Source organism: Pseudomonas sp. MWU12-3088 (assembly GCF_023242405.1).
Lineage (GTDB): Bacteria > Pseudomonadota > Gammaproteobacteria > Pseudomonadales > Pseudomonadaceae > Aquipseudomonas > Aquipseudomonas kribbensis.
On record NZ_JALJEA010000008.1, the window covers coordinates 166,568 to 222,188 of the forward strand.

The following is a 55,621-nucleotide window of genomic DNA, read 5'->3' on the forward strand; positions in this document are numbered from 1 at the left end:
CGGCATTGCCAGCCGAGGAAGCGGCGGCGAAACATGCTTGGCTGCTGGAGCATGAGCGGGATCTGGCGCTTGGCTCGACCCCGGCAGTCGGCGCGGTGGAACTGGTGCGTGATCTGCACGCCCGGGGTTATCGGCTCGGCATTCTGACCCGCAATGCGCGGGAGCTGGCCCATGTGACGCTGGAGGCCATCGGACTGGCGGACTGCTTTGCGGTGGACGATGTACTGGGCCGGGATGAAGCGCCGCCGAAACCGCATCCGGGTGGCCTGCTGAAACTGGCGGATGCCTGGCAAGTGCTGGCGAGCGAGATGGTGATGGTCGGTGATTACCGATTTGATCTTGATTGCGGTCGGGCCGCGGGGGCGCACACGGTGCTGGTGAACCTGCCGGATAATCCCTGGCCCGAGCTGACCGACTGGCATGCGATGGATTGTGTAGAGTTGCGGCGAATGTTGTTCGCTTGAAAAAAACGGGGGCTTTGGCCCCCGTTTTTTATTGGTCGAAGATTGCTTTCTGGCCTTCCGGCGAGGTCAACATGCCGTCGCCGTTATGCCCGACGCCGGGCACTTCCACCAGCCGCTGATTCACCCCTTCCGGATGCCGACGCAGCAGATAGCTGAAAAACATCTTCCCACGCTCCAGTCGATAAGCCCCTTGGGCTTCGGCGGCACAGCTCTTGTCCAGCGCCGGGTGTTGCGGGTCGATATCCTGCTGGCCCAGCAGATAAATCACCTCGCGTTTGACGTAACTGCCTTCAAGCTGCGCGGGCGTTTGCCCACCGGAGTAGATCGGTGGATCCACCAGACCGTACTTCCAGCGGTTGAAACCCGGGCACTGCGCGTGATCGAACGCCACCGGCCGTTGCTCGTTGAAGTAGGCGTAGGACGACGGGTTGGCCACCACATAGCGCAAGCGAATGCCTTCAGCCTTGAGCGCCGGTTGTTCGCGGGCGAGCAGGGCATAGCGCTGCACCACCTGACCGCCGCCGGAGTGGCCGAAGATCACGATCTGCTTCACGTCCGGAAACTGCTTGCGATCACTCAGCCGACCAATGATTTCGTCGAGGGCGGCATAGGAGCTTAGCGGGTTCGGTCCTGTGGATAATCCGCCGCCCATCCACTCATTGCCCTTCCAGCGCAGCACGCTGGGGGGCAACGAATAGAGGGCGACATCGCTTTCGTTGAGAAACTGCGGGGCGATCACCAGGGTGTTGGCGGTTTGCCCGGCCAGTTCGGCGGCGCTCTCGCCACTCTTGCGGTAGGTCTCGGCGTTGCGCAGCTTGCCATGAATGACGATCAGCACCCGCTCGATTTTCGCCGGCGCCGGGCCGATGCCCACCGCCATTTCGCCGGCCCGCAGTTGCAGGCGTCCGGGACTGATCGCGTCGACGCCGGCCGCTTGCACGGTGCCGCCGATGAACAGTAATGCCAACAGCCATTTATGCATTTACAGGTTTTTCGCCGCAAAGGTATCGCACTGGCCGACCTGGCCCTGGGCGAATCCGGTTTTGAACCAGCGCACCCTTTGCGCCGACGTACCGTGGGTGAACGAGTCCGGCACCACACGGCCCTGACCCTGTTGCTGCAAGCGATCATCACCGATGGCGTTCGCTGCGTTCAAGGCCTCTTCGATATCGCCCGGTTCCAGCCAGTTCAGACGTTTCTGCGCATGGTAGGCCCAGACGCCGGCAAGGCAGTCGGCCTGCAGTTCCTGACGCACCAGCAGGCCGCCATCACCTTGCATCTGCCGGCCTTGCTGACGGGCAGCCTGAATTTTCGCCGAGACGCCGAGAAGCGTCTGCACATGGTGTCCGACTTCGTGAGCGATCACGTAGGCCTGGGCGAAATCACCGGCGGCCTTGAAGCGCTGGGCCATTTCCTGGAAGAACGCCATATCCAGATAGACCTTCTGGTCTGCCGGGCAATAGAACGGGCCGGTGGCCGAGGTGGCCATGCCGCAGGCCGAATTGACCCGGTTGCTGAACAGCACCAGGGTCGGGTCTTTGTATTGCCGGCCGGCCTGCTGGAAGATCGCGCCCCAGGTGTCTTCGGTGTCGCCGAGGATCGAACGCACGAATTCAGCCTGTTCATCGTTGGCCGGCGGTGCCTGACGGGTTTGTGAATTAGGGGCCGATTGCTCGGTCATCTGCCCGGTGAGCTGGCCGAGGATCTGCAGCGGGTCCTGCCCGGTGATCCAGCCAATGCCGACAATCAGCAGAATCGCGCCGAGGCTCAGGCCCTTGCCGCCCCCAAAACGCATGCCACCACCGCCCATGTCATCGCCACGGGCATCGACGACGTTGTCACTGCGTCGACCTTTTCTCCATAGCATGTGGGAATCCTCTGTCTGATCGTGGTGATGAGTGTTGCTGGTGTGTGAGTGTGGCGCCAGTCCGGTCGTCCGTCCATTCGTACACAGGCAAACAGGCCCGACCTCGGGGGACGAGATCGGGCCTGTTATTGACGAGCATGAGCGCCGGGAATTCAATCCGTCGGCGGATTTCTTTCGGCGGGTCAGCGGTCGAAGGCGTCCCACACCGGCGCGAAGTCCGGGCTGACCTGACGTTCGCGCTTGGACAACGCGGAGATCAACGCCCGGTCGTCGTCATCCAGTTCGACATTCAGTGAAGCGAGGTTGGCCAGTTGATTGGCCTTGCTGCTGGCCTTGGGAATCGCTGCGACATTGTCCTGATCCAGCAGCCACTTCAGTGCGACTTGAGTCGGCAGCACACCGTGTTTTTCGGCGATCTGTTGAATCTGCGCAACCTCCGAGACCTTGTTGCGTGCCAGCGGCGTGTAGGCCGTCAGTGCCAGATCGTGTTGACGGGCGTAGTCGAGCAGAGCGTTTTGTCCGAGCAGGACGTGGTATTCGACCTGAATCGCTGACAGAGGAATGCCGTAGTCCTCGACGACTTTGCGCAGCAACGGCAGCGGAAAATTCGCCACGCCGATGTTGCGAGCCAGACCTTGCTCCTTGAACGAGGCGAGGGTCTCGAGAGTGCGCGGCAAGTCCCAGTCGGTGGTCGGCCAATGGATCATGAATAGATCGACGTACTCGCTGCGCAAGGCCTTGAGGCTGCGCTCCAGCGAGTGACGCATGGCATCCGGTTGCAGCTGGTCCCACCAGACCTTGGTGGTGACGTGGATCTGCTCGCGGGGTGTCGGTGTATTCGCCAGTGCCTGTCCGACGGCGTCTTCGTTGTTGTAGGCCGCTGCCGTGTCGATGTGCCGGTAGCCGAGTTCCAGCGCTTGCTCCACGGCGCGGGTGCATTCGTCGCCGAGCATCGGCCATGTGCCAAGGCCGAGTTTGGGCAGGTTCAGTCCGTGTTGGTTGACGATGTGCTGCATGGTCGGCGCTTCCTGCATTGATGGGTTTCAGAATGGGATTCCGAAAACTAAACAACGCCGGCCTGCATCGGCAACTCGTCAGCCGAGAAAGGGGGCGATTATCGAGCGATCAGTTCCAGATTTCGCAATCAGTGATATGTATTTTAGAATCGGCAAAATTTCACTGGGATCGCACCATGGCCGGCAGTCAGATCGAACGGGTTTTCAGCGTGCTCGAAAGCCTCACCCACGAGCCGCGCGGACTGCCGCTGCAAACCCTTGCGGAACAAATCGACATTCCGAAAAGTGCGACCCACCGCTTGCTCGCCGAGTTGTCCCGGCTTGGTTATGTGCGGCAGAACCCGGAAACCCTGCGTTATCACTTGTCGACCAAATTGGTGGCGATGGGTTTTCGTTATCTGTCGAGCAGCGGTGCCGATATCGTGCAGCCGGTACTTGATCGACTGGCGCAGGAAACCGGCGAACTGGTGCGGCTGGGCGTCACCGATGGCGAGCGCCAGACCTGGATTGCCAAGTCACAAGGCGCGCGCAGCGGTTTGCGTTACGACCCGGACATGGGCCGCGATGCACCGCTGTTCTACACCGCGTCCGGCCATGCGTGGCTGGCGAGCATGAGTGATGCCGAGGCCCTGTCGCTGGTTGAGCGTCAGGCCGCAGAAATACCGGCGGATATCGGGCCGAATGCACCACGAACCAACATTGAACTGCTCGAACATCTGCGGGTGGCGCGGGAACAGGGTTATGCCTGTGTCGAAGAAAGTTCGGCGGTGGGCACATCGGCCATTGCTGCCGTGGTGCGACATCCGGCGGATGGCCGGGTTATCGGTGTGTTGAGCATTGCCGGGCCGAGTGCGCGGCTGCCGGGGGCGAGGTTGCACGAACTGGCGCCGCTGTTGTTGAAGTTTACCGAGGAGTTGTCGGCGGCAAGCCTGGCTTCGGAGCTGTTCGTCTAGCCGCGAAATGGCAGGCGTATTCGGGTTGTCTGTAAAGCTGTGCGTTGATCGCACAGTATTCTGCTTCAAGGGTGTGAGAATTTGGAACCGGGTTCTAAATTATCGCTGGAGGCTCTTTCCTCATTTTGATTTCCAGAGATCGCCAATGACCGTCAGCACACCGCTTTCCGGCGTCAACCAACCCTTCAAGGGGATCTTGCTGATTGTCGTGGCGACGTTTCTGTTCTCCAGCCACGATGCGCTGTCGAAATACCTCTCGGGTTTTTATCCGATTGTCATGGTGGTGTGGGCGCGGTATCTGGTGCACACGCTGTTGATGGCGGGGATTTTTCTGCCGCAGTCCGGGTTGCGCGTGCTGCGCACCAAGCGCCCGTTGTGGCAGTTGGCGCGGGCGTTGTGCCTGCTGGGCACCAGCCTGTTTTTCACCACGGCGCTTTTGTACATCCCGCTGGCCGAAGCCACGTCGGTCAACTTTCTTGCGCCGGTGCTGGTAACGGCGCTGTCGGTGCCGTTGCTCAAGGAGCGGGTGACGCGGGGCCAGTGGATCGCGGTGATCTGCGGCTTCATCGGCGTGTTGATCATCGTCCATCCCGGTGGCGAATTGTTCACCCCGGCGATTCTGTTGCCGTTCTGCTCGGCGCTGTTCTTCTGCTTCTATCAGTTGCTCACCCGCAAGCTCAGCGAGGTGGACAGCCCGACCACCAGCAACTTTTTCGCCGGGTTGTGCAACACGCTGGTGATGAGTGCGCTGGTGCCGTTCTTCTGGCAGCTGCCGAGCCTCGGCCACGCCTTGTTGATGCTGGCGCTGGGCACGTGCGGGATGACCGCGCACTTGTTTCTGACCCAGGCATTCCGGCATGCCGCGCCGGCGTTGCTGGCGCCGTTCGGTTATTGTCAGATCGTGTTTGCGGGGCTGTTGGGCTGGTTGCTGTTCGCGCACACGCCGACCCTGATGACGGTGATCGGGATTGCGGTGATCTGTTGCAGCGGGCTGGCGGCAGCGTGGCAGCAGAGCCGGCGCTGAAAGGACAACCGGCCTGAAATCAGGCCGGTCAGTGCAGGAAGGTTATTCGGTAACCGTAGGAATCTTGCGCGGGGCCATGAAGTACATCCAGGTCAGCGCAATGAAGTACATCGCCGGGATCAGGGTGAACAACACGGTGTAGTTGTTGTTGGTGACGGTGAGGATATGGCCGACGATCTGGGTCATGAACATCCCGCCGATTGCCGCGCACATGCCGCCGAAACCGAACACCGTGCTCATCATGTGCTTGGGCGTGTAGTCCATCACCAGGCTCCAGATGTTGGCGGTCCAGGCCTGGTGCGCGCCGATGGCCAGGGAGATGGCGGCCACTGCGATCCACAGGTTGGCGGAACCGGCGGCCATGACCACGCCGATGATGCAGCAGGCGAACAGGAACATCGACAGCAGTCGCGCCTTGATGGAGTTCATGCCGCGACCGATCAGGAACGAAGACAGAATCCCGCCGCCCACGCTGCCGAAGTCGGCGGTGACGTAGATGATGATCAGCGGAATGCCCATCTGGGTGACGTTGATGCCCAGGTTGTATTGCTGATTGAGAAACGGCGGCAACCAGTACAGGTAGAACCAGAACACCGGCGCGGTCAGCGAGTAGGCGAGGGCGAAGGCCCAGGTGCCGCGCATGCGCAGGATCCGCGAGAAGGGTACGCGGGCCTGTTCCGGTTCGACTTCTTTCTGGATGTAGTCCAGTTCCGACTGTTTCACGCTCGGGTGATCTTCCGGGTTGAAGTACTTCAGGCCCCAGAACAGCAACCAGATCCCGCCCAGTGCCGACATGCACAGGAACGCGGCCTGCCAGCCCCACACATGCAGAATCAACGGCAGCAGCATCGGGGTGAACATCGCACCGACGTTGGTGCCGGCGTTGAAGATGCCGGTGGCCACCGCACGCTCACCGGCCGGGAACCACAGACGCGTGGTCTTCACGCAGGCCGGGTAGTTGGCCGCTTCGGTCAGACCGAGGATGAACCGGCAGACCATGAAGCCCACCGCCGAGGTCGCCAGGCCGTGGGCGCCGGTGGCCAGGCTCCAGAGCAGCACCGCGCAGAAGAACACGCGTTTCACGCCGACCCGGTCGATCAGCCGTCCTTGCAGCACGAAGCCGATGGCGTAGCCGACTTGAAACCAGAAGTTGATGTTGGCGTAGTCCATCGCCGTCCAGCTCATTTCCTTGGCGAGGATCGGCTGCATGACGCCGAGGGCGGCGCGGTCGATGTAGTTCAGGGTGGTGGCGAAAAACACCAGCGCCAGCATGCCCCAACGGGTCTTGCCGACGGCCATGGCGCCGCGGATCTTGTCGCCGATGCCACCCGTGGCAGTGCTCATGGCCGGGGCCATGCGGGAAGTCTGTGAAGGAATCATGTGTTCCACCCGTTTTTGGATTTGTTATTTGGTGTGCTTTCTTGTGCACGCTGCGACCGGTGGTTCAGATCCGGACTCAAGGTGAAAGGGATGTTGGGCAGTGGGCGAAAAATCGTCAATTCGCCAAACCGGCATTGTGTTCGATAATCGCACGCAAAACTAACCGGGTAGTACAGTTTAAATTGCTCAATGAAAAACCGGGACCAATAATTCGCTCACCTTATAAAAGCGGCGCAATCCCCGTAGCCGACGTCTCCACCGGGAGTTGAAACATGCAGCGATCCATTGCCACCGTTTCCTTGAGCGGAACCCTGCCGGAAAAACTCGAAGCCATTGCCGCCGCCGGATTCGACGGGGTGGAGATTTTCGAGAACGACCTTCTGTATTACGACGGCAGCCCTCGGGAAATCCGGCAGATGTGCGCCGACCTCGGAATTGCCATCACCCTGTTCCAGCCGTTCCGCGATTTCGAAGGCTGCCGCCGCGATCGGCTGGAGCGCAATCTGGAGCGGGCCGAACGCAAGTTCGATCTGATGCAGGAACTGGGTACCGATCTGGTGCTGGTGTGCAGCAATGCTTCTCCCGACAGCGTCGGCGATCAGCAGATTTTGATCGACGACCTGCGCCTGCTGGCCGAGCGTGCCGGCGCCCGAGGCTTGCGCATCGGTTACGAGGCTCTGGCCTGGGGCCGTCACGTCAATACTTATCAACAGGTCTGGGACATCGTGCGTCAGGCTGACCACCCAAGCCTCGGCGTGTTGCTCGACAGCTTCCACACCCTGTCGCTCAAGGGCGATCCACGGGCGATTGCCGAGATTCCCGGCGACAAGATTTTCTTCGTGCAGATGGCCGACGCGCCGATCCTTGCCATGGATGTGCTGGAGTGGAGCCGGCATTTCCGCTGCTTCCCGGGACAGGGCGAATTCGATTTGCCGGGCTTTCTCGCGCCGATCATTCAGAGTGGCTACACCGGGCCGCTGTCGCTGGAAATCTTCAACGACGGCTTCCGTGCCGCGCCGCCTCGGGCCAATGCGGCCGACGGTTTGCGTTCGCTGCTGTATCTGGAGGAGAAAACCCGCCAGCGTCTGGAGCAGGAAATCTGCCCTGTGGATAACCGCGAAATCCTCTTCGAGACGCCGAAGGCCAGCGAGTACAACGGCATCGAGTTTCTGGAGTTCGCTGTCGACGAAGCCCTCGGCGCCAAGCTGTCGAACTGGCTGGAGCGGCTGGGGTTCGTCAAGGCCGGACAGCACCGTTCCAAGAGCGTCAGCCTGCTGCGGCAGGGCGATATCAACCTGATCCTCAACTCCGAGCCTTATTCGTTCGGCCACAGTTTCTTCGAGGCCCACGGCCCGTCGCTGTGCGCCACAGCCGTGCGGGTCAAGGACAGCGCCAGTGCGCTGGCGCGGGCCGTCGCCTATAAAGGGCAGCCGTATCGCGGACTGGTCGGCCCCAATGAACTGGAGCTGGCAGCAGTGCGGGCGCCGGATGGCAGCCTGATTTATCTGGTGGATGAAGAGGCGGATGTCTACGGCACCGACTTCAATCTGCTGCCGGGCGCGGTGACAAGTGGCGGGCTCAAGCGCATCGATCACATGGCCATGGCGCTCCCGGCGGACAGCCTCGACAGTTGGGTGCTGTTCTACAAGAGCCTGCTGGATTTCGAGGCCGATGACGAAGTGGTGCTGCCCGATCCCTACGGGCTGGTGAAGAGTCGCGCGCTGCGCAGTCGCGACAGTTCGATCCGTCTGCCGCTGAACATTTCCGAGAACCGCAACACCGCGATCTCACACGCGCTGTCGAGTTATCGCGGTTCCGGGGTGCATCACATTGCCTTCGATTGCGATGACATCTTTGCGCAGGTCAGTCGTGCGAAAGAGGCGGGCGTGCCGCTGCTGGATATTCCGCTCAACTATTACGATGACCTCGCGGCGCGTTTCGATTTTGACGACGAGTTCCTCAGCGAGCTGGCGTACTACAACGTGCTGTATGACCGCGATGCTCAGGGCGGCGAGCTGTTCCACGTCTACACCGAGCCGTTCGAAGGGCGGTTCTTCTTCGAGATCATTCAGCGCAAGAATGGTTACGCCGGTTACGGCGCGGCCAACGTCGCGGTGCGACTGGCGGCGATGGCCAAAGCACGCAGTGGCGCTGTTCGCCAGGCTAAGTTGTAGGAAATTCGTAAACGCGGGATTAAACACGGGCCGCGCGGCTTCCTTCACTGTGCCGCGCGGCCCATAATCGCCAGCCTGTGCAGTGATGGCCGTGAGCCCGCAATGACAATGACTTCAGAACTTTCCGCAGCCCCCGTTTCATCAGCGGTAGAGCCGCGCAAGAGTCGCAAGAACAACCCGGAAAAAACCCGCGAGAACATCCTGCAGGAAGCGATCGTCGAGTTCGTCCAGCAGGGCCTGTCCGGCGCCCGCGTCGATGCGATCGCCGAGCGTATCCACACTTCCAAGCGCATGATCTATTACTACTTCGGCAGCAAGGAGCAGTTGTACGTCGAGGTGCTGGAGAAGCTCTACGGCGATATCCGCAGCACCGAAAACCGTCTGCACCTGGCCGAGCTACCGCCAGTGGAAGCGATCCGGCGCCTGGTGGAATTCACCTTCGATCACCACGACCGCAACGTCGATTTCGTGCGCATCGTCTGCATCGAAAACATCCACAATGCCGAGTACGTGAAGCGTTCCGATGCGATCAAGGCGATGAACAATACGATTCTTGATTCGCTGGGGGAGATCCTGGCGCGCGGTGCTGCTGAAGGTGTGTTCCGCGCCGGGCTCGACGCGCTGGACGTGCATCTGCTGATCAGTTCGTTCTGCTTCTATCGCGTGTCGAACCGCCACACCTTTGGTGAGATCTTTCAGATCGACCTGCCGGACGAAACCATCAAACAGCGTCATCGCGAGATGATTTGCGAGTCGGTGCTGCGCTACCTGCAGGCCTGATCGGTATCGAGGGGGCGTCGCCCCCTCACGGTTTTATCCTTTCATGCTTTGAAAATGCGCCAGCATTCGTTGCGCATCCGGCGCTACGCCGCTGAACAGCTCAAACGCCTTCACCGCCTGAAACACCGCCATGTTGCCGCCATCCAGGGTTCGGCAACCCAGGGCGCGGGCGTTGCGTAGCAGTTCGGTTTCCAGCGGGAAATACACGATCTCCGCCACCCACAACTCTGGCCGCAGCAATGCTGCCGGCACGGGCATGCCCGGCAATTTGGCCATGCCCATCGGCGTGGTGTTTACCAGACCATCGGCCTGACTCAACGCGCTCGACAGATCGTGCCCGGCCACGGCCCGACCAGCGCCGAAATGCTGGTTGAGGTTGTTGGCCAGGCTTTCGGCCCGCTCCACGTCCACATCAAAAATGCTCAACTGACGTACGCCTTCGCTCAGCAAGGCGTGGGCCACTGCCGCGCCTGCGCCACCGGCACCCATCTGGACTACACGGTCGCGGGCAACGTCTGGCAGGCCACGACGAAAACCCTCGGCGAAACCCAGGCAATCGGTGTTGTGGCCGACGCGTATGCCGTCTTTCAACACCACTGTGTTCACGGCGCCGATGCCCCGCGCTTCGGGAGATAACTCATCGAGCAACGGGATGATTGCCTGCTTGCACGGGAAAGTGATGTTCAGCCCGGTGTAGTTCATTCGCTCGGCGGCCAGCAGCAGGTCGGGCAGGGCGTTCCTGTCCAGTTGCAGTTGATCGAGATCGATCAGTCGATACAGGTAACGCAGGCCCTGTTCATCACCTTCGTGTTCATGCAGCGCCGGAGTGCGGGAGGCCTGAATGCCGGCGCCTATCAGCCCGGCGAGTATCACGTTGTTGCGGTTCATGCGGTTCACCCCTTCAACCGCTGGCTGAAATGTTCCAGGGCCAGCCGATAGCCGTGGCTGCCGAAGCCGCACATCACGGCGGTGGCGATGGCCGAGACGAATGAGTGATGACGGAACGGCTCACGGGCGTGGACGTTGGACAGGTGCACTTCGATCACCGGCAATTCACTGGCGACCAGGGCGTCGCGGATCGCTACCGAAGTGTGAGTCCAGGCGGCCGGGTTGATGACGATGCCGGCGCAGCGCTGGCGGGCGCCGTGAATCCAGTCGAGCAATTCGCCTTCGTGGTTGGTCTGGCGAAACTCCACGGCCAGGCCGAATTCTTCGGCGGCGCGCCCGCACAGGGCAGAGATGTCGGCCAGGGTTTCGTGACCGTAGGTCGCCGGTTCACGGGTGCCGAGCAGGTTCAGGTTCGGGCCGTTGAGCACCAGAACGATAGGGGGCATGGGGGCAAACTCCACTTATTGTTTTTGGCTTGGGCCGAGGGTTTCGACCTGTGGAGTTAAATTGTACTAGCTGGTTACTTTAATCAATTGATCAACGGTCGCTACGCCGTTTTGTGTTCGGTAATCGGACATTAATGCGGCAATTGCTCGACCAGAAAATCGATGAAGGCCCTGACGCGCAGCGGCATATGGCGATTCTGCGGGTATAGCAAGGTGAACGGTCGCGAGCGTCCGCTGTAGGGTTTGAGTACTTCCACCAGCGAGCCGTCGACCAGTTCTTTTTCGACGATGAAGCGGTAAGTCTGGAACAACCCGGCGCCGTGTCTGGCCAGGGTCACGCCACCGAGCACGTCATCGGAACAGCAGAAATTGCCCTCGGCGAGGATTTCCCGTGGCGCGTCTTCGTCGTAAAACAGCCAGGTGATCCGCCGCCCGCTGCTGGGCAATTCGTACTGGATGCACTCGTGCTGTTCGAGGTCTTCGAGAGTCTGTGGCGTGCCGGCGCGTTTGAGGTAATCGGGGCTGGCGACCATCACCAGCGCTGCATCTTCCAGGTGTCGGGCAATCAGGCCTGAATCGGGAATTGCCCGCACGCGAATCGCCATGTCGTAACCCTCGCCGACGAAGTCGATATTGCGATTGCTGATGTGCATCTCGACCTTCACTTGCGGAAAGCGCGCGCGAAAGGCCGGCAGCAGCGGCAGGATCCGATGATGGGCGTAGGTTGTAGGAATACTGATGCGCAAGGTGCCGGACGGTTCCTGCTGCTGGCCCATGACTTCCCGTTGCGCCTCCACCAGTTGCGCCAGTGCCTGACGGCATTCTTCGTAATAGCGCCGGCCGCTGTCGGTCAATTTCACACTGCGGGTAGTGCGCGCGAACAACCGCACACCCAGGCGTTCCTCCATGCGTGAAACCGAGCGACTCACCGCCGCCGGCGTCACCGAAGCCGCCTGCGCCGCACAGGTGAAACTGCCGCACTCGGCCGCCAGACAAAACAACTCGATGCTGCCCAGCTGAAGGTCGTCGAAGTGTCGCTGCATGATTGATTACACCGGGGAATGAGTCTTCGTATGTAGCAAATGCGCGGACGCTGCGAAAGAACTGCTTACCATTTTGCGCGGGGCTTTTGCGGCTGCCGCACTAGGCTCGAAAGGTAGCGGCCACAGTGGGCGTTGGCGCCGATGGTCTGATTTGCCAGGGAATGGCAAATGTTGAAACTCTTAAACCTAACGGATGGGTTAGCATGAAGGTATGCAGTTACAAAGGGCTGTCTGTGGTGATCATGTTGCGTGATGAACACTGTCCGCCCCACGCACATGTGGATGCAGGCGCCTGGAGCGCCCGCTTCAAATTCAGTTTCTGGCATAACGGCGTTGAACTGTGGGATGTGGTGCCGTTGTCGCATCGACCGCCGGTCAGCCTGCTTGAAGGGCTGCGCCAGTCGCTGCGTGAAACCGTTCATCTGCGGCGGGCCCGCTGGATCTGGTGGACCCGGTTGCGCACCGCCTGTCTCGACAATCAGTGGTGGGACGGGCAGTCGAACCAGGTGGCGGTTCTGCGGGAGGTCGCCAGCACAAGCTTCAGGATTGGATCGGCGTATTACGAGCCGGAGGTCAACAAAACCCTGTTGGCCCTGGTCGGCGCCCACGAAGGAGTGGAAATAGAATTATGAAAACAGTCAAAGCCACGCTACACGCGGATCGCCCCGTCACGCAAAAGCGTCTGGACGAGGCCGTTGATCGTGGCGGCGTGCGTCGTCGCAGCAGCCTGCAAGCCGTGTCGGTGTCCTTTCAGAAACCGTGCCTGGTGATTCACTTCGAGGACGACAGCGGCGTGCTGCTGCCGGTGAATCTTTACCGGGAATTCGATGATTTCGAACCGGAAGACTTCACCGGATTGAACATCGGCTTTGCCGGCACCGCGCTGTGCCACGACGGCAAGGACCTGCAGGTTTCCATCGCCGGCATGATCTCGGCCAGTCAGCCATTGATGGCGATGGCGGCCTCGGTGATCGCTTCCCGCAACGGCCGCCAGAGCAGCACCGCGAAAGCTGAGGCGGCACGGGCCAACGGCAGGAAGGGCGGACGCCCGCGCAAAGTCGATCCCGTGCCATGAACAGGCACAAAAAAGCCGTCGGTCAGGACGGCTTTCTTGTTTTTGGCACCTGCGATCAACGCCGGGTCAACAGCACGCCGGATTCCATGTGGTGAGTCCACGGGAACTGGTCGAACAACGCGCAGCGGGTGATACGGTGCGTGTCGTGCAGTTGGGCGATGTTGGCCGCCAGGGTCTCCGGGTTGCAGGAGATGTACAGGATGTTGTCGAAGCGACGGGTCAGTTCGCAGGTGTCCGGGTCCATGCCGGCACGTGGCGGGTCGACGAACACGCTGCCGAACTCGTAGCTTTTCAGGTCGATGCCGTGCAGGCGACGGAACGGGCGAACTTCGTTCAGGGCTTCGGTCAGCTCTTCGGCGGACAGGCGCACCAGGGTGACGTTATCCACAGCGTTTTCGGCCAGGTTGCTCAGTGCGGCGTTGACCGAGGTCTTGCTGATTTCGGTGGCTAACACTTTGCGCACACGAGTCGCCAGCGGCAGGGTGAAGTTGCCGTTGCCGCAGTACAGCTCCAGCAGATCGTCGCTGCGATCGCCCAGTGCTTCATATGCCCAGTTGAGCATCTTCTGGTTCACGTTGCCGTTGGGCTGGGTGAACGCGCCTTCCGGTTGGCGATAGCTGAAGGTGCGACCGCCGACTTCCAGTTTCTCGACCACGTAATCGAGGCCCAGCACTTCGCGCTTGCCCTTGGAGCGACCGATGATGCTGACGCCCAGATCCGCAGACAGTTTGGTGGCCGCCGAGTGCCAGTGCTCGTCCAACGGGCGGTGATAGCACAGGGTGATCATCGCATCGCCGGCCAGGGTGGTCAGAAACTCCACCTGGAACAGCTTGTGGCTCAGTGCTGCGCTGGCCTGCCAGGCCGCCTTCAATTGCGGCATCAACTGGTTGATGCGCAGGCTGGCGATGGGGAACTCCTCGATCAGGATCGGCGTGCGTTTGTCATCCTGCGAGAACATCGCGTAATGCCGCTCACCACCCTCGCGCCACAGGCGGAATTCGGCGCGCAGGCGGAAGTTCTGCAGCGGCGAGTCGAACACCGTTGGCTCCGGTGCATCGAACGGGGCCAGCAGGTCACGCAGGCGCGTGACCTTGTCTTCGAGTTGTGCGGCGTAGGCCTGGGAATCAAAAGTCATGCGTTGAACCAACCCAGCTTGATCACGAACAGAATCGACAGGATCACCAGCGCCGGGTTCAGCTCACGGGCGCGGCCGGACAGCAGTTTGATTGCAGTCCAGGCGATGAAGCCGAAGGCGATGCCGTTGGCGATGGAATAGGTGAAAGGCATCGCCAGGGCGGTGACCACGACCGGCGCGGCGACGGTGATGTCTTCCCAGTCTATTTCCGCCAGGCCCGAAGTCATCAGCACGGCGACGAACAGCAGCGCCGGTGCGGTGGCGAAGGCCGGCACGCTGGCAGCCAGTGGCGAGAAGAACAGCGCCAGCAGGAACAGGATCGCGACGACGATGGCGGTCAGGCCGGTGCGGCCGCCGGCGCTCACGCCTGCAGCAGATTCGATGTAGCTGGTGGTGGTCGAGGTGCCCAGCAGCGAGCCAGCCATCGCCGCGGTGCTGTCGGCGATCAGCGCACGGCCCATTTTCGGCATGTGGCCGTCCTTGCCCATCAGGCCGGCGCGCTTGGCGACGCCGATCAGGGTGCCGGAGTTGTCGAACAGGTCGACGAACAGGAAGGCGAAGATCACGCTGACCAGACCGATGTCCAGTGCGCCCTTGATGTCCAGTTGCAGGAAGGTCGGGGCCAGCGAAGGTGGCATCGAGGTCACGCCGCCGAACGGGGTGAAGCCCATCACGATCGAGACGATGGTCACCGCGAGAATGCCGATCAGCACCGCGCCGCGCACTTTCAGGGCTTCCAGGGCAACGATCAGGGCGAAACCGAGGGTGGCGAGGATCGGTGCCGGTTGTTTCAGGTCACCGAGGCCGACCATGGTCGCCGGGTTGCTGACCACGATACCGGCGTTGTGCAGGGCGATCAGCGCCAGGAACAGGCCGATACCGGCGGCAATCGCCGAACGCAGCGGCAGCGGGATACTGTTGATGATCCATTCACGGATGCGGAAGATCGACAGCAGGAAGAAGCACACGGCCGAGATGAACACCGCGCCCAGCGCCACTTGCCAGGTGTGGCCCATGTGCAGCACGACGGTGTAGGTGAAGAAGGCGTTCAGACCCATGCCTGGTGCGAGGGCGATCGGGTAGTTGGCGATCAGGCCCATGACCGTGGAGCCGATGGCGGCTGCCAGACACGTGGCGACGAACACCGCGCCCTTGTCCATGCCGGTCTCGCCGAGGATGCTCGGGTTGACGAACAGAATGTAGGCCATGGCCAGGAAGGTCGTGACGCCCGCCAGAATCTCGGTCCGCACGTTGGTGTTGTGTGCCTTGAGTTGAAACAGCCTTTCCAGCATGTCTGCTCCCCGTGGCGCGCGTGGCGCCGTGAATGTATCGACCTCAACAGCAAAGCACAGACCGTCGCAAGCGCCTGGAAAATTGTGGTGGGCCGGAAAAAGCCGCGCATCATACCAGCAGCGTGAGGAATATGGCGGATGTTGGTATCGATCGTCGGCGAAGTTTTGTGTCTCGGCCAAACCGGCCATACTGCGCGCTGATTTTTGGGGGAATGGATCGCATGAACAAGCATTGGATGAAGGCTGGCGGATTGATCGCACTGTTGCTGGGCGGGGCTCCCGCAGCGCTCGCGGCGTCGGCGGCTCCACTCAGCGAAGTGAAAGTCATCAAGGTGCAGTCGCCGTCCTGCGGGCTCGAAGACATTACCGATGGTCAAGCACAGACCCGTTGCGATCACAGCGGTCCGGGCATCAAGGTCTATGTGCTGGAAATCGGCTACGGCCAAAGCCAGCCGCAGGCAGCGCTGGACGGTTTTGAAGTGAACGGCACGCGAAGCCCGGTGTGTGCCTTTGATAACGGCAATCTGACCGAGTGCACGCCCGGCAGCAAAACCGTCGGTTCTCTCTATACCTTCGATCTGGCCGGTCGGCAGGAGGGCACTTTCACGTTCAGCAACACCTCGATCAACGCTCCACGCAACACGATGTCGACCCAGCTTTACATCAAGTAACGGCTGCCGCGAACAGGGCAGGGCAAAGCTGACTACGCTTTAAAGATCACCCAGCGGATGGCGCCCATGACCTTTAGAGCCCTGATTACCCTCGCCGAGGGCATCGATGATCTGCAAAGCGTGACCCTGATCGACGTGCTGCGCCGGGCCGGTATCGAAGTGATGGCGGCCAGCATCGAGGGACGGCGCATGCTGACCTGCGCCCGAGGCACACGACTGACCGCCGACGGCATGCTCATTGATGTGCTGGCCCAGACCTTTGACCTGATCGTTTTGCCCGGCGGCGCTGTCGGCGCGCAGCACCTTGCCGCGCACCAGCCTTTGCAACAACTGCTCAAGGACCAGGCCAGCGCCGGACGCCTGTTCGCCGCCATTGCCGAATCCCCGGCGGTCGCCCTGCAAAGCTTCGGTGTATTACGCCAACGCCGCATGACCTGCCTGCCCACAACCAGCCATCAATTGTCCGGTTGCACGTTCGTCGATCAACCGGTGGTGGTCGACGGCAATTGCATTACCGCCCAGGGTTCCGGCGCCGCGCTGGCATTTGCCCTGACGCTGGTCGAGCAACTGGCGGGCAAGGCCGCCAGATCGAAGGTAGCGGGAGAGTTGCTGGCCTGAGAGGGTCAGGCGTGAGCGGCGATTCGCTGAATGGCTGGCTGCTCACGGTGCTCGGCTTGCCAAAGGTCGTAATCGGTTTGAACGCCTAGCCACATGCGAGCCTTGCCAATCCCCGCGCGTTCCAGTCGTACGGCCAGATCCGGGCTGATCGGCGCATGCCCGTGCAATACACGAGAAAGGTGAGGGCGGGCGAATCCAAGATGCCGAGCCAATTCGGTAACGCTGATGCCAAGTTCCGGCAATACATCCATCAGCAGCGTTTCACCGGGGTGTGGCGGGTTGTGCATGGGCATGAGCCTGCCTCCTGTCAGTGGTAATCCAGATAATCAACCAGTTCGATATCCGACCCTGCAAATCGAAAGATAACCCGCCAGTTCCCGGACACACTGAGTGACCAGTATTCGCAAAGCTCCCCTTTCAGTGGATGCAGACGCCAACCGGGAAGATCCAGATCCCCCGGAACGGCGGCCCGATCCATGAACTGCAGCATGCGCGACAGTCGTTTAGCGTGATCGGCACGAATCCCGCGAGTCGAACCGGTTTCATAGAAGCCGCGAAGGCCTTTGTGCTGAAAGGATTTGATCATGGGGCGAGTGTAAGGCGATACATTACACTCAATGCGGTAACTATGTACCGCATCTTTTCGAGCTGATTGTGCTTGGCGGGTTTATTCCGCAGGTGGCAGCGGTGCAGCTAAGCCTTCACCTCTTCCACCGGCACATGCATCCGGTCGCGGTTGGCCAGGGTCGGGAACAGTTTGATCCAGGTCCCGGTCACCACCAGCGTCCCGATGCCGCCCATCACCACCGCCGGCACGGTGCCGAACCAGTGGGCGGTGAGGCCGGATTCGAATTCGCCCAACTGGTTCGAGGCGCCGATGAACAGGCCGTTCACCGCGCTGACCCGGCCGCGCATTTCGTCCGGGGTTTCCAGTTGCACGAACGAGGCGCGGATCACCATGCTGATCATGTCCGCCGCGCCGAGCACCACCAGCACCGCCAGCGAGAACCAGAACGAGGTCGACAGACCGAAGGCGATGGTGGCCACACCGAATACGCCGACAGCGGTGAACATCACCCGGCCGACGTTTCGCTCGACGGCAAACCGCGCCAGGAACAGCGACATCATCAACGCCCCCACCGCCGGCGCCGAACGCAGCAAACCCAGCCCCCACGGCCCGGTCAGCAGGATGTCCTTGGCGAACACCGGCAACAACGCCGTGGCGCCGCCAAGCAGTACGGCGAACAGATCCAGCGAGATCGCCCCGAGAATGTCCGGGCGACTGCGAATGAAACGAATCCCCGCCAACAACGAATCCAGCGTCGCCTTGCCCTTGTTCAACGGGGTCTGTCGCGCGGGCAGGTTGAGCATCAACGTGCAGGCAATCACGTACAGAACGACGGTCGGGCCATACACCCAGACGCTGCCGAAGGCATAAAGCAGACCGCCAAGGGCCGGGGCGACGATGGTTGCCGATTGCTGCGCCGACTGCGCCGCAGCGACCGCCCGAGGGAACAGCGCACTGGGTACGATGCTCGGTAGCAGCGCCTGGGTGGTCGGCATTTCGAAGGAACGCGCGGAGCCGAGCAGGAACGCCAGGATAAAGATCATTTCCCGGTTGACATGGTCAGTAGCGCTGCCGATGGCCAGTGCCAGGGCGATCAACGCCTGTAACGACTGACAGATGGCCGCGACCTTGCGCCGGTCGTAACGATCGGCAACGTGGCCGGTGTGCAACATGAACAGCACCCGTGGGGCGAATTCCACCAAACCGACCAGGCCAAGGTCGAGCACGTTGCCGGTCAGTTGATAGAGGTTCCAGCCGATGGCCACGGTGAGCATCTGGAAACCGCTGGCGGTGAAGATCCGGGCAAACCAGAACGCAAGAAAGGGACGGTGGTGGCGTAACAGCAAGGGCTCTTGGCTGGGCATCTGCGGGCCGGTCTTGATCGAGGGGAACCGCGAGATTATCACCAGTCTGTAACAGGAAGTTGCCATGACAAAAAATTTAGTTAGCCAGACATCGATTTTTCCGCCCCCGGACACCGAACCCGGCCAGGGATGTATTTCAGGGCGTTGCCAGATCTGTGAGGCAACTTGTCACGCGGCAAAAGACCACGCGGTTCCCCGTCGGAAATGGGACTACTCTTTCTACGTTGATTGATCCAGATCAAGACCCTTCGCGGAACCGATCCCGGACCCGTCGGCAGACTCCCTGCGTCGCGATGCCTGTAAAAAGAAGAACGAATCCGAGTTCGCCGCACTCCATACCCGTGGGGGCAGTGGTTCAAGGCCGCCAGCCTTGGAACCGTTATCTGATAGAGGAAAGCTTATGTTCGGTTTAGAGGCACTAGATCTCGCCCGAATCCAGTTCGCGTTCACCATCTCGTTCCACATCCTGTTCCCGGCAATCACCATCGGTCTTGCGAGCTATCTCGCGGTGCTGGAAGGCCTGTGGCTGAAAACCGGCAATGACACCTATCGCGATCTCTACCATTTCTGGTCGAAGATCTTTGCCGTCAACTTCGGCATGGGCGTGGTCTCGGGGCTGGTCATGGCCTACCAGTTCGGCACCAACTGGAGCCGCTTCTCGGACTTCGCCGGTTCCGTCACCGGACCGTTGCTGACCTACGAGGTACTCACGGCGTTCTTCCTCGAAGCCGGTTTCCTTGGCGTGATGCTGTTCGGCTGGAACAAGGTCGGACGCAAACTGCACTTCTTCGCCACCGTGATGGTTGCCATCGGCACGCTGATTTCGACGTTCTGGATTCTTGCCTCCAACAGCTGGATGCAAACGCCGCAGGGCTTCGAGATCGTCAACGGTCAGGTGATCCCGACCGACTGGCTGGCAATCGTGTTCAACCCTTCGTTCCCCTATCGCCTGATGCACATGGCGACTGCCGCGTTCGTCGCGACGGCGTTCTTCGTCGGCTCGTCGGCGGCCTGGCATCTGTTGCGCGGCAAGGACAACCCGGCGATCCGTACCATGCTGTCGATGGCGATGTGGATGGCGTTGATCGTTGCGCCGATCCAGGCGGTCATCGGCGACTTCCACGGCCTCAACACCCTCAAGCATCAACCGGCGAAAATCGCCGCGATCGAAGGTCACTGGGAAAACGTCGGCAACGAAGCGACGCCGCTGATCCTGTTCGGCTGGCCGGACATGAAAGAAGAGAAAACCAAGTACGCGGTCGAGATCCCGTACCTCGGCAGCCTGATCCTGACCCACTCGCTGGACAAGCAAGTCCCGGCGCTCAAGGAGTTTCCACCGGAAGACCGGCCGAATTCGACCATCGTATTCTGGTCGTTCCGGATCATGGTCGGCCTCGGTTTCCTGATGATCTTCACCGGCCTCTGGAGCCTGTGGCTGCGCAAGCGCGACACGCTCTACACGTCGCGGCCGTTCCTGTACCTGGCGTTGTGGATGGGGCCGTCCGGTCTGATCGCGATCCTGGCGGGCTGGTTCACCACTGAAATCGGTCGTCAGCCGTGGGTGGTCTACGGCTTGATGCGCACGGCGGATGCGTCCTCCAATCACAGCTTCATGCAGATGAGCATCACGCTGATCATGTTCGTGGTGGTGTATTTCGCGCTGTTCGGTGCGGGTCTGGGCTACATGATGCGCCTGGTGCGCAAAGGGCCGAAGACCGACGAAGGCAAGGAAACCAACGACGGTGGTCCTGGCCAGAAACGCACGCCGGCCCGTCCGTTGTCCGCTGCCGACGACGATGGCGCCGAACACGACCGCAGCCTGACCAAGGAGATTTGAATCATGGGTATTGATCTTCCGCTGATCTGGGCCGTGATCATCATCTTCGGGATCATGATGTACGTGGTCATGGACGGCTTCGACCTGGGGATCGGGATTCTCTTCCCGTTCATCCCCGGCAAGACCGACCGCGACGTGATGATGAACACCGTCGCCCCGGTATGGGACGGCAATGAAACCTGGCTGGTACTGGGCGGTGCGGCGTTGTTCGGTGCGTTCCCGCTGGCCTATTCGGTGGTGTTGTCGGCGCTGTACTTGCCGCTGATCTTCATGCTGATCGGGCTGATTTTCCGTGGCGTGGCGTTCGAGTTCCGCTTCAAGGCCAAGGACGCCAAGCGTCACCTGTGGGACAAGGCCTTCATCGGTGGTTCGGTGGCGGCGACGTTCTTCCAGGGCGTGGCGCTTGGCGCGTTCATCGACGGCTTGCCCGTGGTCAACCGGCAATACGCCGGCGGCTCACTGGACTGGCTGACGCCGTTCACGCTGTTCTGCGGCGCCGCGCTGGTGGTGGCGTATGCCTTGCTCGGCTGCACCTGGCTGATCATGAAGACCGAAGGCAAGCTGCAGGAGCAGATGCATGACCTGGCGCGTCCGCTGGCCTTCGTGCTGCTGGCAGTGATCGGCATCGTCAGCCTGTGGACGCCGCTGGCCCACCCGGAAATCGCGACGCGCTGGTTCAGCATGCCGAACCTGTTCTGGTTCATGCCGGTGCCGATCCTGGTGCTGGTGACGATGTACGGACTGATTCGCGCCGTGGCACGCAATGCCAACTACATGCCGTTCCTGCTGACGCTGGTGCTGATCTTCCTCGGCTACAGCGGTCTGGGCATCAGCCTGTGGCCGAACATCGTGCCGCCGTCGATCTCGATCTGGGATGCCGCCGCACCGCCGCAGAGTCAGGGCTTCATGCTGGTCGGTACGCTGTTCATCATCCCGTTCATCCTGGGTTACACCTTCTGGAGCTACTACGTGTTCCGCGGCAAGGTCACCCACGAGGACGGTTATCACTAGTCGTGACCACGATGGCGCCAGCTGCGGCGCCATCTCCCTGAACCGGAGGATGCAAGCATGAGCGGCAAACATTCCCTGCACGACATTGAAGAAGCCGAAAAAAAGCCGCTGTGGCAGCGGCTCGGCTGGTTGGCCATGATCTGGGTCGGCAGCGTCGGTGCACTATTCATCGTCGCCAGCCTGATGCGCATGTTCATGAACGCCGCAGGCCTGACCACGCACTGAAATTTCCCATCCCGTCGCCTTGCGGCACGGATTTTTGACCCTCCGGCTGGAGGGTTTTTTTTGCCCCGATTATTTGCGCGCCTTGAGAATCACGAACTTCGGCGTGGCCGCGACCTGCTCGACTCCGCGGAACAGCCGCGCCAGTTTGCTGTGATAACCCAGGTGACGGTTGCCGACGATGTACAGCGCACCGCCAACGACCAGCGCTTCGCGGGCCTGCTGGAACATGCGCCAGGCGAGGAAGTCGCCGACCACCTGTTGCTGGTGGAACGGTGGGTTGCACAGCACCACGTCGAGCGATTGCGCTTCCTGCCCCGCCAGACCGTCGCCGGCGCGCACGATCACATCCCGTTCTCCCAACGCCGCACGCCAATTTTCGGCGGCGGATTGCACGGCCATGAACGATTCGTCCACCAACGTGTAATGCGCATCGGGGTTTTGCAGGGCGCTGGCGATTGCCAGTACACCGTTGCCGCAGCCTAGATCCGCGACCCGCGCTGAGCCGAGGTTTTTCGGCAAGTGCGGGAGAAAGGCGCGAGTCCCGATATCCAGACCTTCGCGACAAAACACGTTGGCGTGATTGAGCAGTTCAATGGCCGGCTCGTCGAGGCGATAACGGGTCGGATAAGGCGAGGCGGCCGGAGCCTTTACCTCGGGCGTGGCGATCAGCAAGCGTGCCTTCTTCACCGCCAGCGAAGCCTGAACCGGACCGATGTAGCGCTCAAGCAGATCACCGGCAGCACGGGGCAAGTGCTTGACCATTGCTGCGGCTACCACTTGCGCGCCGGGCGCCAACTGACCTTGCAGGCGAATCAGTTGTTCTTCCAGCAGCGCGAGGGTTTTCGGTACACGGATCAGCACGCGGTCGAATGGCCCGATCAATGGCTCACTGGCGGGAATGCCATGCAGGGCATCGAAAGCCTGTCCATTGCGCAACAGGTTTTTTTCCAGCCCCTGAAACGCCAGGAAAGAGTCGCCGCTGGTGCTGACCTGCACTTTGCCCAAGAGGCTGATGGCCAGCGCGCCGAAGCTGTCGTTGAGCACCAGAGCCCGTGTCTCGACCGGCAGATTCTGTTCAGCCAGATGATTGAGCAGGTATTCGTCGGCCGCATCGAAGGCTTGCAGCGGTTCGTTCTGCTGTTCGGGCTGGCGGATCAGATCAAGCTGGGCGAAGGGCGTATCGAGCAAAGGCATGGGGCGGGGACTCTGGGTAATCGACGGGTGTCCCGCGGCCCAGGGTATCGTGCGGCGGAACCGTCCGAGTGGACAGCGGCGCGAAGATACGCGTCATCACTCAGGAAGGTCGCAAATGGTACTTTTTTTTCGGCTGCTTTACTTGCTTGTTTTCGGGGCTGTCGACTAGATGATGCCTGCCTTCGCGGCGGCGATGACTGCAGAGATCTTGTTACAGACGTTCATTTTCACGATCACATTTTGCACGTGATAGTTCACGGTGCGCTCACTCAGGCTCAGGATCCTCGCGGTTTCATAGGCGGTCTTGCCGGAAGCGCAGAGCTTGAGCACTTCCACCTCCCGCGTAGACAGCCGAGGCGGCCGGGCCTTCTCCGGTCGTGAAGGCAGCGTACGGGCGAACAATTCGCTCAGATGGCTTGTGACATAGAACATATAGCCAAAATGTTCGTACAGCTCGATCGACGTGATCGGACAGTGAGGCCGGGCCAGGCTGAGAATGCTGCACAGACCGCTTTCTTCGTGATGAAAGGATTGCGACCAACCGTGTTCCAGTCCCTGTTCTTTTAACGACTCCCACAACTTTGGTGTTTTTGAGAATAGTTCTTTGTTCCATGTAATGGGCAGCATTGAACGATTGCAGTGTGCTACTACCGGATCAAACTCCCAGTGATTTTCCTCTTCATATTGTTTATTCCAGGCGAGCGGGTAGTTATTGATACGCAAGGGCTTTGGCAGTGTGTTTCGATCAGGCGAGCTGACTGAAACTCCACAAAACTGGAAGCCTATGTTATTGGCAAATGTCAGCAGAATCGGGTAAGCAGTGTCGACTCTCGTGGCGAAAGTCAGCTGCTTTATCTGCGACTCCTTCCAAATTTCCATTCGAAGTTTCTCCGAGACTTTTTCGCAGGGGTGCGATCTTGGATCCAGGAGTCGTGCACGGAAAGGAGTGTAGGATGTTTCCTACACAAGTGTTTGGAATTTTTTGCTCTTAGATAGGAGGAAATTAGTCGTTTGTGATTAGCCGCATATGTCTATTAGATTGACTCCGTCATTTGATATTGGGGGAAGTGTCAATTAGCTAGTACCTATTTGCACAACTTTCTCATCAGGACATGAAATATGATTTAATCCACTACAAACCGTAGGTTTTTTATTGAGCGCCTGTGCGTGACACTATGGCTATAGCCGAGGGAGTTATCGATGACCGCCAGCGCAGAAAAATTCAGTCGCCAGACCTTGCTTGATGTACAGCCGCTGACACCGAGCCTGTTCACATTGCGTACGACCCGAGACGCAGGTTTCCGTTTTCGCGCCGGACAGTTTGCCAGGTTGGGAGTGACCAAGGATGACGGCACTACGGTATGGCGGGCCTATTCCATGGTGTCTTCGCCGTTCGATGAGTTCCTCGAGTTCTTTTCCATCGTGGTGCCCGGCGGGGAGTTCACCAGTGAGCTGAGCCGGCTCAAGGCGGGCGATACATTACTTGTGGACCGCCAGGCTTTCGGCTATCTGACGCTGGATCGTTTCGTTGATGGCCGGGATCTCTGGCTGTTATCCACAGGCACCGGGGTGGCGCCGTTTCTGTCGATCCTGCAGGACTTTGAAGTGTGGGAAAAATTCGAGCGGATCATTCTTGTCTACAGCGTGCGGGAGGCGCGGGAACTGGCCTATCAACAGCTGATCGCCGAACTCATGCAGCGTGACTACCTGGCCGAGTACGCTCACAAGTTTCAGTTCATCCCCGTGGTGACGCGCGAGCCGCATGCCGGTGCCCTGAACGGGCGCATTACTACCCTCATCGAAAGCGGCGAGCTGGAGCAGGCGGCAGGTGTGGCGCTGGATCCAGCCCATTCGCGGGTCATGCTCTGCGGCAATCCACAGATGATCGATGACACCCGGGCGCTGCTCAAAGAGCGGGGCATGAGCCTCAGCCTGACGCGGCGGCCAGGGCAGGTGGCGGTGGAAAACTACTGGTAAGGAAACGGCGCCCTCAGGCGCCGTTTCAGTCTTCAAGGCCGGTTGTTCTGGGCCTTGAGCAGATCGCGGATCTCACCCAGCAGTTCTTCTTCCTTGGTTGGCACCGGCGGCAAGGTCGGAGCGACGGCTTCTTCGCGCTTCAGGCGGTTGATGGCTTTGACACCCATGAAAATCGCGAAGGCAACGATGATGAAGTCCAGAATGCTCTGGATGAACTTGCCGTAAGCCATGACAACCGCAGGGGCGCTGCCCTCGGCGGCTTTCAGGGTTATTGCCAGGTCACTGAAGTCCACCCCGCCGATCAGCAGGCCGATTGGCGGCATGATCACATCACCGACAAACGACGAAACGATTTTGCCGAAGGCCGCACCGATGATGATACCGACGGCCATGTCGACCACATTGCCTTTGACCGCGAAGGCCTTGAACTCGCTGAGCACGCCCATAGTTATTTCCTTGTTACAGATGAGTTTGGTGTACGCAGTGTAAATCAGCAAAACGCGTCCTGCGCGAAACACCTTCTTACAATGCTCGCTTTTATCGACACATCAATTCGCGATTAGTTTGCAAAGTGCCACTAATCGCGCGCGAATTACTCCGTAAGGCTCTGATCGAGAAGCTATTTTTCTCAATCGCAGGCGTGTGGATTTTCTATTTATGTTCGCCGTCATGACTCTCTAGCCTCTGGTTGGCGCACCTGGATGCGCCTCAAACAACAGAGGAACCTGAAATGAATTCCATGCTTGCCTCAGGGGGATTTTCCCTCCGCCGTACCGTCGGCGTATTGGCCGCCAGCCTGCTGACCTTTTCCGTAAACGCCGCGCCCCTGACCCGGGATAACGGTGCAGCGGTGGGCGATAACCAGAACTCGCAAACCGCCGGTGCCAACGGCCCGGTGCTGTTGCAGGATGTGCAACTGATCCAGAAGTTGCAGCGCTTCGACCGCGAGCGTATTCCCGAGCGTGTGGTGCATGCCCGGGGCACCGGTGCTCATGGCACGTTCACGGCGACCAACGACTTGAGCGACCTGAGCAAGGCCAAGGTGTTTACCGCCGGCCAGGTCACACCGGTGTTCGTGCGTTTCTCGGCCGTGGTGCACGGCAACCACTCTCCGGAAACGTTGCGTGACCCACGGGGCTTCGCGACCAAGTTCTACACCGCTGACGGTAACTGGGATCTGGTCGGTAACAACTTCCCGACATTCTTCATCCGCGACGCCATCAAGTTCCCGGACATGGTGCATGCCTTCAAACCAGACCCGCGTACCAATCTGGATGATGATTCCCGCCGCTTCGACTTCTTCTCCCATGTACCTGAAGCCACTCGTACATTGACCGAGTTGTATTCCAACTCAGGGACACCGGCCAGTTATCGTGAAATGGACGGCAACAGTGTGCATGCCTACAAGTTGATCAACGACAAGGGGGAAGTGCATTACGTCAAGTTCCACTGGAAAAGTTTGCAGGGGATCAAGAATCTCGATCCTGAACAAGTCGTGAAAGTTCAGGGGCGCGACTACAGTCATATGACAAATGATCTGGTGGCGAATATCGAAAAAGGTAACTTTCCGAAGTGGGACTTGTACATTCAGGTTCTGAAACCGCAAGACTTGTCCAAGTTTGATTTCGATCCTCTTGATGCAACCAAGATCTGGCCCGGTATTCCAGAGCGAAAAGTTGGACAAATGGTCTTGAACCGTAATCCTTCGAACGTCTTCCAGGAAACTGAACAAGTGGCCATGGCACCCTCGAATGTTGTTCCGGGAATCGAGCCATCTGAAGACCGTCTGCTGCAAGGCCGGATATTTGCCTATGCCGACACCCAGATGTATCGCCTTGGCGCCAATGCCCTGCAATTGCCGATCAATGCTGCGAAAGTGGCGGTCAACAATGGCAATCAGGATGGCGCGATGAATACCGGCGCAAGCCATTCGGGTGTCAACTACCAGCCAAGCCGCCTGCAACCGCGTGAAGAAACGCAAAGCGCACGATATAGCCAGACCGCTCTGCAGGGCAGCACGCAACAGGCGAAGATCCAGCGCGAACAGAACTTCAAGCAGGCCGGTGATCTGTATCGCTCGTTCAGCAAGAAGGAACGCCAGGATCTGATCGAGAGCTTCGGTGGGTCGCTGGCAAGCACCGATGACGAGAGCAAGCACATCATGCTGTCCTTCCTCTACAAGGCCGATCCGGAGTACGGCGCCGGTGTGACCAAAGTGGCCAAGGGCGACCTGGACAGGGTCAAGGCGCTGGCGGCCAAACTGGTCGACTGACACCCGTGCTTTCAGCCCCGGCGCCTGTCGGGGATTGATCGACATCAGCGCCGCGCGTCTGGCCAGCGGGGAAATCCGCACCGGCGCGCCGCGCTGATCGGTGACGGCTGCGTTATCATCGCGGTTTTTGCCGGGGGTTCAGATGGCCAAGGCCAAGCGCATGTACGGTTGCACCGAGTGCGGCGCAACCTTTCCCAAGTGGGCCGGGCAGTGCGGCGAATGCGGCGCCTGGAACACCCTGACCGAAACCATGGTCGAGAGCGGCGGTGCCGCCGCCCCGAGCGGACGCACCGGCTGGGCAGGGCAGCAGGCCCAGATCAAGACCCTGGCCGAAGTCAGCATTGAAGAAATTCCGCGTTTTTCCACAGCCTCCGGCGAACTGGACCGAGTACTTGGCGGTGGTCTGGTGGACGGCTCGGTGGTGCTGATCGGCGGCGATCCCGGCATCGGCAAATCGACGATTCTGCTGCAGACCCTGTGCAACCTCGCCAAGAGCATGCCGGCGCTGTACGTCACCGGCGAGGAATCCCAACAGCAAGTCGCCATGCGCGCACGTCGACTTGGGCTGCCGCAGGATCAACTGCGGGTCATGACCGAAACCTGCATCGAAACCATCATCGCCACCGCCCGCCAGGAAAAACCCAAGGTGATGGTGATCGACTCGATCCAGACGATCTTCACCGAACAACTGCAATCGGCACCGGGCGGCGTGTCCCAGGTGCGCGAGAGTGCTGCGTTGCTGGTGCGCTACGCCAAGCAAAGCGGCACGGCGATTTTCCTGGTCGGCCACGTGACCAAGGAAGGCGCACTGGCCGGCCCGCGCGTTCTGGAACACATGGTCGACACCGTGCTGTATTTCGAAGGCGAGTCCGATGGCCGTTTGCGTCTGCTGCGGGCGGTGAAAAACCGTTTCGGCGCCGTCAACGAGTTGGGCGTGTTCGGCATGACCGACAAGGGCCTGAAAGAAGTCTCCAACCCTTCGGCGATTTTTCTCACCCGCGCTCAGGAAGAAGTCCCGGGCAGCGTGGTGATGGCAACGTGGGAAGGCACCCGGCCGATGCTGGTGGAAGTCCAGGCGCTGGTGGACGACAGTCACCTGGCCAACCCGCGTCGGGTTACGCTGGGCCTGGATCAGAACCGTCTGGCGATGTTGCTGGCGGTGTTGCATCGCCATGGCGGCATTCCGACCCACGATCAGGACGTGTTCCTCAACGTGGTCGGCGGGGTGAAGGTGCTGGAAACCGCGTCCGACCTGGCGCTGATGGCTGCCGTCATGTCGAGTCTGCGCAACCGGCCGTTGCCTCATGATCTGCTGGTGTTCGGCGAAGTCGGCCTGTCCGGGGAAGTGCGCCCGGTGCCGAGCGGTCAGGAGCGTTTGAAGGAAGCCGCCAAGCACGGCTTCAAGCGCGCGATCGTGCCCAAAGGCAACGCGCCGAAGGAAGCGCCGGCAGGGTTGCAGATCATTGCGGTAACGCGTCTGGAGCAGGCGCTGGATTCACTCTTCGAGTAATCAGAGTTCCATCAACGCGCCAAGCTCCCGTTCGAGCTCGGCCTCATCCCCGAGGTTGAGTTCGATCAGGCGGCGCAGGCGCTGGATCGATTCCAGGCTGATGTGCCGGCACTGGAAGCCCAGTTGGCCGTGATTGTCGTGCGCCAGTTGCACATCCATCTGGATGTCGGTGTCGTCGCTCAGGTGAATGTCGACGTTGAAGTCCTGGGTTTCATCCCCCAGCCACGGCTCCGGCCGCTCGATCAGCAGCCCCTTGAGCGACAGGTCGATCAGCTTCACCGGCCAGATGTACTCGCCCTGGCTCAATTCGGTTCTGGCATCGAACGCGATACGTTTGAAGCGGCGACGCTCGGACGGGTGCTCGCTCATGGCGCGATCCTCTTGACGGTACGCTGACTATAGACCCGCCATGTCAAACGCTGCCAGTCGGGCAGGGCGTCAGACCAATGTCGGGTATGGTCTTTGCCGCCAGTAGCGCTAAACTCGGGGTGGCTGTCTTTCTTGTCCACCCTGGCTGGAATAATAAAATGAAAAATAATAATAGCCCGCTGCGCCACTTACCCTGGCTAGTGCTGGCAATCGTAGGAGCGTGCGCCCTGGGCGTAGTGGCATTGCGCCGAGGCGAGGCGATCAACGCCTTGTGGATCGTGGTCGCCGCCGTGGCCATTTATCTGGTTGCGTACCGTTACTACAGCCTGTTCATCGCAAACAATGTGATGCAACTCGATCCACGCCGGGCCACCCCCGCCGTGCTCAACAATGACGGTCTGGACTACGTTCCGACCAACAAACACATTCTCTTCGGACACCACTTTGCGGCCATCGCCGGCGCGGGACCACTGGTCGGCCCGGTACTGGCGGCGCAGATGGGTTACCTGCCCGGCACGCTGTGGCTGATCGCTGGCGTGGTGCTGGCGGGTGCGGTGCAGGACTTCATGGTCCTGTTCATGTCCACCCGTCGCAACGGCCGTTCCCTGGGCGACATGGTGCGTGAAGAAATGGGCCGCATCCCCGGCACCATCGCGCTGTTCGGCTGCTTCCTGATCATGATCATCATCCTCGCGGTGCTGGCGCTGATCGTCGTCAAGGCCCTGGCCGAGAGCCCGTGGGGCATCTTCACCGTGATGGCGACCATCCCGATCGCGATGTTCATGGGCATTTACATGCGCTACATCCGCCCGGGCCGCATCGGCGAGATCTCGGTGATCGGCGTGATTCTGCTGCTCGGTTCGATCTGGCTCGGTGGCCAGATTGCCGCTGACCCGGTTTGGGCCAAGGCCTTCAGCTTCACCGGCGTGCAAATCACCTGGATGCTGATCGGTTACGGCTTCGTTGCCGCTGTGTTGCCGGTCTGGTTGATCCTTGCCCCGCGTGACTATCTGTCCACGTTCCTCAAGATCGGTACCATCATCGCCCTGGCGATCGGCATCCTGGTCACCATGCCCGAGCTGAAAATGCCGGCGCTGACCCAGTTCGTCGACGGCACCGGCCCGGTATGGAAGGGCGGTCTGTTCCCGTTCCTGTTCATCACCATCGCCTGCGGTGCGGTATCGGGCTTCCACGCGCTGATCTCGTCCGGCACCACGCCGAAACTGTTGGATAACGAAACCAACGCCCGCTACATCGGTTACGGCGGCATGCTGATGGAATCGTTCGTGGCCATCATGGCCATGGTTGCTGCCTCGGTGATCGAGCCGGGCGTGTACTTCGCCATGAACAGCCCGGCCGCCGTGGTCGGCGGTGACGTAGTGGCCGTGGCAACTGCGGTCAGCAACTGGGGCTTTGCAATTACCCCGGAAGCCCTGCAAGCCGTGGCCCATGACATCGGCGAAACCACCATCCTGGCCCGTGCCGGTGGTGCACCGACCCTGGCGGTCGGTATCGCGCAGATCCTGCACAGTGTTCTGCCGGGTGAAAATACCATGGCGTTCTGGTACCACTTCGCGATCCTGTTCGAAGCGCTGTTCATCCTGACCGCGGTGGACGCCGGCACCCGTGCCGGGCGCTTCATGCTGCAGGATCTGCTCGGTTCCTTCGTGCCGGCGTTGCAACGTACCGAATCCTGGACCGCCAACCTGATCGCCACCGCCGGTTGTGTGGCGATGTGGGGCTGGTTGCTGTATCAGGGCGTGATCGATCCGCTGGGTGGCATCAACACCTTGTGGCCGCTGTTCGGTATCTCCAACCAGATGCTGGCCGGTATCGCGCTGATGCTCGGCACCGTGGTCCTGATCAAGATGAAGCGCCAGCGCTACATCTGGGTCACCCTGTTGCCAGCGGCCTGGCTGCTGATCTGCACCACGACCGCAGGCTTCATCAAGCTGTTCGACGCCAACCCGGCCGTGGGCTTCCTGTCGCTGGCCAAGAAATACAGCGATGCACTGGCCGCAGGCCAGGTGATCGCACCGGCCAAGAGCGTCGAACAGATGCAGCACGTGATCTTCAACGCTTACACCAACGCAACGCTGACCGCGCTGTTCCTGTTCGTGGTATTCAGCATCCTGTTCTATGCGCTCAAGGTCGGCATCGCCGCCTGGGGCAAAAAAGAGCGTACGGATAAAGAATCGCCATTCCAGGCCCTGCCGGACGCGTAACCAGAGGATTGCACCATGTTCAATGACCTGAGTCGCCTCGGTAAATACCTCGGTCAGGCCGCGCGCCTGATGGTCGGCATGCCCGACTACGACACGTACGTCGAGCATATGCAAACCAAACACCCGGACAAACCGGTGATGAGCTACGAGATGTTCTTTCGCGAACGTCAGGAAGCCCGTTACGGTGGCAAGGGTGGGCCGAAGTGCTGTTGAGCCGCTGATCGCGGTTCACCAGAAGTGAGGTGGGAGCAGGTCTTTCGACCTGCTCCCATTTTTATTTGTGCAATTGAAGGAGATCCAGTTTGTCTTCTCCCATCCCGGTCACGGTGCTCAGTGGTTTCCTCGGCGCCGGCAAGACCACCTTGCTGCGTCATCTGTTGAAAGCCGAGCACGGTCTGAAAATCGCCGTGATCGAAAACGAATTCAGCGACGCCGGCATCGACACCCAACTGCTGGGTGACGAGCCGGTGCAGGTCATGACCCTGGCCAACGGCTGCGTCTGCTGCACCATTCACACCGACCTGACCAAAGCCCTGTACCTGTTGCTCGAACGTCTGGACAGCGGCGAAATCGCCTTTGATCGGCTGGTCATCGAGTGCACCGGCCTGGCCGACCCGGCCCCGGTGGCGCAGACCTTTTTCATCGACGAAGAACTGCGCGAGCGTTACCTGCTCGACGGCATCATCACCTTGGTTGACGCGGCCCATGCCGAACTGCACCTGACCCAGACCATCGCCCAGGCGCAGATCGGTTTTGCCGACCGCTTGCTGGTGAGCAAGACCGATCTGGTGGACGAGGCCGCATTCACCGCGCTCAGCGAGCGCCTGACCCGCATCAACCGTCGTGCGCCGATTCGTGTGGTCGAACACGGCAACATCGATCTGGCCGAATTGCTCGATGTGCGTGGCTTCAACCTGAATGCCGATCTCGGCGGCGGGGTGAGTCTGCGGCCGGTCAGCAAGGCGCCGTCCATCGACCGGATTTCCAGTCTGGTGCTGCGGACCGATCAGCCGCTGGATATCGAGCAGCTCAGCGAGTTCATGAACGGATTGCTGGAAGAGCACGGCAAGCAATTGCTGCGCTACAAGGGCGTGCTGAACATTGCGGGCGAGGATCGGCGGCTGGTGTTTCAGGGCGTGCTGAAACTCTACGGCTTCGACTGGGACACCGAGTGGGCCGAAGGCGAGGCGCGGGAAAGCGTGATCGTGTTTATCGCCGACGATTTGCCGGAAGAGAAGATCCGGGCGGGGTTTGCCAAAGTGGCGGCGAACTGAGTCCGCCGCTGTCTCAGTGCGTGGAGCCGCTCAGAATCGTCTGTTCCAGATGATCCAGATGACGGTTCATCAGCGACACAGCCTCGGCGGCGTCACCACGCTCGATCGCCTCGACGATCCGGGCGTGATCCTGCCAGCCGCAACAGCTGTGCGTGGTTTCAGTGCATCGCGCAATCGCCAGTGAGGTCAGCGGCACCAGCGTGCCGAGAAAATGCGCCAACGGTGCATTCCGCGCCATTTTCGCCAGCTGCAAATGAAACTCCCCGGACAGGCGAATCGCTGCGCCCCGTCGATTTTTATCCACAGCCTGGCGCTCGCGTTCGATCAGCGTTCGCAGGCGTTTCAGATCTTCAGCCTGCGCATGCTGACAAGCCAGTCGCACCAGCGTGTTCTCGGCCAGGCGCCGGGCGTGCAAGGCCTGACGCGTCTGCTCGGCATCCGGCGCGGCAACCCGCGGCCGATGGTTGGCCCGCAGCACGATGATCTGTTCGTGGGACAGTTGGGTCAGCACCCGGCGCACGTCGGCGCGGCTGACACCGAACATCTGCTTCAGACTTTCTTCGGTAAAACGGCTGGCGGCATCGAGGCGCTGTTCGAGGATCGCATCGAACAGTCGCGGATACAGATCCTCCACCGGCGCGTGCAGGCGGGAGAAGGGCAGGGCCGCCGAGGTCTGGCGAGGGTGCGACGGCGTGGCAAGACTGTTCATGGCCGGTCTCCAGTGTGAGGTGTTTCAGGTGTTCAGGTTGTCATCCGGAATATTCAGCTCAATGCCCATGCGCTGGCCTTCACGCAGGATGTGCCGACGCATTTCGGCACTGGCCTGGGCGCTGTTCTTGCTGCGGATCGCGCGCACCACGGCTTCGTTTTCCTCAAGGCGTTCGGCCAGATGCTCCGGCGAATTGCGCAGCACTTCGGCGCTCTGCTTGAGGGCGTTGCTGGTCTGCTGCACCACGCTCTGGAAAATCGGGTTCGAGGTCAGGGTGAACAGTTCTTCGTGGAAGGCGATATAGGCGCTGACCCCGGCCTCGCTGTCGCCCGCTTCGAGGGCTTCGCGCATGTCCATCAGGGTCAGGCGCAACTGCCCGACTTCCTTGCTGCTGATCGACTGCGCCACCAGGCCAACGATGAACGGCTCGAGGGTGTAGCGCAGTTGCAGCACGTCTTCGAGGCTGGCGCCGGCCACGGCGCTGTCGTGGTTTTGGCTGTCACTGGCCTGAGCGTCGAGCACCACCACGCCTTTGCCCGGCATCGAACGCACCAGACCGAGGGTCTCCAGCACGATCACCGCTTCACGCAGGCTCGGGCGGCTGATGCCCAGCTGTTCCGCCAGTTCGCGCTGGCCCGGCAGCATCTCGCCGGAGCGCCACTGGCCACGGGCGAGGGCGGCCCGGAGTTTTTCTACCACTGAGTTGACGACGGTGGATGTAGTAATCACGTATTCGCTCCATGCGCCGTGCCTGCAGGTGCGCAGGCACGGCGGTCATTCAGAATTCTTTGGCCGCCGCTTGAGCGACCGTTTTTCTCGGCTGAAAGTTATAGCCCTGCTCGCCGTTGAGCACCTTGTTCGCCCGCTGCACGTCGATGTCCTTTTCCCAACGGGCAATGGCCACGGTGGCGACGCAGTTGCCGATCAGGTTGGTCAACGCCCGGCCGATGCCCATGAACCAGTCCACCGCCAGCACCAACACCAGACCGACCACCGGAATCGCCGGAATCGCAGTCAGCGTTGCCGCGAGAATTACCAGCGCCGAACCCGGAATGCCGTGGGCGCCTTTCGAGGTAATCAGCGACACCAGCAGAATCGTCAGCAGGTCGGTCATGGCCAGCGGCGTACCGGTGGCGTTGGCGATGAACACGATGGCCAGTGTCAGGTAGATCGAAAAACCATCGAGGTTGAACGAGTAACCGGTGGGAATCACCAGCCCGACGGTCGAACTGCCGATGCCCAGATGTTCCAGTTTGCGCATGATCTGCGGCAGCACGGCGTCGGAGGAAGCGGTACCCATGACGATCAGCAATTCTTCGCGCAGGTACTTGAGCAGCGGCCACATGCGCAGGCCGGAGGCACGCATCACCAGACCCAGAATCACGCTGACGAAAGCGATGCACGTCAGATAAAACAGGCCGACCAGACTGCCAAGGTGTTGCAGCGAATCGAGGCCGTATTTGCTGGTGGTGAAGGCGATGGCGCCGAACACGCCGATCGGTGCCAGACGTACGATCATGCCCATGATGCGGAAGATCACGTGGCTCAGTTCGTTGATCAGCCGCGAGATCCCGGAAGCCGCTTCGCCCACCAGATTCAACGCGCTGCCGAACAGCACCGAAAACAACAGCACCTGGAGGATGTTGTTGTCGGCAAAGGCGCCGAGTACCGAGGTCGGGATCAGGTCCATCAGGAACTGAGTGGTGGTGTGCATGTGCTGGCCGCGTTCGGCGATGTCGCCCATGTCGGCGGCGGACAACTGCTCCAGATGGATGTTGGCACCGCTGCCGATCCCGGTGCTGAAGGCGAACACCAGACCGATCACCAGGGCGATGGTGGTCAGCACTTCGAAGTAGATCACCGACTTGAGGCCGATTCGCCCGACCTTCTTCAGATCGCCGGCGCCGCTGATGCCGCTGACCACCACGCAGAACACGATCAGGCCGATGAGCATCTTGATCAGTTTGATGAAACCGTCGCCGAGCGGTTTGAGCTGGGCCGAGTATTCAGGAAGGGTCAGCCCGCAGACGATGCCGAGCACCAGTCCGAGAACCACTTGGAGGAAGATTGAACGCGAGCACCATCTGAGCATGGGAGGAATCCTGGTCGGTGTCCTGGCTGCCGTGCGCGGGGCGCATCAGATTCAGGACTTAATTATTGTGGTCTTACCGGTATGTCCAGTGCGGGTGCAGTCTAGGCGCTGTTTTTTACGGATCGCAAGTGAAAAATGACGAATTGGCATGACCGGTCTGACCAGTTGGGCGCAATGCCCCGACCTTGAGCCATTCGTGGTTCGAAACTTTTTTACGGGCGAAAAAAAACCGGCCATCACTGGCCGGTTTTTCATGCTGCGGTTTTAGCGTCGCAATTAAGCGCCGTATACCGGCAGTTTCTTGCAGATGGCTTTGACTTTCTCACGAACGGCGTCGATCACCGCTTCGTTGTTCAGGTCAGCCAGGATGTCGCAGATCCAGCCGGCCAGCTCTTTGCACTCTGCTTCCTTGAAGCCGCGAGTGGTCACAGCCGGAGTACCGAAGCGCAGGCCGGAAGTGACGAACGGGGAGCGTGGGTCGTTTGGCACGGAGTTCTTGTTCACGGTGATGAACGCTTTGCCCAGAGCGGCGTCGGCGTCTTTACCGGAGATTTCCTGCTTGATCAGCGACAGCAGGAACAGGTGGTTTTCAGTACCGCCGGACACCACGTCGAAACCGCGCTCGATGAACACGCCGGCCATGGCCTGGGCGTTTTTCACCACTTGTTGCTGGTAAGCCTTGAACTCAGGCTGCAGTGCTTCCTTGAAGCAGATCGCTTTGGCGGCGATCACGTGCTCCAGCGGGCCACCCTGGGCGCCCGGGAATACCGCGGAGTTCAGCTTCTTCTCGATGTCGGCGTTGGCCTTGGCCAGGATCAGGCCACCACGTGGACCGCGCAGGGTCTTGTGAGTGGTGGTGGTCACGACGTCAGCGAACGGAACCGGGTTCGGGTAGACGCCAGCGGCGACCAGACCGGCTACGTGAGCCATGTCGACGAACAGGTAGGCGCCAACCTTGTCGGCGATGGCGCGGAAGCGTGGGAAGTCGAGGATCTGCGAGTAGGCAGAGAAACCGGCCACGATCATTTTCGGCTTGTGTTCAACAGCCAGGCGCTCGACTTCGTCGTAGTCGATCAGGCCGTTGGCGTCGATGCCGTACTGGATGGCGTTGTACAGCTTGCCGGAGGAGGAAACGCTGGCGCCGTGGGTCAGGTGACCGCCGTGAGCCAGGCTCATGCCCAGGATGGTGTCACCGGCCGACAGCAGAGCCAGGTAAACAGCGGCGTTGGCCTGGGAACCGGCGTGCGGCTGAACGTTGGCGTAGTCGGCGCCGAACAGCTCCTTGGCGCGGTCGATGGCCAGTTGCTCGACAACGTCGACGTACTCGCAACCACCGTAGTAGCGCTTGCCCGGGTAGCCTTCGGCGTACTTGTTGGTCAGTACCGAGCCTTGAGCTTCCATCACCGCTGGGCTGGTGTAGTTCTCCGAAGCGATCAGCTCGATGTGTTCTTCCTGGCGCTGGGCTTCTTGCTCCATGGCGGCAAAAAGATCGGCGTCGTACTTGGCAATAGTCAAATCACGGCTGAACATGGCGGTCCTCAAGGATCGGGGGCAGAAAAGGGGGGCATTCTAACCCAACGGGTTTTGGATGGCATATGAAACGACATCATGTCGCAGACAAGTGGCGTTCATGACCAGATATGTGGCGTCCGTGCCGGCCTTTTCCTGGCCAGCCGGTTCGCACAATAGCCGGGTTGGCGGCAGGATTCCGTGATCGACATCAATCCCTGTGGAAGCGAGCCTGCTCGCGAAAGCTGCGCCGCTGATCTTCAGTCGAACATGAACAGCGCGTCATTGCTGAACTGCGCCTCGAAGCGGGTGGCCGGCATCGGTCGTCCGAACAGATAACCCTGAACCTCGTCGCAACCGTGCTCGCGCAGGAAGTCCAGTTGTTCATGGGTTTCCACGCCCTCGGCGATTACCGCCAGGTTGAGGCTGTGGGCCATGGCGATGATCGCCCGGGCAATCTGCGCGTCCTGCTCGCCGGACGGCAGGCCGTCGACGAAGGTGCGATCGATCTTCAGCACGTCGATCGGGAATTGCTTGAGGTAGTTCAGCGACGAGTAACCGGTGCCGAAGTCGTCGACCGCGATGCTCAGGCCGAGGTTCTTCAGGCCGGCAAGGATCTGCATTGCCTCGCTGACTTCACGCATCAGGATACTTTCGGTCAGCTCCAGCTCCAGGCACGCCGGCGGCAGGCCGGTTTCCTTGAGGATGGTGGCGATCCGCGTGCCGAGCTGGCCGTCGGAGAACTGCCGGGCGGAAATGTTCACCGAGACCTTCGGCACGCGCACACGGCTCTGGTGCCAGGTCTTGAGTTGACGACAGGCTTCGCTGATCACCCAGTCGCCGACGTCTACCACCAGCCCGAGTTCTTCGAGCACCGGGATGAAATCCCCCGGCGGCACCAGCCCGCGACGCGGATGACGCCAGCGCAGCAGGGCTTCGGCGCCGGTCAGGCGTTTGCCGTCGCCGCTGAACTGCGGCTGGTAATACAGCACGAATTCGTTCTGCTCGAGGGCGTGGCGCAGGTCGCTTTCCAGCTCCAGACGTTCCAGCGCACTGGCGTTCATGTCGGCCTGATAGAACTGGAAGTTGTTCTTGCCGCGCTCCTTGGCGTGATACATCGCGGTGTCGGCGTTCTTCATCAGCTGGCTGAGTTCGTTGCCGTCCTGCGGGCTCAGGGCGATGCCGATACTGGCGGTGACGAAGAACTCGCGCCCCTCCAGCACGAACGGTCGCACGAGGCTGCCAAGAATCTGCTCGGCCACATGAATGGCACGGTTCAGCGCCATCTCGCGGCTGGAGCGGTGCTGCAGCAGCAATGTGAATTCGTCGCCGCCCATCCGCGCCACGGTGTCGTCATCGTCGACGCAGGCCAGCAGCCGGGTGGCCATATCCTTGAGCATGCGGTCGCCGGCGGCGTGACCGAGGGAGTCGTTGATCGGTTTGAAACGATCGAGGTCGAGGAACATCAGCACCACCCACGACTTCTGCCGGTCGGCCGATTGCAGCGCGGTGTGCAGGCGATCCTGGAACAGCGTGCGGTTCGGCAGATGGGTCAGGGCGTCGTAGTAGGCGAGGCGGTGAATCCGCTGTTCGCTGGCCTTGCGCTCGCTGATGTCGCTGAAGAAGCACACATAGCTGGCCAGGTCGCCTTCGTCATCGAGCACCGCAGTGATGCCGACCCACGCCGGGTAGTGCTCGCCGTTACGCCGCTTGAGCCAGACTTCGCCTTCCCAGGTGCTGTGCTGATGCAATTGCTTGAGCACGTAACGCAGGTGCGCGTCCTGTTGTTCGTCGACGGTGAGCATGTTCGGCAACTGGTCGAGCACTTCGCTCACCGCGTAGCCGCTGACGCGACTGAACGCTTCGTTGGCCTGAACGATGTACCCGGCCGGGTCGGTGATCAGGATCGCCGAAGTCGAATGCTCGAATACCGTGGCCGCCATGCGCAGGTCTTTTTCGGCGCGGCGCTGCTGGCTGATGTCGCGACCAACCCCGAGCACGCCTTCGAAGGCGCCGTGTTCGTCCCACACCAGCACCAGGCGCAGTTCGATCGGGATCTTGCGGCCATCGGCGCGCAGGCAGTCGAACAGGAACATCTGGGTCTGCACCTGACTGCGCAGGATTGCCAGTTGTTCGGGTTTGTCCAGGGCTTTGCTGACCCGGTCCATCAGGTGATAGATGCCGTTGAGTTGCTGCGGGTTGGCGATGGTCGACTGCCAGCCGTTCTGGAAAATCCACTCGGCGTCGTAGCCCAGCACCGCTTGCACCGACGGGCTGACGTAATTGAGCGAGAGTTTGCTGTCGGTGGAGAAGATCACGTCGCTGATGCTTTCGGCGAGCATCCGGTAGCGCTGTTCGCTGTCGCGCAGGGATTCGCTGGCCTCGATCTGCTCGGTGATGTCCTTGGCCACGCCGATGATCCGCGTCACCTGATCGTGCTTGTCCCGGGCCAGCGCCTGTTCGCGGATATCGAAGCGCCGCCACTTGCCGTCGCGATGACGGAAACGCAACTGGCATTGCAGCAACTGGCTGTAACCGGCATGACGCTGCATTTGCCGCGAGCGGTGGTAGTAATCGGCGTCTTCCGGGTGCAGGAGGATTTCCCAGAAATACTCGCCCATCTGATGCAGCTCGGAGCGGTTGTAACCGAGGGTCTGGCCCAGGTGGTGGTTGCTGAAAATCATCCGCTGGCTGATCACATCCTGCACGTACAGGTGATCCGGCACGGTACGCACCACGTCCGACCAGAAGCCCTCGCGCTCCAGCAGCGACAGTTCGATCAGCTTGCGGCTGGTGATGTCGTTGATGCTCAGGATCACGGCCTTGTAGTCGTGCTGCTCATGAGGCAGGCGCAGCACCAGCCACAGGTGCTGGTCACGGCCGTTGATGTCCGGCAGTTTGATTTCCAGTTCCAGCTGCTTTTGCTGCTGGAGCACGGCATCTAGCACTTGATTGCCGATCGCGCACTGGCTGTGCGGGTGACCGTCGATCAGCAGCTGCCAGGCGTGGTCGCAGGAATTGACGTTGAGCAGTTGCAACGCCACCTGATTGACCTCGGTGACTCGCAGTTCCTGCAGCAACTGCTGACGTTGCTGCGGTTGATCGAGCCAGGCCTTGAGCTGGTCGCTGGTCTGGATCTGGGCCTTTTCGAAAACCTGTTTCAGTCCCGAAAGATCTAGCACGCACAGGGCTACACCGGTGCCTTCGAAAATATCCTGATAACGGCGGCGTCCTTCATGCACCTGGCGCTGACGGCGGCGCATGTTGAGCAAGGCAATGAACGGCAGCAGGGACAGCGCCAGGCCCAGCAGGCATTTGCCGATGAACGCCGGCAGCAGCTCTTCGAGCACATGTTGCCGGTCGAAAAGCCCGCGCAGTTGCCAGTCGCTGCTGCTCAGCGGCACGGTCAGCACGCTGTTGGCCAGATCTTCGGGTGTCAGGGTGCTGGCCTTGGTGGAAGGCAGGCCTTCGTCACGGCTGATGATCTGGTGATTGATGCGGTTTTCCACCAGCCACAGCGGGCGGATGCCGGTCTCGCCCTGTTTGGTCAGCGAGGCAAAGAAGGTCGGGGTCAGGCGCAGCGCCCAGTAGCCGCGCGTGCTGCCGCTGGCCTGATGCAACAACAGATGCACCACTGAGCCGTCATCGGCGTTGCTGAAATAATGTGCCTGGGCGTGGCTGCGGCGCACCAGATCGCTGAGGTAGTCGGCGTCTTTGCTGTCGGTGGCGCTGTCGCTGAGGATTTTTCCCGACGGGCTCAGCAAAGCCATGCTCTGCAGGTCAGGCAGGGATTTCTGCAGCTTGCGCAGCAGCGCCTGCTGTTCGTCGGCAGACTGCGGCTGTTCGACGATCGGTAGCAGATTGAGCGCGATCTGCGCATTCAGCGACATGTTGAGGCTGACTTGCGAGGCGAGATCGGCGGTGTAATCGATGGTGTACTGACGCTGGTTTTTCTGGGTTTCGCGCAGTTGATCGAGCAGTTGCCAGAACAGCAACGCCAGCAGCATCAGCACCAGCGTCGCCAGCGCGCCTTTCAATGTTCCGCGCAGGGACGAGCCGGGCGCCGGTTGGGTGCTGCTCACAGAGGCTGGCGGAGTGACATTGGACAAGCTGTAATCCTGCGGTTTGGCTGGACTGGCGCGACGTGCACTATAAGCCGGACGCCCAAAGGGCGGCTAGCATGCCTTGAGTTGTGGCGAAGTGCCAGCCCCGCTCGGCTGGACTGCCTTCTGTCATTCAGGTAGCTTTGCCGGTTACGCGGGAGCGTTCCAGCTCCTAGACTCAGACTTTTTCAGCGCGCACGCATTGATGGCCATCAAGTGGTCAAGTGAACGACGCGCATCGGTCTGGCCGGGCATCGCCTGCGCTCCAATCATTCATCTGTCACTGACCCAAGGTTCTCCATGGCTCAATACGTCTTCACCATGCATCGGCTGGGCAAAGTTGTTCCGCCGAAGCGGGAAATCCTGAAAAACATTTCTCTGTCCTTCTTCCCGGGCGCCAAGATCGGCGTACTCGGCCTCAACGGTTCGGGTAAGTCCACGCTGCTGAAAATCATGGCCGGCGTCGACACTGAATTCGAAGGCGAAGCGCGCCCGATGCCGGAACTGAACATCGGTTATCTGCCGCAAGAGCCGCAACTTGATCCGACCAAGACCGTGCGTGAAGTGGTCGAGGAAGCGGTCAGCGTGATCAAGGATGCGCAAGCGCGTCTGGACGAGGTCTACGCCGCCTACGCCGACCCGGACGCCGACTTCGACAAGCTGGCCGCCGAACAGGCCAAGCTCGAAGCGATCCTGCAGGCCAGCGACGGTCACAACCTGGAGCGTCAACTGGAAGTCGCCGCCGATGCGCTGCGTCTGCCGGCCTGGGACGCGAAGGTCGAACACCTGTCCGGTGGTGAAAAGCGTCGTGTGGCCCTGTGCCGTCTGCTGCTGTCCGCCCCGGACATGCTGCTGCTCGACGAACCGACCAACCACCTGGACGCCGACTCCGTTGCGTGGCTCGAACACTTCCTGCACGACTTCCCGGGCACTGTGGTAGCGATCACGCACGACCGTTACTTCCTGGACAACGTCGCCGGCTGGATTCTGGAACTCGACCGCGGTGCGGGCATTCCTTACGAGGGCAACTACTCGGGTTGGCTGGAAGCCAAGTCCGATCGTCTGGCCCAGGAATCCAAGCAGCAATCGGCTCACGAAAAAGCCATGAAGGAAGAACTGGAGTGGGTGCGCAAAGGCGCCAAGGCCCGCCAGTCGAAATCCAAGGCACGTCTGCAGCGCTTCGAAGAAATGCAGTCGCAGGAATTCCAGAAGCGTTCAGAAACCAACGAGATCTACATCCCGGCCGGTCCGCGCCTGGGTGACAAGGTCATCGAATTCAAGAACGTCACCAAGGGCTACGGCGATCGCGTGTTGATCGACAACCTGTCGTTCTCGATGCCGAAAGGCGCCATCGTCGGCGTGATCGGCGGTAACGGTGCCGGTAAATCGACCCTGTTCCGCATGCTGATGGGCAAGGAAACCCCGGACTCCGGCAGCATCGAGATCGGCGAAACCGTGCAACTGGCCTGTGTGGACCAGAGCCGCGAAGACCTGGACGGCAGCAAGACTGTGTTCCAGCAGATCTCCGACGGTTCCGACCAGATCCGCATCGGCAACTACGAGATCCCGTCGCGTACCTACGTCGGTCGCTTCAACTTCAAGGGCGGTGATCAGCAGAAGTTCGTCAAGGATCTGTCCGGCGGTGAGCGCGGTCGTCTGCACCTGGCGCTGACCCTGAAGGAGGGCGGCAACGTCCTGCTGCTCGACGAACCGTCCAACGACCTCGACGTTGAAACCCTGCGTTCCCTGGAAGAAGCCCTGCTGGACTTCCCGGGCGCCGCCATTGTGATCTCTCACGACCGGTGGTTCCTTGACCGCGTCGCCACGCACATCCTGGCGTACGAAGACGACTCGCAGGCGGTGTTCTTCGAAGGCAACTACACCGAGTACGAAGCCGATCGCAAAAAGCGCCTCGGCGAAGCAGCGGCCCAGCCACACCGGGTACGCCACAAGAAACTGGCCTGATTTCAGGTTGGTTGCATGAAAGAGCGGAGCCTTCGGGCTCCGCTTTTTTTTGCCTGCAATCCGCCGTGATTTATAGCGTGTGTACTATTTGTTTTCATAAATGCGACATTTTTGTCTGTTGCTGTGTACAGATCGTTTGTTACAGTCCGGCTCAATCTCTTCCAACGACAACAAATTTGCCGAGACTTTTCCCATGATCGAATCCGTCGAATCCTTCCTTGCCCGTCTGAAAAAACGCGATCCGGATCAACCCGAATTCCACCAGGCCGTCGAAGAAGTCCTGCGCAGCCTGTGGCCGTTTCTCGAAGCCAATCCGCACTATCTGACCTCGGGGATTCTGGAGCGCATCTGCGAGCCGGAGCGGGCGGTAGTGTTCCGGGTGTCGTGGGTCGACGATCAGGGCAAGGTGCAGGTCAATCGCGGCTTCCGAATCCAGATGAACAGCGCCATCGGGCCATACAAGGGCGGTTTGCGTTTCCATCCTTCGGTGAATCTGGGCGTGCTGAAATTCCTCGCCTTCGAGCAGACCTTCAAGAACTCCCTGACTTCGCTGCCCATGGGCGGCGGCAAGGGCGGTTCGGACTTCGATCCGAAGGGCAAGAGCGACGCCGAAGTCATGCGTTTCTGCCAGGCGTTCATGAGTGAGCTGTACCGCCACATCGGCGCCGACGTGGACGTGCCGGCGGGCGATATCGGTGTCGGCGCACGGGAGATCGGTTTCCTGTTCGGCCAATACAAGCGCCTGAGCAACCAGTTCACCAGCGTGCTGACCGGCAAGGGCATGACCTACGGCGGTAGCCTGATCCGCCCGGAAGCCACGGGTTTCGGTTGCGTGTATTTCGCCGAGGAAATGCTCAAGCGCCGCGAGCAGACCGTCGAAGACAAGCGAGTGGCGATCTCCGGCTCCGGCAACGTCGCGCAATACGCGGCTCGCAAAGTGATGGACCTGGGCGGCAAGGTGATCTCCCTGTCCGATTCCGAAGGCACGCTGTATTGCGAAGCCGGCCTGAGCGAAGAGCAGTGGCTGGCGCTGCTGGAGCTGAAAAACGTCAAGCGTGGACGGATCAGCGAGTTGGCGGCCGCGTTCGGCCTGGAATTCCGCGCCGGTCAACTGCCATGGTCGTTGCCGTGCGATATCGCACTGCCGTGCGCCACCCAGAACGAACTCGACGCCGAAGCCGCCCGCACCCTGCTGCGCAACGGCTGCATCTGTGTGGCCGAGGGTGCGAACATGCCGACCACCCTTGAGGCTGTGGATATCTTTATCGAGGCGGGAATCCTGTTCGCGCCGGGCAAGGCCTCGAATGCCGGCGGTGTGGCGGTCAGCGGTCTGGAGATGTCGCAGAACGCCATGCGCCTGCTGTGGACGGCGGGTGAGGTGGACAGCAAGCTGCACGGGATCATGCAGTCGATCCACCACGCCTGTGTGCATTACGGTGAGGAAAACGGCCGGATCAACTACGTCAAAGGCGCGAACATCGCCGGTTTCGTCAAAGTTGCCGACGCGATGCTGGCGCAGGGCGTGGTTTAAGCACTGTGGTTCAAGAGCGATCGATGCGGATCACTTCGATCAGTTGATTGCCCGCCGGACGCTGCCACAGCACTTCGTCGTTGAGTCGCGCGCCAAGCAGCGCGCGGCCCAGCGGTGAGGCCCAGTTGATCAGGCCGTGGGCGGCATCGGCCTGGTCTTCGCCGACCAGTTGCACCCGGCGTTCGGTGTTGTGTTCGTCGGCGTAGGTCACCCAGCTGCCGATCTGCACCTTTTCGTTGGAGGTCGGGGCTGGCACGACCTGAGCGCTGCCGACCCGCTGATTGAAATAACGCAAATCCCGTTCGAGATCGGCCAGACGCTGTTTGTCGGCCTGTTCGCCCATGGCCGTCTGTTCGGCGTGCAGTGTCTGCAGCTCGGCGACTTTCGCCTGCAACTGGGCCAGCCCCTGCGGCGTGACGTAATTGGGCTGCGTGCTGACCTGCCGTTCGACCGGCTGATCGGCTTGCGCAGCGGCGTTGTCTTCGTTGACGAAAGCACGGCTCATGGTGACCTCCTGTGACAACCGTTGGGCCATGGTCGCAGGCTAAAGGTTTCGCCGGATGTCTGGAAACGACCTACTGCGAACGATAAGCCCGCGCGGCGCCCTGATCTTTCTGTTGCTGCCAGGCCCGCTCGCGCTCGTCCCAGTGTTCGTTGCGATACTCCTCGCGATCCTTGTTTTCCAGCATCGCCTGACACTGGCGGAAACCGTCGCTCCAGCCCTCGGCGTATTGCGGATCCTTGAGATAGCGCGGCACGTTCTTGCGAAACTCGCCGCTGATAGAACCGGCCGCCTGACGACCGCTGATGCAACCGTCATCGAAACCGTCGGCGAACGCCGGTGGATAACCCTTGGCGATCAGATCTTCGTGGGTGCTCTGACAGCCACCCAGCAACAGCAACACAGCCAGCAAACCCGCACACCGCCACATCTGACTCTCCCGCGCCGTTCTCCGGCTTACAGGGAAAGTCTAGAAGCGGATTCGTCGACGGGGTGTGAAAGGAAGATCAAAACCTCAGTAGTGATACCACTTCACTTCCAGCATCACTTCCGTCTCCGGCGTTGCCAGATGGCTGAACTCACGCTGCGCACTCAGGCGCAGGCCCAGGTTGCGAGACAACTCCCACTGTTGATTCAGACTGAGGCTGCGGCGCACTTCGCCGTTGAAGAAGTAATCGCCCTTGGCCTCCACACTGAGATTGCCCAACGGGTTTTTCCACAGCACGCCGGTATTGAAACCGCCTGCGGGGGAAACGAATTCGGCGAAATCATTGTTGTGTTCAACGCGCACGGTGCCGAGGGCAAAACCCAGTACATCGTCACCCAGCGCCCAGGTTCCACCGCCGCCACCGTTGACATGGCTGACCAGCGTCTCGTCGTCATGCTTGCCCGGCACACGTTCCAGACCTCCGGTGACTTGCCACGACAACGGTTGCAGCAGCGCATTGCGTGGCGTCAGTGAGCGGATGGTCGCCAGATCCAGTTGCTGGAACTGCCAGTGATTGCCTTCGTACTGGCGCAGCTTCATTTGCAGGATTTCGATCTGCGCGCCGAGGGGGAAACTCTCGGCGTTGTCGTTGAGGTCGTGATAGGCCATGCGCAGACCGTACTCGCCGAATGCGCGGTCGCCACGGGTGCCGAGACCGGCCTGCCAGGTACGCGATTCGTGGCCGTCTTCGGGCAGGCCCGGTTGTGGAATTTGCAGCTCCGGCGCCGGGTTCTTGTTGATCGCCCGCAGCAATTCGAAACTGCGCTGTGCCCGTTGCGGATCACGTTCCTGGCCGTTGGCACGGTAGCGCTCCAGCCGATACGCCGCGTCGACGATCAGCGCTTGCCGATCACGGGGCAGGGCCTTGAAGGCCGGATCCTGCAATTGTTGCTGGTCGGCGCTGACTTTCAGCACCCAGTCCTGTTCTTCGCCGGTCAGGGGCTCGGCGCGGCTTAGCAATTCACGCTCGCGGGACGGGCGGTATTCGATGTGCTCGACCAGTCCGGCTTCTTTCACCGCTTTGACGGTGTCGGTGGGAATCGCGGTCAGCGGGAATTGTTCGGTCAGGCGCAGGCTCGGGCGGGCGACCTGCAACAGTTCGAGCAGGCGATAGGAGCAGTTTTCATCGAAGAAGAAGTAGTCGAACTGAATCTGCTTGAGCTCCCACACATGCTCGACCATCCGTGCGGTTTCGGCTTGTGTCAGGTTGAGCCGGTACTCCCACAGGTCGCGGTTTTCAAGGCTGCGGTATTCCGAGAGTTTTTCCTGATACGGCACCAGCGCGAACAGTCCCGGATAGCCGCCCATCAGGCCTTTCCAGGCATACAGAATGCTGTTGTCCGAGCCTTCGATGTAGGCGCCGAAGTTGATCGCGTAACTGAGCAGCGAAGTCTTGTCGCTCTGCACATCGGCCTGATCGATGCGCAGCAGGGTGTGACCGAACATCGATGAAGGGCTGTTGAGATAGGCCGCCGGGAAAATCATCACCGCGCTGTGGGGCGAGACGTCCTTGAACCATTTCTTGAATTCGGCGCAGTCCGGCGCCGGCAGGTCGGTCAGGTTGAGCTGATCTTTCAGCCAGCGGGTGCGCGCGGGGTAGACGCACTGGGCGTGTTGCTCACCGAGACTGGCCGGGGCGTACAGCGCCTGGACCGTGGCGGCCAGTTCGTGGTCGGGGTGTTCGTTGCCGTCGGGGGCGATGAAGAACTTCTTGTCGCTGACGTAGCTGCGCCAGCCGCCGAGCTTGGCGGTTTCGTAATGGCCGAGGGAAATCCAGAAGCGATCGTTGGCCAGTTGCTGCAAACGTTGAGGGTCGATGTGGGGCGCGGCGGACAGCGGGGCGCAGACACACAGCGCCAGCCAGGCAAGGCGTTTGAGCATAGGTGGCAACTTAAGTCGAAAGAAACAAAAGACCCAAGGAGGGCGGGCCGAAAAAACAAAACCCGCTTCCCGAAAGAAGCGGGTGGGGTCGAGCTTAAGCCTGAGTTGCGTACTTGGCCAGACGAGGGTCTGCTTTCAGCACGGCCAGGGTGTTGGTATGCACGTCTTCGGCGGTCACGTCAGCCTTGCTGAAGATCTGCTGGAAGTGCTCGTGAGTGACGGCGGCGAAGTGCGCACGGTCTTCCGGCGCCACGCCCAGTACCACGGCATAGGTCGTCAGCGCTTCGCCGTTGCCTTTTGCCATGTCTTCGGACAGCTCGTTCATCATGCCATTCATGGCAAACCAGGATTTGCCGCCATAGGTCAGCGACGCGTTGGTGGAGCAACCGTTGGTACCGGAAGTCATACCGAAGGTCGCATTGCCGGAAGTGCCGTTGGTGGTGGATGCCAGGAAGTGAGCCGGGGTGCCACGCTGACCTTCGAACAGCATGTTGCCCCAGCCGCAATCCGGACCGCCTGGCGCCTGAGCCATGGCGTTGATGGATACAGCGGTGAAGAGAGTACCGAGAAGAATCCGTTTCATAGCTTTGTTCTCTTTTATGTGCGTACCAATGGACAGGGTTCTGGCCCCGCTCTCTACATCAAAACGCCACTTGGCGAGTTTTCGTACAGACCTTCTGGCGCCAGTGGGCCGGTATTAGTTCCAGCCGCGCAGTTTGGAGTTTAGGCAGGTTCCCGTGGTTCCGTGATTTTTTGCAGCATATTCGTGATCCAGCCCGGTTTTGCGGGGCCGGCCGCGGGGTTGGCCGGTTGTCTATGCTTTGTCGTGTGGCGCGCCTTGCCAGTGGGGCACGGGCAGCGCCAGAATGCCGCTATCTGCCCCGCCTGATTGTTAAGGAAGCCCGATGCCTGATCCTGTTGCTGCCAGCTTGCGTCTAGCGCCCGAAGCGCTGACCCGTCCGTTTTCCGCTGAACAGTTCAGCTTCACTACCACCAATGATCTGGAGCCCTTTCGCGGTGTGCTTGGCCAGGAACGTGCGGTCGAAGCCTTGCAGTTCGGTGTGGCCATGCCACGCCCCGGTTACAACGTATTCGTCATGGGCGAGCCCGGCACCGGCCGTTTCTCGTTCGTCAAACGCTACCTGAAGGCCGAAGGCAAGCGCCTGCAGACCCCGGCGGACTGGGTCTACGTCAACAATTTCGATGAGCCTCGCGAACCCCGCGCCCTGGAGCTGCCATCGGGCAGCGCCGCGGCGTTCATCGGCGATATCAACGGCTTGATCGACAACCTGCTGTCGACTTTTCCCGCGGTGTTCGAACACCCGTCCTACCAGCAGAAGAAGAGCGCCATCGACCGCGCCTTCAACCAGCGCTACGACAAGGCGCTGGACGTCATCGAGCGTCTGGCCCTGGAAAAAGACGTCGCCCTGTACCGCGACAGCAGCAACATCGCCTTCACCCCGATGCTCGAAGGCAAAGCGCTGGACGAGGCTGAATTCGCCCAGTTGCCGGAGTCCGAGCGCGAACGTTTCCACGAGGACATTTCCGGCCTCGAAGAACGCCTGAACGAAGAGCTCGCCAGCCTGCCGCAATGGAAGCGCGAGTCGAGCAACCAGTTGCGTCAGCTCAACGAAGAAACCATTACTCTGGCGTTGCAGCCTTTGCTCGCACCGCTGTCGGAGAAGTACGCGGAAAACGCCGCGGTCTGCGGTTACCTGCAAGCGGTGCAGGTTTATCTGCTGAAAACCGTGGTCGAGCAACTGGTGGACGACAGCAAGACCGACGCCGTTGCACGCAAGCTGCTGGAAGAACAATACGCGCCGAGCCTGGTGGTCGGCCATCCGGCCAGCGGCGGTGCGCCGGTGGTGTTCGAGCCGCATCCGACTTATGAAAACCTGTTCGGCCGCATCGAATACACCACCGATCAGGGCGCGCTCTACACCACGTATCGCCAGTTGCGTCCGGGGGCGCTGCACCGTGCCAACGGTGGTTTCCTGATCCTCGAAGCGGAAAAGATGCTCGGCGAGCCCTTTGTGTGGGATGCGCTCAAACGCGCCCTGCAATCGCGCAAGCTGAAAATGGAATCGCCTCTGGGCGAGATGGGCCGTTTCGCGACCGTGACGCTCAACCCGCAATTCATTCCGTTGAATGTCAAAGTCATCATCATCGGTGCGCGTCAGCTGTATTACACGCTGCAAGACCTCGATCCGGACTTCCAGGAGATGTTCCGCGTCCTGGTGGATTTCGACGAAGACATCCCGATGGTCGACGAAAGCCTGGAGCAGTTCGCCCAATTGCTGAAAACCCGCACGTCGGAAGAAGGCATGGCGCCGTTGACCGCCGACGCGGTGGCGCGTCTGGCGACTTACAGCGCACGTCTGGCCGAGCACCAGGGGCGCTTGTCGGCGCGGATCGGCGATCTGTTCCAACTGGTCAGCGAGGCGGATTTCATCCGTCACCTGGCCAACGATGAAATGACCGACGCCGGCCACATCGAGCGCGCCCTGAAAGCCAAGGCCACTCGTACCGGACGTGTATCGGCGCGGATTCTCGACGACATGCTGGCGGGGATCATCCTGATCGACACCGACGGCGCGGCGGTCGGCAAGTGCAACGGCCTGACGGTGCTGGAAGTCGGCGACTCGGCGTTCGGTGTGCCGGCGCGGATTTCCGCCACGGTGTACCCGGGTGGCAGCGGTATCGTCGACATCGAGCGCGAGGTCAACCTCGGCCAGCCAATCCACTCCAAGGGCGTGATGATTCTCACCGGGTATCTGGGCAGCCGTTACGCTCAGGAATTCCCGCTGGCAATCTCCGCAAGCATCGCGCTGGAGCAATCCTACGGCTACGTCGATGGCGACAGTGCGTCGCTGGGCGAGGCGTGCACGCTGATCTCGGCCTTGTCGAAAACCCCGCTCAAGCAGTGCTTCGCGATTACCGGTTCCATCAACCAGTTCGGCGAAGTGCAGGCGGTGGGCGGGGTCAACGAGAAGATCGAAGGCTTCTTCCGCCTCTGCGAAGCACGCGGGCTGACCGGCGAGCAGGGCGCGATCATTCCTCACGCCAACGTCGCCACGCTGATGCTCGATGAGAAAGTGCTGGCCGCAGTCCGGGCCGGGCAGTTCCACGTTTATGCGGTGCGTCAGGCGGATGAAGCGCTGAGCCTGCTGGTGGGCGAGCCTGCCGGTGAGCCGAACGAGGAGGGCGAGTTCCCGGAAGGCAGCGTCAACGCACGCGTGGTGGAACGTCTGCGAGTGATTGCCGAAATGATCAGCGAAGAGGACCTGAAAGAAGCCGAGAAAGAACTGGCGCAGGAGGCACTGGCCGAAGCCAAACCGGCGTAAGCGAAGGCTATCGTCAGACAAATGGGAGCCTTGTGCTCCCATTTTGTTTTGTCGCGAACGTCGGCAAAAGTGCCATCACTCTGGCGTCAATATTCACACAATGACCATTCGGCGCCTTCTGGTTCTGCGCGGTTGGCGCGGCGGACTTTTCTTCTATTCTCAGCTCAAGGACATCGACAGTATCACGGGATCGAAACAGTCCTTCAGCAAGGGCTGAACACCGGCTTTACCGAGGGTCGCCGCCATGTCGCGCAACCTCTGCCTCACCCGTCAGTGCCTGGGTCTCGTGACCCGAATCGAATGCGCCATCAAGCCGTTGGCCGGCGATACCGGCATGTGGACTTTACTCTTCGCCGCCGGCATGGCCGGTGAACAACCTTCCGCCATCAAGGCCCAGGGCCCGTTCCACGGGCCGGTCGCCGCCGAATCGATCCTCGATACCATCGTCGAAAGCCTGACGATGCACGGCTACGAACTGGCCAATGATCCGCAGATCTGGTCCTTGCACCTGCAAGCCCAGTTGCGGCAGATCAACGGTGGGCGCGGACGCAATCTCGGCGTTTTCGATCATTAGCACCGATCAAGGCGCAGCGCCCTGGGTCTGCGCCTTCTCGAGCTTGACCTCAAAGCCGTACTGCACGGTGGCGAGGTCGGTTCGCTGGTAGGTTTCCACCTGCGTCGGGCGGCCGTAGAAATAGTGCACGCCGAACAGCGCCGGGCCTTCTGCGCTCGCGTCGTGGCTGACCGACAGGATCTGCTTCAGGTAGTTACCGCTGTCGTCCTTGACGAAGAATCGCCATTCGTTGGCCGGAAACAGCTTCAGGTCGACCACCAGTTCGTTGTTCCTGATTTCCAGGCCTTTGGGCAATGCCTTGGCTTCGTAGGACTGCTTCGCCACGGTGGCGAGGAACAGGGGCATCGAACCGACAGCCACTGCCGGGGTTTCCGGAAACAGGTTCAAGTCATAAGTGATGGTTGCTTGCAGCGGATCCACCTGATACGCCTCGGCCGGCAGTTCGATCGGCTCGTCGAGTTTGCCGTTGTGTTTTTCGGTGAAGAACGTCACCGGGCTTTCGCCGGGCGCCAGGTCGTCGCCCAGCAGTTCGTCATTGAAGGTCTTGCGGTGATCGAACTCGATGCGCGCGGCACTGGGTTCTTCCACTGACTGGCGGATATGGATGCTTTTCTTCAGGTCGTCCTCGGTCAATGACGCACCCTTGAGCCAGTTGGGGGCCTGGTCGTCGTAGACGGTGATCGCCAGATCCAGCGGCTGCACGGCTTTCGCTGTGGTGTGCGAGTCGAATTCGCGGATCGGCAGGTCCAGTGGCTTGCGGGTGACGGTCGCCTCGGAGAAGTCCAGCACGCTGACTTCAAGGGTGTCGATCGGGCCGTTGAAGTAAACCTTGTTGTAGCGGCGCGTATGTTGCTGTTCGAAAGTACGCTGGTCGTCGTTCAGCTGCTTCTCGAGATCCTCGCTCCAGGCCTTTTGCTGTTGCAGGTGCGCCAGTTGTTTTTGATAGAAGGTGATCTGTTCGGGGCTCTCGTTGATGGCGCCGGCGCGCACCAGATATTGCCCGGTCGTATCGCGGGCCTGGACAATCAGCGGATTGAGCGGCGTGCTGGCGACTTCCGGGGCGAGTGGCAGGTTGTTGCTGAATTCGACTTCGGCGTAGTTCTTTTCCAGCTTCAGCAGTTTCACGCTGAGGTTGGCATCGGTCCGGGTCTGGCCGACGTCTTTTTTGCCCAGGTCGAAACTGTGCAGGCGTTTCGGGGCGATGACTTCTACCTGCCCTTGCAGGCTTACGGGACGCGGCCGGGTTTTCTTGTCGACGTCCAGACCCTCGATGAACGGGTAGGTCACGGTCAGGTCGTCGGGGTTGGTGACGTTGGAGCTGGACGGGCTCAGCTGGATGCCCGGATCGGTTTCGGACCATTCCGGCTGATAGGCGATGACCCGTTTGTTGCTCAGGGTCACCGATTGCCACTCAACGCCATGGGGGAACAGAAACCCGCCGGGGATATTGAGATTGAAGGGAAATACCGGCTGCAGGTCGGTCAGATAGTCGGAGCTGGCGTCCTTGTGCAGCACGAACAGGCCGTTGATGAAGGTATCGACCAGCGCCTGAGGCGTCGGGTAATGCTTGAGGACGCCGAGGGCATCTTCGCCGTATTCGGTTCTGGGCGGTTTGTTGTCGAGACGTTGCTGCGCGCGCTCCAGCAGCAGTAGCGAGCCGCCGAGTTCGGTCACGGCATCCTTGAGCTTGGGGTCGGTGATGGCGTCCAGCGACTGTTCGAACTGCGCGGTCTTCTGTTCGAGGCTGAGCGGATGTTTTTTTTCTTCACCGGGCGAGCAGCCTCCGACCGATAAGGCGAGGCAAATTCCGGCAGTCATTAACGGCAATCGCACATCCATTTCCAGTCGTCCTGTCCACTGTCGCTGGGCTGTCAATGGTTTGGACACTAGCAGAAAAACTTTGACACACACACGCAGGTGGCGGATTTTCGGGCGGTTTCTGGCTGTCATGGGGGGCTGGTATACTCGCCGCCGATTACAACCCCCCTTGTGTGAGAGTCAATGGAACGCTTTATCGAAAATGCAATGTACGCCACGCGCTGGCTGCTGGCGCCGATCTACATCGGGCTGTCCCTCGGGCTGCTGGCGCTGGCATTGAAATTCTTCCAGGAAGTGTTTCATGTCATTCCCAACGTGTTCTCCATGGCCGAGTCCGAGCTGATTCTGGTGCTGCTGTCGCTGATCGACATGGCGCTGGTCGGCGGCTTGCTGGTGATGGTGATGATTTCCGGCTACGAGAACTTCGTATCCGAGCTGAACATCGACGAAGGCAAAGAGAAGCTCAGCTGGCTGGGCACCATGGACTCCTCGTCGCTGAAGATGAAAGTGGCGGCGTCGATCGTGGCGATTTCTTCGATCCACCTGCTGCGGATCTTCATGGACGCCAAGAACGTCGATCCCCAGCATCTGATGTGGTACGTGATCATCCACATGACCTTCGTGGTCTCGGCGTTTGCCATGGGTTACCTGGACAAGCTCACCAAGCACTGATGAGTTGTCGGAAGCTGTAACAAAACCGCCCGTCTGTTGCGAAACAGACGGGCGGTGTCGTTTGTGGCTTGTGCTTTGGTGCGCCGAGGCATATCCCTGTAGGCGTCCCGGCTCGCCACAGCGTGAGGTGCGTTCATGAACCTGCAAGAGTTGAATGCGTTTGCCATCGCCAGGAAGGTCGATGAGCTGAACCTGATCTCCATGGAGGGCGGAATCTACCTGCTCGAGGCGCGGATGCACGGCGCGGCGTACCCGTTGAGCGATCCCCAGGGCAAGATGCTGATGCTGCGTTCGGTGGAGCATGCCCGAGATGTCCTGCACAACTTTCCGGTGCTGCCGTTCAACCTGGTCCACACCTCGGTGCACGATGAAATGTGCGGACTTGGGGCCAGTGCGGAAGAAAGCCTGAAAGTCCCGCTGGCCTGGCGCTCGGCACTGTAGGCCCGAGGGCCTGATCAATGGCGGAACATCTGTGCTAGTCTGCTCGCCCTTTTGGTTCCGGGCGCGCCGGGACGCGCTGTGCACGCACGGCATGTCCTGAGGCCGTCCGCACAGCGGAGCAGTGTCATGTCCGAAGTAAATCTGTCCACCGACGAAACCCGCGTCAGCTACGGCATCGGCCGTCAGCTGGGTGACCAGCTGCGCGACAACCCGCCACCGGGTGTCAGCCTGGACGCCATCCTGGCCGGTCTGACCGACGCATTCGCCGGCAAGCCAAGCCGCGTGGGTCAGGAAGAGCTGTCCGCCAGCTTCAAAGTGATCCGCGAAATCATGCAGGCCGAAGCCGCTGCCAAGGCTGAAGCCGCTGCTGGCGAAGGTCGTGCGTTCCTGGCTGAAAACGCCAAGAAAGACGGCATCACCACCCTGGCTTCCGGTCTGCAATTCGAAGTGCTGACTCAGGGCGAAGGCGCCAAGCCATCCCGTGAAGACAACGTGCGTACTCACTACCACGGCACATTGATCGACGGCACTGTGTTCGACAGCTCCTACGAGCGTGGCCAGCCTGCAGAATTCCCGGTTGGCGGCGTGATCGCCGGCTGGACCGAAGCCCTGCAACTGATGAATGCCGGCAGCAAATGGCGTCTGTACGTGCCGAGCGAACTGGCTTACGGCGCTCAAGGCGTTGGCAGCATCCCGCCGCACAGCGTTCTGGTGTTCGACGTCGAGCTGCTCGACGTTCTGTAATCCCGTTACCCTGCACAAGCGTGGCTTGTGCAGGGTTTTTCCACCGTCCTCATACTTCGATCTTGTGATGCAGCTCACTGGTCGGGCGCAATGCCCGGGCATAGCAGAACAGGAACAGATTGCGCACCAGCTCCTTGAGCACCATCGGTTCGCTGGAACTCAGGCCGCTGACGTCCAGATCCCCTTGATCCTGCAATTCATGCAGGGCTTCTTCTTCCAGTACTGCGCAGACTTCACCGGTTTCCCGATGCAGGATCCTGAGGTATGGGTGCGGGCGGTCCAGCCAGGCGTCGATCAAATAAGTCATGGTTCTCATCTCCATTGAAAGGGTTTCAATGAGAATAATTCTTATTCGTCAAATAGCAAGCGCCTATTGGCGGTTCGTGATTTTTTATGGGTAAAGATTGCGTAAGGTCAAAACGGCTGGCGTTTGGCTATTGCGTGGTTTTGCTAGGGATAGCGGGGGAGGGCGAAGCTCCATCCCACGGCGGGCGCGGGATGGATGACAGCAGACTCAGACTTTTCTGACGAACTCGGATTTGAGTTTCATCGGGCCGATGCCGTCGATCTTGCAGTCGATGTCGTGGTCGCCGTCGC

Annotated in this window: 53 protein-coding genes (2 of these 53 cut by a window edge); 25 read left to right on the forward strand and 28 right to left on the reverse strand. The window is 60.6% G+C overall.

Annotation, left to right across the window (positions count from 1 at the left end):
- Positions 1–464, forward strand: the 3' portion of a protein-coding gene (locus tag M5B98_RS19560; RefSeq protein ID WP_248743690.1) for an HAD family hydrolase. 130 nt of this gene lie to the left of the window's left edge; the window shows 464 of its 594 coding nt (coding positions 131–594); the start codon falls outside the window, past its left edge; it ends in the stop codon at positions 462–464.
- Positions 465–492: 28 nt separating this feature from the next.
- On the opposite strand, the gene M5B98_RS19565 is transcribed toward M5B98_RS19560, so the two are convergent.
- The 3 genes from M5B98_RS19565 to M5B98_RS19575 all read right to left on the reverse strand — a co-directional run bounded on the left by M5B98_RS19565 (position 493) and on the right by M5B98_RS19575 (position 3,347).
- Positions 493–1,446, reverse strand: coding sequence for an alpha/beta hydrolase (locus M5B98_RS19565; RefSeq protein ID WP_248743691.1), 954 nt, complete (start codon positions 1,444–1,446; stop codon positions 493–495).
- Entirely contained in the window at positions 1,447–2,331 is an 885-nt protein-coding gene (locus M5B98_RS19570; protein WP_248743692.1) for a neutral zinc metallopeptidase, read from the reverse strand. It lies immediately after the preceding gene.
- 182 nt (positions 2,332–2,513) lie between these two features.
- The gene (locus tag M5B98_RS19575) at positions 2,514–3,347 is read right to left on the reverse strand and encodes an aldo/keto reductase (RefSeq protein WP_248743693.1); all 834 of its coding nucleotides are present in this window, start codon (positions 3,345–3,347) and stop codon (positions 2,514–2,516) included.
- 176 nt (positions 3,348–3,523) lie between these two features.
- Between M5B98_RS19575 and M5B98_RS19580 the strand changes: the two genes are divergently transcribed.
- Together M5B98_RS19580 and M5B98_RS19585 are read left to right on the forward strand one after the other, a co-directional pair.
- The gene (locus M5B98_RS19580) at positions 3,524–4,300 is read left to right on the forward strand and encodes an IclR family transcriptional regulator (protein WP_134828185.1); all 777 of its coding nucleotides are present in this window, start codon (positions 3,524–3,526) and stop codon (positions 4,298–4,300) included.
- A gap of 145 nt (positions 4,301–4,445) precedes the next feature.
- The gene (locus tag M5B98_RS19585) at positions 4,446–5,324 is read left to right on the forward strand and encodes a DMT family transporter (protein ID WP_085712235.1); all 879 of its coding nucleotides are present in this window, start codon (positions 4,446–4,448) and stop codon (positions 5,322–5,324) included.
- Positions 5,325–5,366: 42 nt separating this feature from the next.
- On the opposite strand, the gene M5B98_RS19590 is transcribed toward M5B98_RS19585, so the two are convergent.
- Entirely contained in the window at positions 5,367–6,704 is a 1,338-nt protein-coding gene (locus tag M5B98_RS19590; protein ID WP_114885678.1) for an MFS transporter, read from the reverse strand.
- A gap of 272 nt (positions 6,705–6,976) precedes the next feature.
- Between M5B98_RS19590 and quiC the strand changes: the two genes are divergently transcribed.
- Positions 6,977–8,878: a 3-dehydroshikimate dehydratase QuiC gene (quiC, locus tag M5B98_RS19595; protein WP_248743694.1), complete on the forward strand. Its 1,902-nt coding sequence runs from the start codon at positions 6,977–6,979 to the stop codon at positions 8,876–8,878.
- Between the two features lie 102 nt (positions 8,879–8,980).
- On the forward strand, positions 8,981–9,658 hold the full coding sequence (locus M5B98_RS19600; RefSeq protein ID WP_085732890.1) for a TetR family transcriptional regulator: 678 nt from the start codon (positions 8,981–8,983) through the stop codon (positions 9,656–9,658).
- Positions 9,659–9,691: 33 nt separating this feature from the next.
- On the opposite strand, the gene M5B98_RS19605 is transcribed toward M5B98_RS19600, so the two are convergent.
- The 3 genes from M5B98_RS19605 to M5B98_RS19615 form a co-directional block, all read right to left on the reverse strand.
- Complete coding sequence (locus M5B98_RS19605) at positions 9,692–10,546, reverse strand: shikimate dehydrogenase (protein WP_248743695.1); 855 nt, start codon at positions 10,544–10,546, stop codon at positions 9,692–9,694.
- A 5-nt stretch (positions 10,547–10,551) separates the two neighbouring features.
- Positions 10,552–10,992 carry a type II 3-dehydroquinate dehydratase gene (aroQ, locus tag M5B98_RS19610; RefSeq protein ID WP_011336043.1) on the reverse strand — a complete coding sequence of 147 codons (441 nt, stop codon included), beginning with the start codon at positions 10,990–10,992 and terminating at the stop codon, positions 10,552–10,554.
- 131 nt (positions 10,993–11,123) lie between these two features.
- Positions 11,124–12,035, reverse strand: coding sequence for a LysR family transcriptional regulator (locus M5B98_RS19615; protein ID WP_248743696.1), 912 nt, complete (start codon positions 12,033–12,035; stop codon positions 11,124–11,126).
- 203 nt (positions 12,036–12,238) lie between these two features.
- Here M5B98_RS19615 and M5B98_RS19620 point away from each other — a divergent pair, with 203 nt between their 5' ends.
- Together M5B98_RS19620 and M5B98_RS19625 are read left to right on the forward strand one after the other, a co-directional pair.
- Entirely contained in the window at positions 12,239–12,667 is a 429-nt protein-coding gene (locus M5B98_RS19620) for a DUF4160 domain-containing protein (RefSeq protein ID WP_248743697.1), read from the forward strand.
- Positions 12,664–13,110: a hypothetical protein gene (locus M5B98_RS19625; protein ID WP_248743698.1), complete on the forward strand. Its 447-nt coding sequence runs from the start codon at positions 12,664–12,666 to the stop codon at positions 13,108–13,110. The genes M5B98_RS19620 and M5B98_RS19625 overlap by 4 nt, the downstream gene beginning before the upstream one ends.
- Before the next feature lie 55 nt (positions 13,111–13,165).
- Here the strand turns inward: M5B98_RS19625 and trmA are convergent, their stop codons facing one another.
- Positions 13,166–14,245 (reverse strand): tRNA (uridine(54)-C5)-methyltransferase TrmA, encoded by a 1,080-nt coding sequence (gene trmA, locus M5B98_RS19630; RefSeq protein WP_248743699.1) that lies wholly within the window; start codon positions 14,243–14,245, stop codon positions 13,166–13,168.
- Positions 14,242–15,537, reverse strand: coding sequence for an NCS2 family permease (locus tag M5B98_RS19635; RefSeq protein WP_064599583.1), 1,296 nt, complete (start codon positions 15,535–15,537; stop codon positions 14,242–14,244). The genes trmA and M5B98_RS19635 overlap by 4 nt, the downstream gene beginning before the upstream one ends.
- A 221-nt stretch (positions 15,538–15,758) precedes the next feature.
- Between M5B98_RS19635 and M5B98_RS19640 the strand changes: the two genes are divergently transcribed.
- Together M5B98_RS19640 and M5B98_RS19645 are read left to right on the forward strand one after the other, a co-directional pair.
- Positions 15,759–16,208, forward strand: coding sequence for a DUF4879 domain-containing protein (locus M5B98_RS19640; protein WP_248743700.1), 450 nt, complete (start codon positions 15,759–15,761; stop codon positions 16,206–16,208).
- Positions 16,209–16,274: 66 nt separating this feature from the next.
- Positions 16,275–16,826: a DJ-1 family glyoxalase III gene (locus M5B98_RS19645; protein ID WP_248743701.1), complete on the forward strand. Its 552-nt coding sequence runs from the start codon at positions 16,275–16,277 to the stop codon at positions 16,824–16,826.
- A 5-nt stretch (positions 16,827–16,831) separates the two neighbouring features.
- On the opposite strand, the gene M5B98_RS19650 is transcribed toward M5B98_RS19645, so the two are convergent.
- The 3 genes from M5B98_RS19650 to M5B98_RS19660 form a co-directional block, all read right to left on the reverse strand.
- Entirely contained in the window at positions 16,832–17,119 is a 288-nt protein-coding gene (locus tag M5B98_RS19650; RefSeq protein WP_102621118.1) for a HigA family addiction module antitoxin, read from the reverse strand.
- A 14-nt stretch (positions 17,120–17,133) separates the two neighbouring features.
- Positions 17,134–17,412, reverse strand: a complete 279-nt coding sequence (locus M5B98_RS19655; RefSeq protein ID WP_085697557.1) for a type II toxin-antitoxin system RelE/ParE family toxin — start codon at positions 17,410–17,412, stop codon at positions 17,134–17,136.
- A gap of 107 nt (positions 17,413–17,519) precedes the next feature.
- Positions 17,520–18,758 carry an MFS transporter gene (locus tag M5B98_RS19660; RefSeq protein ID WP_248743702.1) on the reverse strand — a complete coding sequence of 413 codons (1,239 nt, stop codon included), beginning with the start codon at positions 18,756–18,758 and terminating at the stop codon, positions 17,520–17,522.
- 400 nt (positions 18,759–19,158) lie between these two features.
- Between M5B98_RS19660 and M5B98_RS19665 the strand changes: the two genes are divergently transcribed.
- The 3 genes from M5B98_RS19665 to M5B98_RS19675 are packed head-to-tail and all read left to right on the forward strand — an operon-like array spanning position 19,159 to position 21,831.
- A complete protein-coding gene (locus tag M5B98_RS19665; RefSeq protein ID WP_085712222.1) occupies positions 19,159–20,595 on the forward strand; it encodes a cytochrome ubiquinol oxidase subunit I in 1,437 nt (478 codons plus the stop codon).
- Between the two features lie 3 nt (positions 20,596–20,598).
- Positions 20,599–21,606 carry a cytochrome d ubiquinol oxidase subunit II gene (cydB, locus tag M5B98_RS19670; protein ID WP_085712221.1) on the forward strand — a complete coding sequence of 336 codons (1,008 nt, stop codon included), beginning with the start codon at positions 20,599–20,601 and terminating at the stop codon, positions 21,604–21,606.
- Positions 21,607–21,663: 57 nt separating this feature from the next.
- Positions 21,664–21,831, forward strand: coding sequence for a DUF2474 domain-containing protein (locus M5B98_RS19675; RefSeq protein WP_134828172.1), 168 nt, complete (start codon positions 21,664–21,666; stop codon positions 21,829–21,831).
- Between the two features lie 69 nt (positions 21,832–21,900).
- Here the strand turns inward: M5B98_RS19675 and M5B98_RS19680 are convergent, their stop codons facing one another.
- Positions 21,901–23,025 carry a methyltransferase gene (locus M5B98_RS19680; RefSeq protein ID WP_248743703.1) on the reverse strand — a complete coding sequence of 375 codons (1,125 nt, stop codon included), beginning with the start codon at positions 23,023–23,025 and terminating at the stop codon, positions 21,901–21,903.
- 165 nt (positions 23,026–23,190) lie between these two features.
- Positions 23,191–23,904 (reverse strand): autoinducer binding domain-containing protein, encoded by a 714-nt coding sequence (locus tag M5B98_RS19685; protein WP_248743704.1) that lies wholly within the window; start codon positions 23,902–23,904, stop codon positions 23,191–23,193.
- Positions 23,905–24,225: 321 nt separating this feature from the next.
- Here M5B98_RS19685 and M5B98_RS19690 point away from each other — a divergent pair, with 321 nt between their 5' ends.
- Positions 24,226–25,002: a ferredoxin--NADP reductase gene (locus M5B98_RS19690; RefSeq protein WP_248743705.1), complete on the forward strand. Its 777-nt coding sequence runs from the start codon at positions 24,226–24,228 to the stop codon at positions 25,000–25,002.
- Positions 25,003–25,034: 32 nt separating this feature from the next.
- On the opposite strand, the gene mscL is transcribed toward M5B98_RS19690, so the two are convergent.
- Positions 25,035–25,448: a large-conductance mechanosensitive channel protein MscL gene (gene mscL, locus M5B98_RS19695; RefSeq protein ID WP_085712217.1), complete on the reverse strand. Its 414-nt coding sequence runs from the start codon at positions 25,446–25,448 to the stop codon at positions 25,035–25,037.
- 284 nt (positions 25,449–25,732) lie between these two features.
- Here mscL and katB point away from each other — a divergent pair, with 284 nt between their 5' ends.
- A complete protein-coding gene (katB, locus tag M5B98_RS19700; RefSeq protein ID WP_248743706.1) occupies positions 25,733–27,274 on the forward strand; it encodes a catalase KatB in 1,542 nt (513 codons plus the stop codon).
- A gap of 142 nt (positions 27,275–27,416) precedes the next feature.
- Complete coding sequence (gene radA / locus M5B98_RS19705) at positions 27,417–28,784, forward strand: DNA repair protein RadA (RefSeq protein WP_114885656.1); 1,368 nt, start codon at positions 27,417–27,419, stop codon at positions 28,782–28,784.
- On the opposite strand, the gene M5B98_RS19710 is transcribed toward radA, so the two are convergent.
- On the reverse strand, positions 28,785–29,153 hold the full coding sequence (locus M5B98_RS19710; RefSeq protein WP_248743707.1) for a PilZ domain-containing protein: 369 nt from the start codon (positions 29,151–29,153) through the stop codon (positions 28,785–28,787).
- A 158-nt stretch (positions 29,154–29,311) separates the two neighbouring features.
- Between M5B98_RS19710 and M5B98_RS19715 the strand changes: the two genes are divergently transcribed.
- The 3 genes from M5B98_RS19715 to yjiA all read left to right on the forward strand — a co-directional run bounded on the left by M5B98_RS19715 (position 29,312) and on the right by yjiA (position 32,652).
- Positions 29,312–31,378 carry a carbon starvation CstA family protein gene (locus M5B98_RS19715; protein ID WP_248743708.1) on the forward strand — a complete coding sequence of 689 codons (2,067 nt, stop codon included), beginning with the start codon at positions 29,312–29,314 and terminating at the stop codon, positions 31,376–31,378.
- 15 nt (positions 31,379–31,393) lie between these two features.
- Positions 31,394–31,591, forward strand: coding sequence for a YbdD/YjiX family protein (locus tag M5B98_RS19720; RefSeq protein ID WP_003228401.1), 198 nt, complete (start codon positions 31,394–31,396; stop codon positions 31,589–31,591).
- A gap of 89 nt (positions 31,592–31,680) precedes the next feature.
- Positions 31,681–32,652 (forward strand): GTPase, encoded by a 972-nt coding sequence (gene yjiA, locus M5B98_RS19725; RefSeq protein ID WP_248743709.1) that lies wholly within the window; start codon positions 31,681–31,683, stop codon positions 32,650–32,652.
- Positions 32,653–32,665: 13 nt separating this feature from the next.
- Here yjiA and M5B98_RS19730 read toward each other — a convergent pair whose 3' ends face one another.
- From M5B98_RS19730 to morA, 5 genes are all read right to left on the reverse strand, one after another.
- Entirely contained in the window at positions 32,666–33,361 is a 696-nt protein-coding gene (locus M5B98_RS19730; protein ID WP_248743710.1) for a GntR family transcriptional regulator, read from the reverse strand.
- 24 nt (positions 33,362–33,385) lie between these two features.
- A complete protein-coding gene (locus tag M5B98_RS19735; protein ID WP_114885649.1) occupies positions 33,386–34,090 on the reverse strand; it encodes a FadR/GntR family transcriptional regulator in 705 nt (234 codons plus the stop codon).
- Between the two features lie 49 nt (positions 34,091–34,139).
- Positions 34,140–35,453, reverse strand: coding sequence for a C4-dicarboxylate transporter DctA (locus M5B98_RS19740; RefSeq protein ID WP_236188798.1), 1,314 nt, complete (start codon positions 35,451–35,453; stop codon positions 34,140–34,142).
- A 276-nt stretch (positions 35,454–35,729) separates the two neighbouring features.
- Entirely contained in the window at positions 35,730–36,983 is a 1,254-nt protein-coding gene (gene glyA / locus M5B98_RS19745; protein ID WP_007950978.1) for a serine hydroxymethyltransferase, read from the reverse strand.
- Positions 36,984–37,222: 239 nt separating this feature from the next.
- Positions 37,223–41,071, reverse strand: a complete 3,849-nt coding sequence (morA, locus tag M5B98_RS19750; RefSeq protein WP_248743711.1) for a cyclic di-GMP receptor MorA — start codon at positions 41,069–41,071, stop codon at positions 37,223–37,225.
- Between the two features lie 294 nt (positions 41,072–41,365).
- On the opposite strand from morA, the gene ettA reads away from it, so the two are divergent.
- Together ettA and gdhA are read left to right on the forward strand one after the other, a co-directional pair.
- The gene (gene ettA, locus M5B98_RS19755) at positions 41,366–43,030 is read left to right on the forward strand and encodes an energy-dependent translational throttle protein EttA (RefSeq protein WP_007950976.1); all 1,665 of its coding nucleotides are present in this window, start codon (positions 41,366–41,368) and stop codon (positions 43,028–43,030) included.
- A gap of 193 nt (positions 43,031–43,223) precedes the next feature.
- Complete coding sequence (gene gdhA, locus M5B98_RS19760) at positions 43,224–44,561, forward strand: NADP-specific glutamate dehydrogenase (protein ID WP_248743712.1); 1,338 nt, start codon at positions 43,224–43,226, stop codon at positions 44,559–44,561.
- A gap of 10 nt (positions 44,562–44,571) precedes the next feature.
- On the opposite strand, the gene M5B98_RS19765 is transcribed toward gdhA, so the two are convergent.
- The 4 genes from M5B98_RS19765 to M5B98_RS19780 form a co-directional block, all read right to left on the reverse strand.
- Positions 44,572–45,066 carry a GreA/GreB family elongation factor gene (locus M5B98_RS19765; RefSeq protein ID WP_248743713.1) on the reverse strand — a complete coding sequence of 165 codons (495 nt, stop codon included), beginning with the start codon at positions 45,064–45,066 and terminating at the stop codon, positions 44,572–44,574.
- 70 nt (positions 45,067–45,136) lie between these two features.
- A complete protein-coding gene (locus M5B98_RS19770) occupies positions 45,137–45,493 on the reverse strand; it encodes a hypothetical protein (RefSeq protein ID WP_248743714.1) in 357 nt (118 codons plus the stop codon).
- 84 nt (positions 45,494–45,577) lie between these two features.
- On the reverse strand, positions 45,578–47,431 hold the full coding sequence (locus M5B98_RS19775; RefSeq protein ID WP_248743715.1) for a DUF4105 domain-containing protein: 1,854 nt from the start codon (positions 47,429–47,431) through the stop codon (positions 45,578–45,580).
- Positions 47,432–47,525: 94 nt separating this feature from the next.
- The gene (locus M5B98_RS19780) at positions 47,526–48,014 is read right to left on the reverse strand and encodes a DUF3015 domain-containing protein (RefSeq protein ID WP_007950971.1); all 489 of its coding nucleotides are present in this window, start codon (positions 48,012–48,014) and stop codon (positions 47,526–47,528) included.
- 322 nt (positions 48,015–48,336) lie between these two features.
- Here M5B98_RS19780 and M5B98_RS19785 point away from each other — a divergent pair, with 322 nt between their 5' ends.
- Positions 48,337–50,775 carry a Lon protease family protein gene (locus M5B98_RS19785; protein WP_119430135.1) on the forward strand — a complete coding sequence of 813 codons (2,439 nt, stop codon included), beginning with the start codon at positions 48,337–48,339 and terminating at the stop codon, positions 50,773–50,775.
- A gap of 244 nt (positions 50,776–51,019) precedes the next feature.
- Positions 51,020–51,349 carry a hypothetical protein gene (locus M5B98_RS19790; RefSeq protein ID WP_085712201.1) on the forward strand — a complete coding sequence of 110 codons (330 nt, stop codon included), beginning with the start codon at positions 51,020–51,022 and terminating at the stop codon, positions 51,347–51,349.
- A gap of 6 nt (positions 51,350–51,355) precedes the next feature.
- Here M5B98_RS19790 and M5B98_RS19795 read toward each other — a convergent pair whose 3' ends face one another.
- A complete protein-coding gene (locus M5B98_RS19795) occupies positions 51,356–53,188 on the reverse strand; it encodes a hypothetical protein (RefSeq protein ID WP_248743716.1) in 1,833 nt (610 codons plus the stop codon).
- A 162-nt stretch (positions 53,189–53,350) separates the two neighbouring features.
- Between M5B98_RS19795 and M5B98_RS19800 the strand changes: the two genes are divergently transcribed.
- The 3 genes from M5B98_RS19800 to M5B98_RS19810 all read left to right on the forward strand — a co-directional run bounded on the left by M5B98_RS19800 (position 53,351) and on the right by M5B98_RS19810 (position 55,024).
- Positions 53,351–53,839: a TIGR00645 family protein gene (locus tag M5B98_RS19800; protein ID WP_065257512.1), complete on the forward strand. Its 489-nt coding sequence runs from the start codon at positions 53,351–53,353 to the stop codon at positions 53,837–53,839.
- A 135-nt stretch (positions 53,840–53,974) separates the two neighbouring features.
- Positions 53,975–54,280, forward strand: a complete 306-nt coding sequence (locus M5B98_RS19805) for a DUF6482 family protein (protein ID WP_114885633.1) — start codon at positions 53,975–53,977, stop codon at positions 54,278–54,280.
- Positions 54,281–54,406: 126 nt separating this feature from the next.
- The gene (locus M5B98_RS19810; RefSeq protein ID WP_085712198.1) at positions 54,407–55,024 is read left to right on the forward strand and encodes an FKBP-type peptidyl-prolyl cis-trans isomerase; all 618 of its coding nucleotides are present in this window, start codon (positions 54,407–54,409) and stop codon (positions 55,022–55,024) included.
- A gap of 49 nt (positions 55,025–55,073) precedes the next feature.
- Here M5B98_RS19810 and M5B98_RS19815 read toward each other — a convergent pair whose 3' ends face one another.
- Positions 55,074–55,331 (reverse strand): hypothetical protein, encoded by a 258-nt coding sequence (locus M5B98_RS19815; protein ID WP_085712197.1) that lies wholly within the window; start codon positions 55,329–55,331, stop codon positions 55,074–55,076.
- A gap of 207 nt (positions 55,332–55,538) precedes the next feature.
- A protein-coding gene (locus M5B98_RS19820) for a zinc ribbon domain-containing protein YjdM (RefSeq protein ID WP_007950963.1) crosses the window boundary here: on the reverse strand, positions 55,539–55,621 show its final stretch. The gene runs 259 nt beyond the window's last position; the window shows 83 of its 342 coding nt (coding positions 260–342); its start codon lies off the right edge, out of view; the stop codon is at positions 55,539–55,541.

What these genes read in the sequence shown, in the direction of transcription:
- M5B98_RS19740 (WP_236188798.1), bottom strand. Translation starts at nt 35,453, where the DNA reads ATGCTCAGATGGTGCTCGCGTTCAATCTTCCTCCAAGTGGTTCTCGGA.
- M5B98_RS19790 (WP_085712201.1), top strand. Translation starts at nt 51,020, where the DNA reads ATGTCGCGCAACCTCTGCCTCACCCGTCAGTGCCTGGGTCTCGTGACC.
- M5B98_RS19635 (WP_064599583.1), bottom strand. Translation starts at nt 15,537, where the DNA reads ATGCTGGAAAGGCTGTTTCAACTCAAGGCACACAACACCAACGTGCGG.
- M5B98_RS19770 (WP_248743714.1), bottom strand. Translation starts at nt 45,493, where the DNA reads ATGTGGCGGTGTGCGGGTTTGCTGGCTGTGTTGCTGTTGCTGGGTGGC.
- M5B98_RS19680 (WP_248743703.1), bottom strand. Translation starts at nt 23,025, where the DNA reads ATGCCTTTGCTCGATACGCCCTTCGCCCAGCTTGATCTGATCCGCCAG.
- M5B98_RS19715 (WP_248743708.1), top strand. Translation starts at nt 29,312, where the DNA reads ATGAAAAATAATAATAGCCCGCTGCGCCACTTACCCTGGCTAGTGCTG.
- M5B98_RS19775 (WP_248743715.1), bottom strand. Translation starts at nt 47,431, where the DNA reads ATGCTCAAACGCCTTGCCTGGCTGGCGCTGTGTGTCTGCGCCCCGCTG.
- cydB (WP_085712221.1), top strand. Translation starts at nt 20,599, where the DNA reads ATGGGTATTGATCTTCCGCTGATCTGGGCCGTGATCATCATCTTCGGG.
- M5B98_RS19570 (WP_248743692.1), bottom strand. Translation starts at nt 2,331, where the DNA reads ATGCTATGGAGAAAAGGTCGACGCAGTGACAACGTCGTCGATGCCCGT.
- M5B98_RS19565 (WP_248743691.1), bottom strand. Translation starts at nt 1,446, where the DNA reads ATGCATAAATGGCTGTTGGCATTACTGTTCATCGGCGGCACCGTGCAA.
- mscL (WP_085712217.1), bottom strand. Translation starts at nt 25,448, where the DNA reads ATGGGCGTGCTCAGCGAGTTCAAGGCCTTCGCGGTCAAAGGCAATGTG.
- M5B98_RS19640 (WP_248743700.1), top strand. Translation starts at nt 15,759, where the DNA reads ATGAACAAGCATTGGATGAAGGCTGGCGGATTGATCGCACTGTTGCTG.
- ettA (WP_007950976.1), top strand. Translation starts at nt 41,366, where the DNA reads ATGGCTCAATACGTCTTCACCATGCATCGGCTGGGCAAAGTTGTTCCG.
- M5B98_RS19730 (WP_248743710.1), bottom strand. Translation starts at nt 33,361, where the DNA reads ATGAACAGTCTTGCCACGCCGTCGCACCCTCGCCAGACCTCGGCGGCC.
- M5B98_RS19580 (WP_134828185.1), top strand. Translation starts at nt 3,524, where the DNA reads ATGGCCGGCAGTCAGATCGAACGGGTTTTCAGCGTGCTCGAAAGCCTC.
- M5B98_RS19675 (WP_134828172.1), top strand. Translation starts at nt 21,664, where the DNA reads ATGAGCGGCAAACATTCCCTGCACGACATTGAAGAAGCCGAAAAAAAG.
- M5B98_RS19620 (WP_248743697.1), top strand. Translation starts at nt 12,239, where the DNA reads ATGAAGGTATGCAGTTACAAAGGGCTGTCTGTGGTGATCATGTTGCGT.
- M5B98_RS19795 (WP_248743716.1), bottom strand. Translation starts at nt 53,188, where the DNA reads ATGGATGTGCGATTGCCGTTAATGACTGCCGGAATTTGCCTCGCCTTA.
- M5B98_RS19605 (WP_248743695.1), bottom strand. Translation starts at nt 10,546, where the DNA reads ATGAACCGCAACAACGTGATACTCGCCGGGCTGATAGGCGCCGGCATT.
- M5B98_RS19590 (WP_114885678.1), bottom strand. Translation starts at nt 6,704, where the DNA reads ATGATTCCTTCACAGACTTCCCGCATGGCCCCGGCCATGAGCACTGCC.
- M5B98_RS19805 (WP_114885633.1), top strand. Translation starts at nt 53,975, where the DNA reads ATGAACCTGCAAGAGTTGAATGCGTTTGCCATCGCCAGGAAGGTCGAT.
- M5B98_RS19690 (WP_248743705.1), top strand. Translation starts at nt 24,226, where the DNA reads ATGACCGCCAGCGCAGAAAAATTCAGTCGCCAGACCTTGCTTGATGTA.
- M5B98_RS19625 (WP_248743698.1), top strand. Translation starts at nt 12,664, where the DNA reads ATGAAAACAGTCAAAGCCACGCTACACGCGGATCGCCCCGTCACGCAA.
- M5B98_RS19765 (WP_248743713.1), bottom strand. Translation starts at nt 45,066, where the DNA reads ATGAGCCGTGCTTTCGTCAACGAAGACAACGCCGCTGCGCAAGCCGAT.
- M5B98_RS19655 (WP_085697557.1), bottom strand. Translation starts at nt 17,412, where the DNA reads ATGATCAAATCCTTTCAGCACAAAGGCCTTCGCGGCTTCTATGAAACC.
- M5B98_RS19685 (WP_248743704.1), bottom strand. Translation starts at nt 23,904, where the DNA reads ATGGAAATTTGGAAGGAGTCGCAGATAAAGCAGCTGACTTTCGCCACG.
- M5B98_RS19720 (WP_003228401.1), top strand. Translation starts at nt 31,394, where the DNA reads ATGTTCAATGACCTGAGTCGCCTCGGTAAATACCTCGGTCAGGCCGCG.
- M5B98_RS19575 (WP_248743693.1), bottom strand. Translation starts at nt 3,347, where the DNA reads ATGCAGCACATCGTCAACCAACACGGACTGAACCTGCCCAAACTCGGC.
- quiC (WP_248743694.1), top strand. Translation starts at nt 6,977, where the DNA reads ATGCAGCGATCCATTGCCACCGTTTCCTTGAGCGGAACCCTGCCGGAA.
- radA (WP_114885656.1), top strand. Translation starts at nt 27,417, where the DNA reads ATGGCCAAGGCCAAGCGCATGTACGGTTGCACCGAGTGCGGCGCAACC.
- M5B98_RS19785 (WP_119430135.1), top strand. Translation starts at nt 48,337, where the DNA reads ATGCCTGATCCTGTTGCTGCCAGCTTGCGTCTAGCGCCCGAAGCGCTG.
- M5B98_RS19800 (WP_065257512.1), top strand. Translation starts at nt 53,351, where the DNA reads ATGGAACGCTTTATCGAAAATGCAATGTACGCCACGCGCTGGCTGCTG.
- katB (WP_248743706.1), top strand. Translation starts at nt 25,733, where the DNA reads ATGAATTCCATGCTTGCCTCAGGGGGATTTTCCCTCCGCCGTACCGTC.
- glyA (WP_007950978.1), bottom strand. Translation starts at nt 36,983, where the DNA reads ATGTTCAGCCGTGATTTGACTATTGCCAAGTACGACGCCGATCTTTTT.
- M5B98_RS19815 (WP_085712197.1), bottom strand. Translation starts at nt 55,331, where the DNA reads ATGACTTATTTGATCGACGCCTGGCTGGACCGCCCGCACCCATACCTC.
- trmA (WP_248743699.1), bottom strand. Translation starts at nt 14,245, where the DNA reads ATGACTTTTGATTCCCAGGCCTACGCCGCACAACTCGAAGACAAGGTC.
- M5B98_RS19810 (WP_085712198.1), top strand. Translation starts at nt 54,407, where the DNA reads ATGTCCGAAGTAAATCTGTCCACCGACGAAACCCGCGTCAGCTACGGC.
- M5B98_RS19645 (WP_248743701.1), top strand. Translation starts at nt 16,275, where the DNA reads ATGACCTTTAGAGCCCTGATTACCCTCGCCGAGGGCATCGATGATCTG.
- M5B98_RS19665 (WP_085712222.1), top strand. Translation starts at nt 19,159, where the DNA reads ATGTTCGGTTTAGAGGCACTAGATCTCGCCCGAATCCAGTTCGCGTTC.
- aroQ (WP_011336043.1), bottom strand. Translation starts at nt 10,992, where the DNA reads ATGCCCCCTATCGTTCTGGTGCTCAACGGCCCGAACCTGAACCTGCTC.
- gdhA (WP_248743712.1), top strand. Translation starts at nt 43,224, where the DNA reads ATGATCGAATCCGTCGAATCCTTCCTTGCCCGTCTGAAAAAACGCGAT.
- M5B98_RS19660 (WP_248743702.1), bottom strand. Translation starts at nt 18,758, where the DNA reads ATGCCCAGCCAAGAGCCCTTGCTGTTACGCCACCACCGTCCCTTTCTT.
- M5B98_RS19600 (WP_085732890.1), top strand. Translation starts at nt 8,981, where the DNA reads ATGACAATGACTTCAGAACTTTCCGCAGCCCCCGTTTCATCAGCGGTA.
- M5B98_RS19710 (WP_248743707.1), bottom strand. Translation starts at nt 29,153, where the DNA reads ATGAGCGAGCACCCGTCCGAGCGTCGCCGCTTCAAACGTATCGCGTTC.
- M5B98_RS19615 (WP_248743696.1), bottom strand. Translation starts at nt 12,035, where the DNA reads ATGCAGCGACACTTCGACGACCTTCAGCTGGGCAGCATCGAGTTGTTT.
- M5B98_RS19780 (WP_007950971.1), bottom strand. Translation starts at nt 48,014, where the DNA reads ATGAAACGGATTCTTCTCGGTACTCTCTTCACCGCTGTATCCATCAAC.
- M5B98_RS19650 (WP_102621118.1), bottom strand. Translation starts at nt 17,119, where the DNA reads ATGCCCATGCACAACCCGCCACACCCCGGTGAAACGCTGCTGATGGAT.
- M5B98_RS19585 (WP_085712235.1), top strand. Translation starts at nt 4,446, where the DNA reads ATGACCGTCAGCACACCGCTTTCCGGCGTCAACCAACCCTTCAAGGGG.